The sequence below is a fragment of the Pseudobacteroides sp. genome (genome assembly GCF_036567765.1).
GTDB lineage: Bacteria > Bacillota > Clostridia > Acetivibrionales > DSM-2933 > Pseudobacteroides.
In genome coordinates this window covers 1-57,671 of the sequence record NZ_DATCTU010000124.1, presented here as the reverse complement: position 1 = coordinate 57,671, position 57,671 = coordinate 1, and the positions used below count along the sequence as shown (strand labels likewise).

Annotated in this window: 49 protein-coding genes (1 of these 49 running past the window's edge); 11 read left to right on the top strand and 38 right to left on the bottom strand. The window is 37.4% G+C overall.

Annotated features, from left to right (window positions below):
- The 9 genes from VIO64_RS21705 to VIO64_RS21665 all read right to left on the bottom strand — a co-directional run.
- Positions 1–1,090, bottom strand: partial view of a carbohydrate-binding protein gene (locus VIO64_RS21705; RefSeq protein ID WP_331921849.1) — the 5' portion only. The gene continues 1,787 nt to the left of window position 1, outside the view; the window shows 1,090 of its 2,877 coding nt (coding positions 1–1,090); the start codon lies at positions 1,088–1,090; the stop codon falls past the left edge of the window.
- A 234-nt stretch (positions 1,091–1,324) separates the two neighbouring features.
- A complete protein-coding gene (locus tag VIO64_RS21700; RefSeq protein WP_331921840.1) occupies positions 1,325–1,630 on the bottom strand; it encodes a hypothetical protein in 306 nt (101 codons plus the stop codon).
- Positions 1,631–1,659: 29 nt separating this feature from the next.
- Positions 1,660–2,793, bottom strand: coding sequence for a cytochrome c biogenesis protein (locus VIO64_RS21695; RefSeq protein WP_331921839.1), 1,134 nt, complete (start codon positions 2,791–2,793; stop codon positions 1,660–1,662).
- Positions 2,794–2,858: 65 nt separating this feature from the next.
- Positions 2,859–3,749, bottom strand: coding sequence for a hypothetical protein (locus tag VIO64_RS21690; RefSeq protein ID WP_331921838.1), 891 nt, complete (start codon positions 3,747–3,749; stop codon positions 2,859–2,861).
- Complete coding sequence (locus VIO64_RS21685) at positions 3,746–5,626, bottom strand: carbohydrate-binding protein (protein ID WP_331921837.1); 1,881 nt, start codon at positions 5,624–5,626, stop codon at positions 3,746–3,748. Before VIO64_RS21685 ends, VIO64_RS21690 begins: the two co-directional genes overlap by 4 nt.
- A gap of 284 nt (positions 5,627–5,910) precedes the next feature.
- Positions 5,911–6,942 carry a beta-glucanase gene (gene bglS / locus VIO64_RS21680; protein ID WP_331921848.1) on the bottom strand — a complete coding sequence of 344 codons (1,032 nt, stop codon included), beginning with the start codon at positions 6,940–6,942 and terminating at the stop codon, positions 5,911–5,913.
- A 156-nt stretch (positions 6,943–7,098) separates the two neighbouring features.
- A complete protein-coding gene (locus VIO64_RS21675) occupies positions 7,099–10,656 on the bottom strand; it encodes a tetratricopeptide repeat protein (RefSeq protein WP_331921836.1) in 3,558 nt (1,185 codons plus the stop codon).
- A gap of 75 nt (positions 10,657–10,731) precedes the next feature.
- On the bottom strand, positions 10,732–12,444 hold the full coding sequence (locus tag VIO64_RS21670) for an AbfB domain-containing protein (protein WP_331921835.1): 1,713 nt from the start codon (positions 12,442–12,444) through the stop codon (positions 10,732–10,734).
- A gap of 33 nt (positions 12,445–12,477) precedes the next feature.
- Positions 12,478–13,215, bottom strand: coding sequence for a sigma-70 family RNA polymerase sigma factor (locus tag VIO64_RS21665; protein WP_331921834.1), 738 nt, complete (start codon positions 13,213–13,215; stop codon positions 12,478–12,480).
- A gap of 555 nt (positions 13,216–13,770) precedes the next feature.
- On the opposite strand from VIO64_RS21665, the gene VIO64_RS21660 reads away from it, so the two are divergent.
- The 4 genes from VIO64_RS21660 (at position 13,771) to VIO64_RS21645 (ending at position 16,512) form a co-directional block, all read left to right on the top strand.
- Complete coding sequence (locus tag VIO64_RS21660) at positions 13,771–14,403, top strand: hypothetical protein (protein ID WP_331921833.1); 633 nt, start codon at positions 13,771–13,773, stop codon at positions 14,401–14,403.
- Positions 14,349–14,801: a C1 family peptidase gene (locus VIO64_RS21655; protein ID WP_331921832.1), complete on the top strand. Its 453-nt coding sequence runs from the start codon at positions 14,349–14,351 to the stop codon at positions 14,799–14,801. Before VIO64_RS21660 ends, VIO64_RS21655 begins: the two co-directional genes overlap by 55 nt.
- 11 nt (positions 14,802–14,812) lie before the next feature.
- Complete coding sequence (locus VIO64_RS21650) at positions 14,813–15,004, top strand: hypothetical protein (RefSeq protein ID WP_331921831.1); 192 nt, start codon at positions 14,813–14,815, stop codon at positions 15,002–15,004.
- Positions 15,005–15,069: 65 nt separating this feature from the next.
- Positions 15,070–16,512 carry a cellulose binding domain-containing protein gene (locus VIO64_RS21645; protein WP_331921830.1) on the top strand — a complete coding sequence of 481 codons (1,443 nt, stop codon included), beginning with the start codon at positions 15,070–15,072 and terminating at the stop codon, positions 16,510–16,512.
- A 193-nt stretch (positions 16,513–16,705) separates the two neighbouring features.
- On the opposite strand, the gene VIO64_RS21640 is transcribed toward VIO64_RS21645, so the two are convergent.
- The 8 genes from VIO64_RS21640 to VIO64_RS21605 form a co-directional block, all read right to left on the bottom strand.
- A complete protein-coding gene (locus VIO64_RS21640) occupies positions 16,706–17,353 on the bottom strand; it encodes a CBS and ACT domain-containing protein (RefSeq protein WP_331921829.1) in 648 nt (215 codons plus the stop codon).
- Between the two features lie 4 nt (positions 17,354–17,357).
- Positions 17,358–18,062: an ABC transporter ATP-binding protein gene (locus VIO64_RS21635; protein WP_331921828.1), complete on the bottom strand. Its 705-nt coding sequence runs from the start codon at positions 18,060–18,062 to the stop codon at positions 17,358–17,360.
- Entirely contained in the window at positions 18,062–18,841 is a 780-nt protein-coding gene (locus tag VIO64_RS21630) for an ABC transporter ATP-binding protein (protein ID WP_331921827.1), read from the bottom strand. The genes VIO64_RS21635 and VIO64_RS21630 overlap by 1 nt, the downstream gene beginning before the upstream one ends.
- A gap of 9 nt (positions 18,842–18,850) precedes the next feature.
- Entirely contained in the window at positions 18,851–19,801 is a 951-nt protein-coding gene (locus VIO64_RS21625; protein ID WP_331921826.1) for a branched-chain amino acid ABC transporter permease, read from the bottom strand.
- A gap of 11 nt (positions 19,802–19,812) precedes the next feature.
- Positions 19,813–20,694, bottom strand: a complete 882-nt coding sequence (locus VIO64_RS21620; protein WP_331921825.1) for a branched-chain amino acid ABC transporter permease — start codon at positions 20,692–20,694, stop codon at positions 19,813–19,815.
- A 168-nt stretch (positions 20,695–20,862) separates the two neighbouring features.
- Positions 20,863–22,026, bottom strand: coding sequence for an ABC transporter substrate-binding protein (locus tag VIO64_RS21615; RefSeq protein ID WP_331921824.1), 1,164 nt, complete (start codon positions 22,024–22,026; stop codon positions 20,863–20,865).
- Positions 22,027–22,392: 366 nt separating this feature from the next.
- Positions 22,393–24,402 (bottom strand): glycosyl hydrolase family 28-related protein, encoded by a 2,010-nt coding sequence (locus VIO64_RS21610; RefSeq protein ID WP_331921823.1) that lies wholly within the window; start codon positions 24,400–24,402, stop codon positions 22,393–22,395.
- Positions 24,403–24,543: 141 nt separating this feature from the next.
- Positions 24,544–26,241, bottom strand: a complete 1,698-nt coding sequence (locus VIO64_RS21605; RefSeq protein WP_331921822.1) for an MASE3 domain-containing protein — start codon at positions 26,239–26,241, stop codon at positions 24,544–24,546.
- Positions 26,242–26,588: 347 nt separating this feature from the next.
- Between VIO64_RS21605 and VIO64_RS21600 the strand changes: the two genes are divergently transcribed.
- Positions 26,589–27,227 carry a hypothetical protein gene (locus VIO64_RS21600; RefSeq protein WP_331921821.1) on the top strand — a complete coding sequence of 213 codons (639 nt, stop codon included), beginning with the start codon at positions 26,589–26,591 and terminating at the stop codon, positions 27,225–27,227.
- 97 nt (positions 27,228–27,324) lie between these two features.
- On the opposite strand, the gene VIO64_RS21595 is transcribed toward VIO64_RS21600, so the two are convergent.
- Complete coding sequence (locus VIO64_RS21595; protein WP_331921820.1) at positions 27,325–29,865, bottom strand: S8 family serine peptidase; 2,541 nt, start codon at positions 29,863–29,865, stop codon at positions 27,325–27,327.
- A gap of 218 nt (positions 29,866–30,083) precedes the next feature.
- On the opposite strand from VIO64_RS21595, the gene VIO64_RS21590 reads away from it, so the two are divergent.
- Entirely contained in the window at positions 30,084–30,242 is a 159-nt protein-coding gene (locus VIO64_RS21590; RefSeq protein ID WP_331921819.1) for an ACP phosphodiesterase, read from the top strand.
- Entirely contained in the window at positions 30,217–30,345 is a 129-nt protein-coding gene (locus tag VIO64_RS23185) for an ACP phosphodiesterase (protein WP_414705339.1), read from the top strand. Before VIO64_RS21590 ends, VIO64_RS23185 begins: the two co-directional genes overlap by 26 nt.
- 174 nt (positions 30,346–30,519) lie before the next feature.
- Here the strand turns inward: VIO64_RS23185 and VIO64_RS21585 are convergent, their stop codons facing one another.
- Complete coding sequence (locus VIO64_RS21585; RefSeq protein ID WP_331921818.1) at positions 30,520–31,722, bottom strand: dockerin type I domain-containing protein; 1,203 nt, start codon at positions 31,720–31,722, stop codon at positions 30,520–30,522.
- A gap of 274 nt (positions 31,723–31,996) precedes the next feature.
- Here VIO64_RS21585 and VIO64_RS21580 point away from each other — a divergent pair, with 274 nt between their 5' ends.
- Positions 31,997–32,593, top strand: a complete 597-nt coding sequence (locus VIO64_RS21580; protein ID WP_331921817.1) for a TetR/AcrR family transcriptional regulator — start codon at positions 31,997–31,999, stop codon at positions 32,591–32,593.
- Between the two features lie 61 nt (positions 32,594–32,654).
- A complete protein-coding gene (locus tag VIO64_RS21575; protein WP_331921816.1) occupies positions 32,655–33,368 on the top strand; it encodes an MBL fold metallo-hydrolase in 714 nt (237 codons plus the stop codon).
- Positions 33,369–33,443: 75 nt separating this feature from the next.
- On the opposite strand, the gene VIO64_RS21570 is transcribed toward VIO64_RS21575, so the two are convergent.
- The 6 genes from VIO64_RS21570 to VIO64_RS21545 all read right to left on the bottom strand — a co-directional run bounded on the left by VIO64_RS21570 (position 33,444) and on the right by VIO64_RS21545 (position 38,374).
- Positions 33,444–33,584, bottom strand: a complete 141-nt coding sequence (locus VIO64_RS21570) for a hypothetical protein (protein ID WP_331921815.1) — start codon at positions 33,582–33,584, stop codon at positions 33,444–33,446.
- Positions 33,585–33,635: 51 nt separating this feature from the next.
- Positions 33,636–35,693, bottom strand: a complete 2,058-nt coding sequence (feoB, locus tag VIO64_RS21565) for a ferrous iron transport protein B (protein ID WP_331921814.1) — start codon at positions 35,691–35,693, stop codon at positions 33,636–33,638.
- 61 nt (positions 35,694–35,754) lie between these two features.
- Positions 35,755–36,012 carry a FeoA family protein gene (locus VIO64_RS21560; RefSeq protein ID WP_331921813.1) on the bottom strand — a complete coding sequence of 86 codons (258 nt, stop codon included), beginning with the start codon at positions 36,010–36,012 and terminating at the stop codon, positions 35,755–35,757.
- A gap of 32 nt (positions 36,013–36,044) precedes the next feature.
- The gene (locus VIO64_RS21555) at positions 36,045–36,476 is read right to left on the bottom strand and encodes a metal-dependent transcriptional regulator (RefSeq protein WP_331921812.1); all 432 of its coding nucleotides are present in this window, start codon (positions 36,474–36,476) and stop codon (positions 36,045–36,047) included.
- A 148-nt stretch (positions 36,477–36,624) separates the two neighbouring features.
- On the bottom strand, positions 36,625–37,554 hold the full coding sequence (locus tag VIO64_RS21550) for a YafY family protein (protein ID WP_331921811.1): 930 nt from the start codon (positions 37,552–37,554) through the stop codon (positions 36,625–36,627).
- A 52-nt stretch (positions 37,555–37,606) separates the two neighbouring features.
- Complete coding sequence (locus VIO64_RS21545; protein WP_331921810.1) at positions 37,607–38,374, bottom strand: DNA-processing protein DprA; 768 nt, start codon at positions 38,372–38,374, stop codon at positions 37,607–37,609.
- Between the two features lie 153 nt (positions 38,375–38,527).
- Between VIO64_RS21545 and VIO64_RS21540 the strand changes: the two genes are divergently transcribed.
- The gene (locus tag VIO64_RS21540; protein WP_331921809.1) at positions 38,528–39,727 is read left to right on the top strand and encodes an iron-containing alcohol dehydrogenase; all 1,200 of its coding nucleotides are present in this window, start codon (positions 38,528–38,530) and stop codon (positions 39,725–39,727) included.
- A 64-nt stretch (positions 39,728–39,791) separates the two neighbouring features.
- On the opposite strand, the gene VIO64_RS21535 is transcribed toward VIO64_RS21540, so the two are convergent.
- From VIO64_RS21535 to hemA, 12 genes are all read right to left on the bottom strand, one after another.
- A complete protein-coding gene (locus VIO64_RS21535; RefSeq protein WP_331921808.1) occupies positions 39,792–43,211 on the bottom strand; it encodes a hypothetical protein in 3,420 nt (1,139 codons plus the stop codon).
- 102 nt (positions 43,212–43,313) lie between these two features.
- On the bottom strand, positions 43,314–44,282 hold the full coding sequence (bioB, locus tag VIO64_RS21530; RefSeq protein WP_331921807.1) for a biotin synthase BioB: 969 nt from the start codon (positions 44,280–44,282) through the stop codon (positions 43,314–43,316).
- Between the two features lie 158 nt (positions 44,283–44,440).
- Positions 44,441–45,550, bottom strand: a complete 1,110-nt coding sequence (gene cobD, locus VIO64_RS21525; RefSeq protein WP_331921806.1) for a threonine-phosphate decarboxylase CobD — start codon at positions 45,548–45,550, stop codon at positions 44,441–44,443.
- Between the two features lie 13 nt (positions 45,551–45,563).
- Positions 45,564–46,586, bottom strand: coding sequence for an adenosylcobinamide-phosphate synthase CbiB (gene cbiB / locus VIO64_RS21520; protein WP_331921805.1), 1,023 nt, complete (start codon positions 46,584–46,586; stop codon positions 45,564–45,566).
- A gap of 16 nt (positions 46,587–46,602) precedes the next feature.
- A complete protein-coding gene (locus VIO64_RS21515) occupies positions 46,603–48,132 on the bottom strand; it encodes a cobyric acid synthase (protein WP_331921804.1) in 1,530 nt (509 codons plus the stop codon).
- A gap of 40 nt (positions 48,133–48,172) precedes the next feature.
- Positions 48,173–48,703 (bottom strand): cob(I)yrinic acid a,c-diamide adenosyltransferase, encoded by a 531-nt coding sequence (locus VIO64_RS21510; RefSeq protein ID WP_331921803.1) that lies wholly within the window; start codon positions 48,701–48,703, stop codon positions 48,173–48,175.
- A 50-nt stretch (positions 48,704–48,753) separates the two neighbouring features.
- Positions 48,754–49,380 (bottom strand): histidine phosphatase family protein, encoded by a 627-nt coding sequence (locus tag VIO64_RS21505; protein WP_331921802.1) that lies wholly within the window; start codon positions 49,378–49,380, stop codon positions 48,754–48,756.
- Positions 49,381–49,473: 93 nt separating this feature from the next.
- Positions 49,474–50,760: a glutamate-1-semialdehyde 2,1-aminomutase gene (gene hemL / locus VIO64_RS21500; RefSeq protein ID WP_331921801.1), complete on the bottom strand. Its 1,287-nt coding sequence runs from the start codon at positions 50,758–50,760 to the stop codon at positions 49,474–49,476.
- Between the two features lie 13 nt (positions 50,761–50,773).
- Positions 50,774–51,766 carry a porphobilinogen synthase gene (hemB, locus tag VIO64_RS21495; RefSeq protein ID WP_331921800.1) on the bottom strand — a complete coding sequence of 331 codons (993 nt, stop codon included), beginning with the start codon at positions 51,764–51,766 and terminating at the stop codon, positions 50,774–50,776.
- Positions 51,767–51,768: 2 nt separating this feature from the next.
- Positions 51,769–53,289 carry a uroporphyrinogen-III C-methyltransferase gene (cobA, locus tag VIO64_RS21490; RefSeq protein WP_331921799.1) on the bottom strand — a complete coding sequence of 507 codons (1,521 nt, stop codon included), beginning with the start codon at positions 53,287–53,289 and terminating at the stop codon, positions 51,769–51,771.
- A 13-nt stretch (positions 53,290–53,302) separates the two neighbouring features.
- Positions 53,303–54,199, bottom strand: coding sequence for a hydroxymethylbilane synthase (gene hemC, locus VIO64_RS21485; protein WP_331921798.1), 897 nt, complete (start codon positions 54,197–54,199; stop codon positions 53,303–53,305).
- A gap of 24 nt (positions 54,200–54,223) precedes the next feature.
- Positions 54,224–55,486, bottom strand: a complete 1,263-nt coding sequence (hemA, locus tag VIO64_RS21480) for a glutamyl-tRNA reductase (protein WP_331921797.1) — start codon at positions 55,484–55,486, stop codon at positions 54,224–54,226.
- Positions 55,487–55,729: 243 nt separating this feature from the next.
- Here hemA and VIO64_RS21475 point away from each other — a divergent pair, with 243 nt between their 5' ends.
- Positions 55,730–56,371, top strand: a complete 642-nt coding sequence (locus VIO64_RS21475) for a bifunctional precorrin-2 dehydrogenase/sirohydrochlorin ferrochelatase (protein WP_331921796.1) — start codon at positions 55,730–55,732, stop codon at positions 56,369–56,371.
- A 138-nt stretch (positions 56,372–56,509) separates the two neighbouring features.
- Here the strand turns inward: VIO64_RS21475 and VIO64_RS21470 are convergent, their stop codons facing one another.
- The gene (locus tag VIO64_RS21470; protein ID WP_414705338.1) at positions 56,510–57,475 is read right to left on the bottom strand and encodes an ABC transporter substrate-binding protein; all 966 of its coding nucleotides are present in this window, start codon (positions 57,473–57,475) and stop codon (positions 56,510–56,512) included.
- Positions 57,476–57,671: the final 196 nt, after the last annotated feature.

The window sequence follows — 57,671 nt, the reverse complement described above, 5'->3', positions numbered from 1 at the left end:
TCCCAGGTAATGTATCAACAAGATCATATTTTGTATTGTGCCAATTATCATTATAAAAAGCTATAAATGCCTGTGCTGCCTGACATGTTGTCTTACCGCGTGAACCTGCGACATTAACAAGGCCATAATCGGTATTTGCAAAGGTAATACCTTGAAATGTTAAATTCTTGACCCTGTTTGCAGTTGATGTTCCCGCGATTTCTATGAGCTTCTCCACAACAGGAGCCTGTACATCTGCAGTTGCCATATTCTCACCCTGACGGATATAGTAATAAAGAGTTTTTGTAGTCTTGTCAAAATAAAATTGTCCTGGAGAATTTAAAAACTCAAATGCGTTGTATATAGTATGGGTCCCGGACGCGGTAAAGGCTGCACCCCAGCCCGGTGTCTGTGCTATGGCTCCATATGGCTGCTGCAAAAGAAGCACCCTGAAATTGCCGGATGTAATAACATCCCTTGTACAAACTATATTCTCGTTCCACGTAGTTCCATTTACTATCTCAAGATCATCTTTGTTGCTGGCAATAGCCGGTACATCCGCCAAGTTATACTGAACCCCATCGCTCTTACTACCGCTTGTCCAAGCCCAACTGGCTTGTCCCGCAGTTACTGAGAAAGTTCCGTACCCGCCTCTGGCTGTGACGGTTTTTTTGGTCATTGAAGCCCTCTGGTCATTTACATAAAGGTTCCTCAATTTGGTTGAGCGGTTCAACTGAGCTTTATATATATTACCGCTGTGCAGGGTCCAGCCTGTAACTTTTGTTGCACCATTTAAAACAGGCGTTTCACCCTCATACGCCTGATAATATATCCTGTATCCGTTTGTCCCTGAATCCTGCGGTCCAAAAGTAATGGTGCTGGTAATATTATAGGTGCCGCCTCTAAGATATACGTATATATCTCCTGTCATATTACCGTTTAAGGTCCGTACTACATCTCGAGCTTTAGTGATAGTCAAAAAAGGCTCACTTATTGTACCCGGATTGTTGTCATCGCCTGTGGGTGATACATAATAAGTCGCTTGAGCTGCCGCTGTTACGATATTCATGGATATTGGATTGATTGAAAAAACAGATACCATGAACAGCATAGTCGTAAGGATTATTACGCAATTCTTAATTGACGCTTTTTTCAAGATAATTCCCCCTTCAAATAAGTATTTTTTCTCTTCTTTAACTTTTGATTTTTGATATATCTTTTTCATATTACTTATTCGTAGTTATATATTTATTTATGTTAGGTATATAAGGTATGTTAAATATTTTTGTTAATAAATAAAGTGTTAATCAGTCCTCCAACTACAAAATTCCGGAAACTTCATATTCTACAAGTCTAATTTGATCATCAGCACATCTTTACTTATGCACAGAAGATCTATAATACTATTGGGAATGTTCTCACACATTATTTGTCCTTTTCCCTCCGGAAGTACCTCTTCTAAATACTCACCTATTTCCATCAACACCTTCTTGATTGCAAATGATCTGTGAATAATACAAGGCTCCGGGTCATTGAACAATTCCCTACTCTTTTCAATTATTTTCTCTTCCTTTAGAGGCAATGAATTCAATCTGCACTGAAGCTCAGTTCTGCCATTTTCACTAATAAATGTAATTATTTTAGGTTGCATAGTCTACACCACCATAATTTCCTAGACATTTAAAAAAACAAAAAAATAGTACCGAACAGAACAAAAATAAGAGCATTAATTATTTTTATAATATGAAGCCTTTCTCTTACTGCTTCCGATACCTCGAAAATCTCCCTGCCCTTATAAACTATCAAAGTCAGCATGATAAGTGGCAAGATTAAGCCAAGACTATATAGTATAAGGTAGACCAACGCCTGATTATTTAATTGTGACTCAGTCTGAAAAATTGTAATTATAGTTGCAAGATATATCTGACCGGTGCATAGGAACGCTCCTAAAGATATGATCATTCCAAGAAAAAAGCTTATGATAAGTATTACATTCAGGTTTGCAAATCCGGATGCTTTTTTAATAATATGATGATTAAACCTTCTTAGCACCTTCGGAAGCTGCAGGAATATTCTGTCATATCTCTCCATTTTAGCTGCAAAAAAGTCCTGTATGTTCATTATTATAAGGATTAGCAGCACTGCTGCAAAAAGCACCTTCATTAATACATTCAAGATACTGAAATTGAAAAATGACAAAAACTTAAAAAATATGGTTCCGAGCAGTATATATGCCAATAATTTGCCCAATATAAAGGAAAATCCTATTTTTAATATCTTTATGTTTTTAACTATCAAAAGAGATAAGAAAAAAAGCAGCATGGACATGGAACAAGGATTTATACCATTAGCAAGTCCAGCCAACAAGACGCCCATAACTTTAAAGCCCTCAAACCTCCGTAAATCCTTTTCGTGATTTACAATTGAGTTATCAATCTCAAGGGTTTTGAAGCCAACTTTTTTAATTTCCTTCTCAAGATTATTCCTTATGGTTTCTTCATCTGAAAAATACTTGTCTCTAACGAAAATAACGGGAACAATTCCATCATCTTTTGTTGAAACCTTATAAGCCTCGCTATACTTGTCCATAAGGCTTTTATTTCTCAAATCGGAAATATCATATTTCTTTAAATTAAAGTTTTTATGGCTTTGGCTCAATCTCTCAAGGAAATCCGTTATGTTTGCACATGAAGCACAAGTAGGACTATAAAAGTACACAGCTGTAACATTATCTTTATCTTGGGCCAAGGCCTTAGAAACAATGCCCTGCATCACAAACAGCGATATTAAAAGGAAAAACAAGAACTTTTTCATTCCATTGTCCCCAATCATTAATTCAAATTCTGTTAAAGTCTTTCAAAATACCTGCTAGTTTTATTTTATAACCCCAATATGTAATTAATTGCTTCATTTACGTCTGTAAATAGCTTTTCAACAGAATTGTCACTCTTTAAAATAACGAACATTGGATATTTACGAAGGCTCGCCTCGATACCGTAGGCATAGGCATATATATTAAAATATATCTGCTCAGAATCAATCTCATAATACTTGTCATAATCCTGTCTTGTATCAAAATCCGGTCTTATTGTGATTACATTTATCTTTTTCTGCATGGAATCAATATTTTTCCTTACAATTTCTTCGTGTTCCCTGCACTTTCTGCAGCCTGACCACATAAACATCAGCAATGTTTTTTCAGTATCTTTCCTAATAAATGCACCTGACTTTGACACATTCTTAATAATCATCTCACCGGCCTTGTAGCTTAAATCCTTTTTCTCGCCCAATTCAATAATTTTATTTATCAATGATATGTAACTGTAACCGGTAACCATAATTATTTTGTTGCTTTCATCCATGAGAAATGCTGTAGGCTTAGACTCACTCAAGGATACCTTGCCATCCACGGAATAATTATATTTTGAGTCAATGCCTGCATCCTTTACCTTTTTAGTAGGAATTAGGCCCTCCCAAACTATTAAATAACTTATACCTTCAGTTTTTATTAAATTAATCATTTTTGATATGCAACCTAACCTAACAATACATTCATCATTTGTACCGTCAAGATAGAAAATAACTTTATATTTACTTTTTACATCACTTATTCTGTTATCTTCCCCGGAAGCATTAATAAATTTAACACTCGAAGGTATTGTATCCCCTGACTTAAACTCCAACCTGTTATCCCGATTATAGTACCTGCTTGTTATAACTACTGCCAAAATTACTATGGCAAGTATACAAAGAAAGACATACTTCTTCATAGTGCATTTTTGGTAATTACAATATTAAATTTAGAAGCAATAATTATTACATCAGCCATGTTTATTGCATCGTCATGGGTTAAATCATATAATGGATTGTAGCTGATATCTCCACGGACCGAATTGAATGCAATTGCCAAAATAATCACATCGGCCATGTTTATTACACCGTCATTGTTTAAATCTCCTGTAGCAACAACAGGCTGTGTAGGTGTATTCACATTAATTGTCGGTGCAGGCGTATTCGTTACCCCTTCAAATGTAAACCAGTCAAGATTTACAGGCCCTGAAAATACCAGATACAGGTCATTAACACCTTTGACGTTGTTAATGCTGCAGCTTTGCTCCTGATATGTATTCCAGTCACCAGTTTCAGTAACCTTTAAAGTACCTAATAAAGTACCTGTCGGATTATTCAATCTTAGTTCAATATTGATATTTAATAAATCTGCAACAAGAGCCTTAAAGGAGTTTGCACCGCTTCCGAAGTCTATATTTTTATATACCAGATAGTTTCCCATTTCAATATAACCTACACCACTTCCACCATTAGCAGTATCTATTTTTTGAATAGACGAAGAACTAATATCATTGTAGTTCTCTGCTTCCAATTTTGAAAAGGCACTCCTTGGTATCGGTGTTGGTGCTGGAGTTGGTGTTTGTGCCGGAGTTGGTGTCGCCAATGGTCCTGAAGATATCTTAAGTACAACTGTGCCGTGTGAAGGTACTGACGCAGAATATGATCCGTTAAATGTTCCTTTATCAGCTTTAGCCCACAGATCGCGAACTGCAGCACTACCTGTTATACCTATATCCGACCAGTTAGCGGTTATGGTGGAGGCACTCGAGTTTCTGTTTAGTAATGCAACTGCCTTTGTACCGTCTGCAAGTGGTTTTACCCAAACCTCATTACCATTAGAACTTTTAACTCTATAGCCCTGTTTCCCTGCCGGATCTTGGTCTACAGCTATTACTTCCTTATTCAAAAGAATATCCTTAGTAGCTTGCGCCATGTTCCTTACATCATTTCCGGCAAGAAGCGGGGATGCCATCATACACCACATGCTCATCTGCGTACGGTATTCCTCTGTCGTGCAACCATTGTTTCCAATCTCAAGCATGTCAGGATCATTCCATGCTCCGGGTCCTGCTGAATTTGTGTATTTGGAATTTTGATCAATTGCGTTTATAATACCTACGAAACCGTAAGGATGGCCTGTAGCATCCCATTGATCCACTATATCGCGTGTGGTGCGCCATAGATTGCCGGTCGTAGGCATCCAGCTCTGGTATTCCCATGCACAGATACTAAATACTATAGGTCTTCCGCAATTAGCAAGAGCCGTCTGCATTTTCTGATAATCGGTTTTCATATCACTTCCGCTTGGTATATTACAGTTGTCATATTTTAAATAATCAACCCCCCAGGAAGCAAACGTTTTTGCATCTCTATCCTCATAGCCTTTGCTTCCGCTTTGGGGAACATTTACACATGTCATAGTCCCACGATCTCCATATATTCCAAGCTTAAGGCCCTTGGCATGTACATAATCCGCCAAAGCTTTTATACCGCTTGGAAAACGCGTAGGATCAGATCTAAGGTATCCGTTGGAATCACGTGCCGGATTGGCCATCCAGTTATCGTCGAGATTTAAGTATATGTAGCCCGCATCCTTCATTCCGGTACTTACCATTGCATCTGCAATCTGCTTGATTTGAGTTTCATTAATTTTTTCGTGAAAAATGTTCCAACTGTTCCACCCCATCGGCGGTGTTTTGGCAAGACTATTGTCCCATGCCCCTGCATTTAAAGCCGTCAACATGGTAAATACAATAACCAAAGTGCCAAGAGTCACCAAAAACAGTACTTTCTTCATAGAACACTCAACCCCCCATAATTTTTATTTTATTTTTAATATTTTTGGATGAATCATTAAATATCTCTTTTCGTAGTACTTATTCGCAATAGCATGAATGTTTAAATTAGGTATATGAAAATTATTTTTAGTCATGCCAAAGTTATAGAAAAAACAGGCATCCATTGAATCGGAGGGAATGGAATGCCTGTTAATCAAGAAAAATTTATATTTTAATATAATTTACTATTAATAACTTAGTTCTTGCTTTTGGATTACTAAATGCAATATGTGCTATATTTGAGTTAACATATTGTGTTAAACTTACAAGCAATAATTATAACATCAGCCATGTTTATCACACCATCATTGTTTAAGTCATATACTTGATTATATATCGTATCTCCACTAGCTTTATTAAATCTGCATGCCAATTCAATTACATCAGCCATATTGATAACACCATCTTTATTACAATCCCCTATTGCTGCTTGATTTGGAGTGTTTGTAGGTGTAGGAGTATTGGACTTAGTTGGGGTAGGAGTATTGGTAGGTGTAGGGGTGTTTGCCTTTGTAGGTGTAGGGGTGCTTAGTGTGGTATAACCCTCTTTTGAGTATCTGACATACTCATAGTAAGCACTTAATGGGGTTCTACCATCATATGCCCCAAGCCATGCATCAACCGTAATACCAGGCCAAATGTTCATCATTATTTTACCAGGTGTAGTGGGTATTTCCTGTGTACCTGTAAATACTTTTTTTCCGTCTATGTAATAGGTAATTGAATTTGGCTGCCAGTCGAATCCATAAGTGTGATAAGCCTGTGAGGCATCAAACCCAAGGTTGTACATGTACTCATGTCCGCCCTTGCCGTTTTTGTACCAGTTTAATTGAACTTTTGTAGTATCTTTACCTAGAAATTCAATATCTATTTCATCCCATGGGTTACCGTCTGAAGGACCAGTATAAGTAAAAAACGACGAGACGATTCCGGTATTTTTTGCAGGCTTCATTTTCGTTTCGTAATATCCATACCCATAAGTATTGGAAGTGCGGTACTCCCCGCCTTTATATGGATAACCGGAACCAGTATTGTCCCTGTCGAGTGTCAGAATCATTTTACTATCGCCGAAAGTTACCTGGGATGGACTAAACACGCAGTTGAAGGGTGAACCGTTAGGACCTGAACGATATTCCCAATTGGAGTTGAATGATGTGAATTCTTCATAAAAATTTGACCCCACAGCAAATGCATCAGTCGAAACAAAAACCTGTAACGGAATCATACTTACCGCAATTACCAAAATAACCACCAATGCAAGAAACTTTTTCAATATAAAAACCCCCTTAAAAAAATAAAAATATAAAAGAGCTATAAGTATGGAATTAAAGTCCCAAAACTCAATAGTCTCTAGTTATATTCTATATTAGTTGTCAGGGTGGCATAAATATTTAATACTTTTGATTCATATCTATTTTTTTCGAATATGAATTTATGTTTTTTCCTGATTTTCTATATAATACTGACCTGGTGATATGCCTTCATACTTCTTAAATATACGTATAAATGTATTTACATTGTTGCAGCCAACCTTTTCGGCAACCTCATTTATCTTTAAATTGCTGTTCTGCAAAAGCTCCTTTGACACTTTAACTCTGTATGAGTTTAGATAATCCTTATAATTATAGCCTGTATAATATTTAAATACGGTACTAAAGTACGCTGGAGTCATATTAAAATACCCTGATATTTCATCTAGAGAAATGTCCCTTGAGAAGTTTATATGTATATAATCAATCATCTTGTTTGCCATATTTTTTTCGAACTTGTCGTCCTTAATTATCTCCTTGGCATAATCTATAGCCATTTCCATACTCATCTGGCTTCCTTCACGCCAAGCTTTATCAAACTCTCCTTCATCCATGATATTTCGAAGCTCCTCAAGACGTGTAGTGTATTCGGAAATATCATTTTGGGATATAAGATTTTCCACTACATTAAAAAGCCTGTCCGCAGCTCCGAATAGACGAGCGGATCTTCCTAGTTTTTCCAGTTTGACACAAACTCCGGCAAGTCCTCCCAATACCAAAAAAACAAACATAATTGTATTCTCCTTACTGTCGCAAAAAACATTCAAGCCTTTAAGATAAAGCTCCCCAGCTTTGAGAAAATCACCTGCTTTAAGTTCCAGTTCTGCTATATTCCGATAAAGCCATGCAATCTCTCCAGAACTCCCTATTTCCTCCGATACAGCCAAACTTTCCTTATATAATTCCATAGCTTTGTTAAAGTCACCTCTATATCTCATAATCTCACCTAAATCTTTAAGAACCCGGGCTATTATAGCTTTATAACCCAGTTCATAGGAAAGATTAAGAGCATTCATATAATACTTTTCTGCAATATCATACTCGCTCTGTGACCTTGATAATTCTGCTATGCTTATCAGTGCATTTGCTATCCCGTCTTTGTCATCAAGTTCTTCACAGTATGTTAGATACTCACTAATCATTTTCATTGCCTCATCATAAATACCTTTACCTCTCGCTACAAATCCAAGCCTCCAAAGAGCCTTGGCTACACCTCGCTTATCCTTTAATTCTTTGCAGATTTTCAAGCTCTCATTAGAACACTCTTCTGCCTTCAAATAGTCTCCTTTCTGGTAATATAATAGACTAAGGTGCTGAAGAACTTCTGCAATTCCAGGCTTATAATCAATTTGGTAATATATACTCAAACTCCCGTTTGCCAGTTTTTCTTCTTCCTCAAGATTGCCCAGCATACTTACCGCTAACGAAAGCTTATATTGTATAGCAGCTTCCCCCATAAAGTCCCCAATCTCCCTGGCAAGTGACAAACTTCTTCTAAAGATCGAAATTGATTTCTCGGGATTCCCCTGCAGATGGATTAATCTACCAAGCCACTCAAATACTTTAACATAATCCTTTGACTCTATAGAACTCCCATATCTTTGAACTAAGGATTCAAGAATGGTAATGCCTTCATTCCAATAACCGCGGACTTCCCAAAAATACCCCATTGCCCCGGTTAGTTTCAATTCTTTTTCCAGACTGTTAGTCATTCGCAGATGCTTCAGGGCATTTATTATATTTGAATGGGAAAACTCTAATTCAGAAAGCCGTCTTTGTCGTTCTTGTCCATTCATACTAAACTCGGCTTCAGTAACAAGCGATAGATAGTAATCGGAATAGCAATCTTTTATATAGTTTTCTTCCCCACTAATTGATAATAGCTCACCTGCATATTCACGTATTGTTTCTAACATACTGAACCGATCTTCGCTTTCACCACCAATTTTCGCTGTCTTTGTTATAAAGCTCTTATTTAGTAAAGAAGCCATTGTTTCCAATAAATTTTCAATATCATTATTGCAATTGGTTATAGCATGTGCTGCTTTTAAATCAAACTTGCCGGTGAATACTCCCAACCTTCTGAACAACTTTTTTTGAGTCTCATTAAGTAAGTTGTATCCCCATTCGATAGTATTCTTAAGTGTACGTTGACGATACTCCAAATCACGGGCTCCGTTATTAAGCCACATTAACCTATTTTGGCTCTGGTAAAGCATCTTATGAATGGAAATTTGTCCTATGTTTGCCGCTGCAAGCTCAATAGCTAAAGGTATACCTTCTAGGTAAGCACATAATTCAATAATTTCCTTTGCATTTTTTTCTGTAATTTTAAAGTCAGGCTTAACAGCTTTGGCACGCAGCAAAAAAAGAGTAACAGCAGGTTGTTGAATTACTCTTTCAATTGGTGCCTTTTCGCCAAAATTTACAAATTCTAAGGGGGGAACACTAAATATATGCTCGCCTGAAATTCTTAAGGGTTCTCGACTTGTGACCAGAATGGTTAAACCTGAAGTAGAGGTGAGAAGCTCAGAGATTATAGAAGCAGCATCAATAACATGTTCAAAATTGTCAAGTATTATGAGACACTTCTTGTCATATAAAGCACCTTTTAAAGTATTATAAATATGTTGACCCTGTATTTCAGCTATGTTTATTGACTTGGCAATATTTGCCGCTATAGAATCGGCATTTGTAGCAGTTGAAAGCGGAATAAAAAAGACTCCATCGCTATAGTCATAAAGCCGCATGAAAGCGATCTGCAACGCAAGCCTTGTTTTGCCTATTCCGCCAGACCCTGTAAGCGTTACAAGCCTTACACGGCCAAGCAAATTATTTATTTTCTCAATCTCATCCTCACGTCCGACAAATTGGGTCAGAGAAAAAGGCAGATTGTTTTTAGGTCTAAAATTATTCCTCTGTTTTTCAATATTTAATCTTACATTGGAATAATCCTTTTTTATAACAAATCCACATTTAGAATCATGTATTAAAATGTCATTCTCTAATAAATAATAGATTCCATCCTTTATGAGCCCCGGCAAGCCCATTGTTTCATTGTAAAACCATTCAAGAAAACGGGCCTGTGGCTCCCAGTAAAACTTGTCCCTCATCCATGTGCGTAAGCCTTGAGGTGACAAGGGACCCAAGTTTATAGTTTCATACAAAGGAGCACCAATATAGTCCAAGCTTTTTACAATTTTAGGTTCATTTGTGTAGACCAATGCAAGATTTGTATATCTTTTATCGTTTAAAATTCTGCATAAAAGGTTTATAGCCTCAGAGTCAAACTGGCCAATATCATCCGCGAGCATAATAATTCCGTTTTTCTTATTACAAGATAGTCTTTCTGTTAATAAGCTTTCAGCGAATTTCTGGCTTATATTGCCAATATCCAATTGGGTTGCATCTCTATCAGGTAAGAATTCAGTATGATCTTTTGTTTTAAAACATGAGTTTGTCAAAAGAGAGATAACTTCATAATTATATTGCAAAGCTACACACTCTATAGCATTCAAAAAGTATGTCCTTCCGGAATGTAAGAACCCTGCAATTCTTAATACTCCCCGCTTCATTTCAGGCAAGTTTCTTAAGAAATTGCAGAATTTGGTGATTTCATCGTCTCGCTCTATTAGATAGGGCATATTATGCGATTTATCTTGTTTAGCTTTTATATACAATCTTACCACCCATTATTTAAATACATTTACTTTACATCATATCACTAACGCGTGTTAGTTATCAATACATATTATTTATGGAGCTTTTATTTCAGTATATGTGGCATCTTTCCTTTCAAGGTCGCTAATAATTTCGTCAATTTGTAAATAAAACATCCTATGCCTTATATATCTATTGGGATAATTATACGATTGAAAAGAAACTAATTTATTGTCCGCCAAACCAGGCACTTTTCTAAAAGTTGCACATTCTTTAAAGTTTACTGAGCCGTCGGACTTTTCAAGAATAATTTTAAAATCCTTATGCATCAGATAATATCCCGGAAAGTTTTTAGACTCAAATGATATACAGTCTGGGTCAGCAAGACCAGGAACTATTTTATATACCGAATCATCAAATGGTGTAACATTCTCCGAAATACGTGCTTTAAATGATTGATGCCTAATGAACTGTCCACGATAATTATATGATTCAAACCTCTTATATTGTGAACTTACGATTTTTGTCGGTGTTGTGTTAGCATTATTGGGCTCAACCTTGATAGCTGAAACTATATTGTCAAATCCATAGGTTGAAAGATTATTACTGTCTGCAGTCAGTACAATAGATTTCCCAGTAAAGTTGTAATCTTCATATAAAGTTACCCGGTAACCCGAGGCAATTTTAATGGAAGACGCCTCATCATTTTTCAGTCCTTTATCCAGAAGTTGAAACATGTTGTAGTCTCCAGCATTCAATCCAACAGCCCACCCATTATAATTTGTATTTTGATACACAACGACAGGGTTTTTCATAGGCACAGGTGTTGGTTCTATTACTGGCACTGCTTTTTGTGTTGGCTCCTGTCTTAGCGTTGGCACCGGTTTTTGTGTTTTATTTGGCGTTTTCAATGGAGTATTGAATTTAATACCAGAATCTTTTGTAGCCTCATTTCGCTTGGCATTGTCAGTCTCCAAGATTGAAGGAGTTGGTTTCTGAACACTATTGAGACTGTCTTTTTCTGATTTACTGTTTAATATATTATTTAACAAATCATTAACATTAATCTTTTTAGCATCTTCAACTGAAAAATTACTTCCCAAATTCTTGTACTTATTATACAATACATACCTGCCGGCAGATATTCCCTCTCTTTGTGCATCTTTTCTTTCATCTTTATTTGCTTGCACAAGATATACATTTATTTGATTTTTTTCCTTTTGTTGCAGTTTAATTTTCATTGAGTTCATTAATGTATCCAGTTTGTCCTTTTCATTCTTATATTCATCAGATTCATTTTTATTATTTAATGTACTTGAGATCAGTATATAATTCTTTTCAGCTGATCCCATATTTTTATTCTTTTTTACCTCAACTAATATGTTTTCAATAGCTTTATATACACTAACATTACTAACCTTTAATTTTTTAGCAAGACTCTTTGCATCTTCATTTAATGGCACCAATCTTATAACATTTCCAGCATTATCAATTTCTAACTCAAGACTTGGATTAATATCAACATCGACATAAGCAAAAACTCTTGGCCGATATAAAAAATCCTTTACATTGATTGTGCCTATAATATTCGAAACAAAAGCTATAACAAACAGAACAGCCATACAAGCAGCACCAAGTGCCAATTTAGTCAAAACTGATCTTTTATCAATGATGTCTTTTTCTGTAAATTCGATTCGCTTCCCCACATAAGCGGTAGGCCGTCTCTTTATATAAAAACATTGAAAATCACTGGTAGTAACTATTGCTTTATTTTTAATCATACTTACCACAATGCCTTCATATTTCATTATTGCTCCTCCTTTAACATGCAAATACCCCAATTAAAATACTTGGTTTAAGTATGATTTGAAATTTACATAATCACTCTCAAGTATTATACATAAACATATTATAAATTCCCTATTTCTCTCAACAGTCTTTGGATGAACATCTATTACCTTAATAAGCTCTTTCATCTGGAAGTATTTTTTTGTTTTTAATTTGTTATATATATTCTTGTTTTCAATTACTTTTTTCGCAATGTGTATACACATTTGCTTGGAATCTTTATGCTTAGGTATATACTCAGGCAGATTTCTTATATTTAGTCCATAAGATTCCAATTGTCTGGAAAAATCATTTAGCTCGTAAATAAGTTCATATCTTCCTGCTTCCATACCAATATCAAACATATTTAATTTCTCCTCAAGGTCACTTTCACTTTTACTGTTGAAATATGAAAATGGAATTTCATTTTTACTGATAGATGATATATTCCTGAAGTAATCTATTATTCTCCTTCTGATTACCATTTGTGCAAAATTAAGAAACCCCTTACTTTTACCGCTATCAAACTTTTCAATTGCCTCATCAAATGCCATCAGGCCAATGCTATACTCATCACTATTTTTCACATCGACAATCCTCGAAGAATAAAAGCTTGAAATTACTTTTATTATAAACGGAATATAATCTTCTATGAATTTCTCCTTTAAATGCTTGTCTCCATTCTTGATTTTTTCAACAATACGGGTTGCTGTCTCACCGGTATAATTAAGAATAACGGAAATAAATAGCATAAACATCTTCCCTCAATAATAATTTTTTATAATAAACCCATACTAATATAAATCAATTTTAATCTTGCATTAGAAAGATCAAAATAACAATATTAATTGAATTTTTCTATATACAAACATATAAATATTGTTTAATTGGTTATTCAATTAACTTATTCGAAAACGATTTTATTTTTGGATTCGGAATTTGATAGATTTTTAAATTTTTTTAGAATTATGTATTATTTCTTGTCATTTATAATTCTTATTATCATAGTTTATATATTATATTTTAAAGCTTAAAGGCAGCTAATGTCAACACAATGCCCTTATATTTCCATTTCACGCTTTGGATAAAGTCAATATAAAATTTTATTAAGTCAAAAAGCTACAAATATTTTTGCACATTTCTGTATATATTTAACAAAACCAGCATTGTGCGTTATCCTTTCTAAACCAATTATGGTAATATAATTTAAAGTTAATTAATAAATAACACTTAAATTGAAATAAATCTATAAAACAAGTTGTTTTTTAGATTTATCAATACAAATAACTTATAAGGGGTGAAGGAAAATGATTAGTGGCAAAATTAAAAGGATTATTAGCAAGTTAACCGTTTTTGCTGTGATTTCCACTGTAGTCTTTTCTTCAAGTGCTGTACCGGGCTCAACAAATGAAGTACAACAAAACAAGGGTAAAGAAATTTATGCTACTGGTTCTAAAGAACCTTCAAAAGAAGACCTTGAGTGGATGAAAGAAAAGATGCTGGAAACAAAAAATGTCTTGCCAAATGAAATTGGACTTCAAAGGGCTAATGAAGTCAGAAAAAATAAAGGTTTAAGGGCTTTAGAAAAAAGCAAAGCAGTATCCAAAGGTCAGGAAGTGGTCCCTATGGGTACAAACCCTGGCATGGCTTCACCTAGCCTTGATATATCAACCGCTTCAGGGGCCAGTGCACTTGATGGTACATCTTTGCCATCATATGTAGATAACAGCACGCTTCCGTATTTTCCACCAATTAGAAGTCAGGGAGGCATAGGTTCCTGTGCATCATTTTCCAGTACATATTATCAGACAACACATATGACTGCCATGGCGAGAGAATGGAATGTAAAAGATAACAACGATAATTCAACATTCCAAAGAATTATTTGGAGTGGAGTACTGATGAGGATGTATGGAGAAACGCAATTAATTATAAGATAGATAAGGCGGGATACGTAAAGGTAGCGGATGGGACTCTTACCCCTGTTAAATCATCAAATTCACCTGCACTAAATGATATTAAACAATTATTAAATGACGGTTATGTTTTGACTTATAATACTTTTATATTTTCATGGAGATATAAAGCAATCAAGGATGATCCAAATACTGACAGAGACACCGGATCTATAAACAAAAATGCATACTTCATGCTGGACGGTTCTTCCGGGCCGCATGCTATGACGGTTGTAGGTTATAACGATGATATCTGGGTGGACATAAATGACAATAATGTTGTAGAACCGGTAGAAAAAGGAGCTTTCCGAATTGCTAATTCATGGGGTGACAGCTGGGAAGATAATGGTTTTTCATGGATAGCGTATGATGCCTTAAAGTAACTATAAAACCTTTGGCTGTTAATATTTCCAATAGAGAATATGGGTTTGATGGTACAAGCGTACCATGTGATGCTACTTTTGTATTTGACTATTCGGATCTATTTAAAGGAAAAAACATATACGGCATTACGAAGAATTGGACCATCAAAGCAAGCGATTCAAGCCTTGATGACAGCAGTGCCTTATTAAAAATTTCAAGGTAATACACCCTTCATCAAATAATACAGCAATATGTCCTCAAAACAATCAGAGGATTGATGGAGGATCTATGACTTTTACCGCTCCATTAAGTCTTCCATCACAGGTTTTGGGAGAAAGTCAGTGGGTTTTTAAAAAGTCAATGCCCTTTGGCATAGGTGTTGATAAGTCATACCAATTCGGTGATAAGATTTATGCCATGGGGTATTCCCCGGATATGGGTTCGACTGGGTTTATATGTTATGACCCTCTTTTAGAGCAAACAAGCTGGATTCGTTCTGTTAACTCTTACGGTTGGGGTTCATCAGCAGGTTATAACAATAAAATCTATGTATTCAGTGGTTTATATGTTGATGAGTACGACATCAATACAGGAGATAGATTACCAAAAAATACACTTCCATATGAAAAAGACAATGGAGCCATTGTTGAACTCAATGGTAAAATCTATATCATTAACGGTTCTTCGATAATAAATGGAGTTTTGACAATACAAAAAAGTGTTTTAGTATATGATCCGGTTATGAACAACTGGGGCAGTGCAGCAGATACCAATTTTGCCAGGTTTGCACCTAATGCCACCGCGCTAAATGGCAAGATATACCTGTTTGGCGGATGGGATAACCAAAGTAATAGCTATAGCAGTATTGAGGAATATAATCCTATAACAAATAAATGGACACTTATCAGCAATTACTTGCCATGCTCTATAAACTCAAAATTTGTGTCCATGGGTAATAAAATATATGCACTTTGTATGGATGCACTAAATCCGGTATATGAATATGATCCTGCGATAAATCAATGGAAAAAATATGACAGCATTCCTGAAAAATATGGACAATTTGCTGCTGAAAGTATGAATGGGAAGATATATGTTATGGGAGGCAGGTATGAATTCTATTCCTCTTCTGAAAACGACCCATATAGTAAAAATATATTGGAATTTGACCCCTCCAAAGAATCAGAACCTACGTCATCACCCACACCTACACCAACATCAACACCTACACCGACTCAAACACCAACTTCCACTGTTACGCAGCCCACAAACACCACCGGGAATATTAAAGTGCAGGCGTACAATAGTATCAGCAGTTCATCTTCAAACCAGATTTCCCCATATATCAAAGTTATAAATACAGGCAGCACTTCAATAAATTTAAAGGATATAAAAGCCAGATATTATTTTACATACGATGGTGTATCACCTTTGAATTATGCCGTTGACTGGTCGGATAAGGTGCTGCCAAGTAAAGTGACAAGTTCGTTTGTCAGTATCTCATCTTCCGGGGCTGACCGCTATTTGGATATAGGCTTTACCGTTGATTCTGGAACACTTGCCCCGGGTAGCAGTATTGTGATTCAAGGCAGGATATATGACGAGGATTGGAACCAGAGCTTTAATCAGTCTAATGACTATTCCTTCAATAGCACTGCAACAAACTATGTGGATACCGCAAAAGTAACCGGCTGGATCGGAAACAGCTTAATGTGGGGACAAGAACCATAATATAAGATTAATATAAAATCATTAGCTTTCTTCATAATGATAAAACTACCCAAGTGTAATAAACGGGTAGTTTTATCATTATTTTAACGTATGATTAAAAAATTACTTCCGTTTTTGAGCGAGTGTTGACAGGCTAAGTCAACACATGAGCCAAATTTATAGCGGAAGTTATTTTTTGATCCTGCCTAAGGTATTAATCGGGATTGTTTTTTAAAACGGAGATAACCTTATATCCGTGATTTTCAAGAGTTTTAATCATCTCGTCGGTGTTTTGAGTGTTTACCCTTATTACTACATCACTGGAGCCCGCCTCACCCCTATAAACTGCAATATGGGTTATATTAACTCCATATTCCTTTATAACCTGGGCGATATCAGCGAGGATACCTGGAGAATCCTGGGCTTCAACAGCAATTCTGCTACCTATGTCACTAAAGCCCATTAACTCCATAAATGCATTAAATATATCGTTTTCAGTTATTATGCCGCAAAGCTTTTTTCCCTCTAAAACAGGAAGGGCACTTATGTTGTTATCCCTCATTAGAAGAGCAGCTTCTTCTAAAAGTGCGTCGGAAGTAATTGTAACTACATCTTTTGTCATAACCTGAGATACTTTGGTTTTTCCCAAAAGATAATTAATCTCGAAAACACTCAGTGTAGTAGCCTTGGATGGCGAAACCTCCAGCATTTCACGCTCAGTAACAATGCCAACCAATTCTCCGCTCTTTACAACCGGCAGCTTTTTTACACCGTTATGCCGCATTAGTTCCAGGGCTTCAGCTATGGTGGCATCAGGGGATATGGTATATGGGTTGGAAGTCATCCTGTTCTTTACATACATAAAATCAACCTCCCAAATATGCTTTCTTTATTTCTTCACTTTGAGCTAATTCTTTCCCAGTTCCTTTGAGAACTATGGCTCCGGTCTCAATAACATACGCCCTGTGAGCTATGGAAAGAGCCATGTGAGCATTCTGCTCTACAAGAAGAATGGTGGTTCCCTGCTTGTTTATATCGTCAATAATGGAAAATATCTCTTTTACCAAAAGAGGTGCCAATCCCATAGATGGCTCATCCATTAGAAGAAGTTTGGGCTTCGACATTAAAGCCCTCCCAATAGCCAACATTTGCTGTTCTCCTCCGCTTAAGGTACCTGCATTTTGCTTGAGCCTCTTCTCAAGTATTGGGAACCTGGAATACACTTTTAACATATCTTCCTTTATATTCTTTTTGTCTTTTCTTAGATAAGCTCCCAGCTCCAAGTTTTCCAGAACAGTCATATCGGAGAAAACATGCCTTCCTTCAGGAACATGACAAAGACCCTTTTTAACTATTTCTTGAGCACTTATATCTTTGATATTCTCACCATTAAATAATATTGTTCCGTTTTTTGGCTTTATCAGCCCTGATATGGCCCTAAGCGTTGTAGTCTTCCCGGCACCGTTTGCACCGATAAGCGTTACAATTTCTCCTTCATTTACCTGTATCGATACACCTTTTAGTGCATGGATTACCCCATAAAAAACATCTAAATCCTTAATCTCAAGCATCAGGAAACCTCCTCACCCAGGTAAGCCTCTATTACTCTCTTGTTGCTTTTTATTTCATGAGGCTTGCCATCTGCTATTATCATGCCGTAATCTAAAACATAAATCCTCTCGCATATTTTCATAACCAGAGACATATCATGCTCAATAAGGAGAATTGTTAGATTAAACTCCTTCCTTATCCATTCGATCAAGTCTGTAAGCTCGTGAGTCTCATTGGGGTTCATGCCTGCAGCCGGCTCATCCAGCAATAGAACAGTCGGTTTGGTAGCAAGTGCTCTTGCTATTTCAAGCCTTCTTTGTTCACCATATGGAAGGTTTTTTGACAGTTCATCCTTTTTGGATTTAAGTCCAAATATTTCGAGGAGTTTCTCTGCTTGCTCTATTATTTCCTTTTCCTCCCTGTAAAATGCCGGCAGCCTGAAAAAAGACGAAATGATGCCGTATTTCACATTTTTATGAATAGCAATACGTATATTATCAAGAACACTCAACTCCTTGAAAAGCCTTATATTCTGAAAGGTTCTGGCAACTCCCATATTTGTAATAGCATTGGGTTTTAACCCGCTAATTTTTTTTATCTTTTCACCATTATCAAGTTCAACACTTCCCGAACTTGGCACATATACCCCTGTTAAGAGGTTGAAAAAGGTAGTCTTTCCCGCACCATTAGGCCCGATTAGACCTACCAGTTCCCCCTTTTGTAGCTCCATATTCACATTTGACACTGCGGTCAAGCCTCCAAATGATTTTGTAAGATTTTTTACCGTCAGTATTGCCATCTTATCACCTCACGTCCCTACCTTCTCAGGCTTTTTCCACGGAAAGCCGTTGAACTTTATTTTTTTATTCTTAAACTTTTCTCTTACAATCATAACCATTACAAGTATCAGTGAGTATAAAATCATTCTTATCTCCGGAAAATCCTGCAGATAGAGGGACACAACAGCTAAAAGTATAGCTGACACTATAGAACCTCCAATACTTCCCATTCCTCCGACAACTACTATGACAAGAATATCAATAGATCTGAGGAAGCCGAACATATCAGGCTTTATATAATAAAAGTAGCTGGAGTACAACGCACCGGCTATACCTGCACAGAATGCTCCTATTACGAAAGCAAGCACTTTGTATTTTGTGGTATTTATACCCATAGCCTCAGAAGCTATTTCGTCCTCTCTGATAGACTTACATGCTCTTCCATGGGAGGAATTGATAAAGTTTTTTACTAGTATTACCGTACCTGCAGTGAATATAAATAGCCATGTCCAGTTGGTATATTGAGGTATACCGCTAAGGCCTGCCGCTCCGCCTGTAAAACCCATATTCAGTACTATAATTTTAATAATTTCTCCCATGCCCAATGTGGCTATTGCCAGATAATCCCCCTTGAGTCTTAACGTGGGTATTCCTATGACAAGCCCTACGACAGCAGCAAGAATAGCTCCTACAGCAATACCGATAAAGAAGGAATACTCATCAGTCATATTCATTGTAATGAGAGCACTTGTGTAAGCACCAATAGACATAAATCCTGCATGTCCTAGTGAAAACTGACCTGTAAAACCTGAAATCAGATTGAGGCTAACTGCAAGGATTATATTAATGCAGATCAATGATAGTGTAATTTGGTAATAATCACTTAAAATATTAAACATTATTAAAAACTGCACTATACCATAAAGGCTTACAACACCTGCCATAGTCTTTAAATTTTTCCTATTAATTAATTTATTCACCTCTGCCTCACCTACACTTTCTCACGGATATTCCTTCCGAATAGACCGGATGGTTTAATTAAAAGAACTAAAATCAGTATTGCAAAAGCGACTGCATCCTTATACATAGAATTCCCGTATCCACTTATAAGTGTCTCTATAACTCCTATTGAAAACCCGCCTACCAGTGCCCCAGGGATTATTCCTATCCCGCCAAATACCGCAGCAACAAAGGCTTTAAGTCCTGGCATTATACCCATAAACGGGTCGATAGAGTTATAAAAAGCACCCACCAGAACACCTGCCGCACCAGCAAGTGAAGATCCAAGTATAAATGTAAATGAAATGGTCCTATCCACATTGATTCCCATAAGCTGTGCAGCATCCTTATCCATTGAAACTGCCCTCATGGCTTTTCCCATAAGCGTTTTTTTGACAATCAACTGCAAAAGAACCATTAAAATTATAGTTATAAATAGCAGTATACTTTGCTTGTCAGTGATTTTTACACCCATTATAAGTTCTCTGCTTGTTTCGGGTAGAACTGCCGGGAATGCCCTTACATCCGCTTTTGCAAAGAACATCACCAAATATTCCAAAAGCAAGGATATTCCAATTGCAGTAATCAGTGCTGCAATTCTTGAAGAATTCCTAAGTGGCTTATATGCTACTTTTTCAATGATTACTCCCAATAATGCACAAAAAATCATGGCAATAACAAGAGCAGGTACGAACCCCAGTCCTATACTGGTTATACACACAAATCCCACGTATGCACCAATCATGTAGATATCTCCATGAGCAAAGTTTATAAGCTTTATAATGCCATAGACCATCGTATAGCCCAATGCAATCAGTGCGTATATACTTCCAAGCGATAAGCCGTTAACTATTTGCTGTAAAAATTCCGTCACATTTCTCACCCTCCCCCTTATGAATTTTATCTTGCAGTGCTACAGCATATTCCTCTTTTTCCAGACATAACATAATTTAAGTGAGAGGTTTATCCTCTCACTTAAACTTCTTAACGGAGCAAACTGCAAAATTTGTTTGTTAAAAACCTCATAGGCACAACTTGAAAATTATGGCTCAACCTTTACAGATGAAGCCTGCACTCCGTCTTTAAGCTCAATAACCACTGCTGTCTTCACAGGATTATGGTTCTTATCAATACTGAACCTTCCTGTAACTCCCTTAAACTCCGTTGTGTTGTCAAGAGCTTCCTTTATTTTGATAGGTTCGGATGAGTTGGCTCTTTTTATAGCATCTACAGCAAAATATCCAAGATCATACCCAAGAGCATTAAAAGCATTAGGATCCTTGTTATTCTTTGTTCTAAACCCATTCATAAACTTAACTATTACAGGGTCTTTATCAAGTGAGGAATAGTGGTTTGAAAAATAAACCTTGTTCAAAGCAGTTTTTCCAGCCAATTCGCCTAAAACAGGAGAATCAAGACCATCCCCTCCAAGCACCGGTTTATCTATTCCCAAAGCTCTCGCCTGCTTGATAATAAGCCCAGCCTCGTTGTAATAACCTGCAATAAGCAAAATATCAAAGGCTTTGTCCTTTATCTTTGTAAGTATGGCACTAAAGTCCTTCTCATCTTTTACAAACGCTTCCTGAGCCGCTATAGCACCACCGTTCTTAGTAAAAGTCTCAGTAAATGTTTTTGCCAGTCCTTTTCCATAGTCACTTGAATTATCCATGAGCACTACTGCATTTTTAGCATTAAGGTTTTTTGTTGCAAAGTTTGCCATTACAGTTCCCTGGAATGAGTCGTTAAAGCATATTCTGTATGCATATTCCTTTAAACCCTTCGCATCGACGGTAACATCATCAGCAGTTGCAGATGCGGATATCAGAGGAACTTTGTTCTTATCTGCAACAGGGATTGATGCTTTTGTTGCTCCTGTTGTAGCAGGCCCCAAAATTACCGATACATTTTCTTTTGTAGCAAGCCTTGTTGCTACACTGGTGGATTCAGCAGGATCTGTTTTATTATCCAGCTTTACGTAGGTTATTTGTTTACCCAATACCCCTCCGGCAGCATTTATCTCATCTAAAGCCATAAGTATACCGTTAAGAGTATCCTGACCATAGGATGCAGCCGCACCTGAAAGTTCATAATTTAAGCCGATTTTAATCTCATTTTGTGGTTTCGATGTCTGAGTACAGCCTGTAAAAAGTACTAATGTAGCCGTTATAACAGCTAAAATACTTACCAAAAATCTTTGTTTTAACATTTATTCTACCTCCTATAATTCTGCCGGATAACCAGATCCTACTTTCCCCTTTAGTCATGATCAAAAAATAACTTCCCATAAATACAGTTTAATGGTTTTGCTAAATAGTATATTTCATTATACTCGAAAAAAACTATAAAATAACTATTTAAATATTGCACAAACTGCCATTTTAATCAAACAGAGAGAAGCTTTTCAATAGTAGAATTTTAATAAATTAGGGGTTTATTTAATATAGTAATTACCCAAATATAAATCCGGTAAACAGAATTGCGAGGAGGGAACTTTTTTGACAAAGGTAGGGGTTTATAATTACCCTATCTGTTAGCAAGTGGTACAGCATTACCACCTGCTAACAAAAAAGGATTATAGAGCTGCGGGGTAGCTGCTGCCCGTATTATTGAAGTTTCTTGCAATAATCAGAATATCCGACATGTTGATAGAATTATCCAAGTTGAAATCACATTCCCTGCTGTAATGAATATCTCCATATGATGCATTGAAGTGCTTAGCAATTTCGATTACATCTATCATATTTATAACATTATCCTGCAAACCTTTTACAGGCACATCACCTGCCCATAATTTTAACGGGTTTTCACTTTTTCCTAGCTCAGTACTGCTTTTCCCCGATATATTGGTTATTGTCCTTGCCAGATAACCTGGCTTACTAATTTTGATTGTATATCCCGATAAAGAAACCGGTAAATTTTTAATATTAAAATACCCATTGGAATCAGTGTTTACAGTTACTTGCATGCCTACAACCTCAACATTGAAGTCTGAGTTTAAATTTTTATTGTCGGATTGTACATCCGCCTTTATATAGCCCGAAATACTTATTGCAGTCTGTGTTGGAGCTGGTGTAATTGTGGGTATTGTGTTTCCCAAGTATCTTTCTCTTGCAGGATTTGTGCCACCCACCCTGTCAGCTCCAGTTGAAGGCCACTCCAATGAACGGAAGAATGCAGGCTTAGCCTTGATATAATATGATACCGGTATATTGTTTTCAGATATCTTGGAATCCCAAGAAACTGAACCATTTATATAGTTTCCATGCACTTTTAGGGTCGATGAATCAATCTTGTGAGGATACCTGGATTCTGTATCAATAAAAATACTGCTCTTAACAAACTCATTCCCAATAATATTCTGATGGTTTGAAGAATCTTCAATGGAAATGCCTTCAGATTCTATCCTGTTTCTTAAAAAAGTATTGTCAGGCCCTGCAGGTCCCCAATAATCGGCAATACTTATCTCCTGAACTATATTGCCTTCGAATAGGTTGGCAAATGGCTGGTGCCCATGAATGGATATATCGCATGGCGTCCAGTTTCCTCCTTCATTCTGGTGTGGCTCTATGGAGTAATTATAACCGAAAACATTGCCGTTTGCTCCGAGATGAACCATCATAGAGTGCCGCAAATGCTTGAAAATATTATTTTCAACCAAACAATCAGTTACATGGTACCCCAGTTCAACCCCATAACCGTGTCCCCCGCCTGCCCAGTCTGTTGCATCTTCAAAAAAGCTGTCCCTTACTTCAATTCGATATCCTGAAGTGACAGAAACATGTGCCTTTCTTGCAAGCATGCTGTGTATATTCCTTATCCAGCAATTTGCAGCATTCTTAAAGAAGAAGATATTTGCATCACCGGTATCAAGTCTTTTTATTGAAAAATCTTCAAAGCCAACATTCTCAACAAACCCCTGTGTCCTAATAACTGGATTGAGATCTCCTTTGAAATTGTACCTCAATGGTTCATCAATCGTTATAGAATTTCCCTTTACGGACAAAACCTTCGCAATCTGTCCCACAGCCCCATCGGCCCAACTCTGATTCCACTCGGTTAGAGTATACATCATTTCAGGATCGTTTGTCTGTTGTATTTCAACATACACACCGGGAGTAATTGATGACGCATTGTCAACAATAAGTTCTGTTGAACCCTTAGAATACCCGCCCTCAAGATTTTGCCATGTTCCACGCTTATATGTAATTATTTCAAACGCATTTGAGCTGTGATTCACTAAAAGCTCTGTTTTGCCTGTTCCCTCTCCCTTTAATACAACGGGCTTATTAATTGTGAGCATTGACTTAATTAAATATTTTCCGGAAGGTATCACCACTGCACCGCCCGCTTTTATGGAATCAATGGCTGATTTAAATGCAGAATAATCATCTGTTGTTCCATCCCCTTTTGCACCGAAATCCTTTACACTTACCTCTGTCGGCTTATCGGGTATTCCTCCTGAAACTCCAGGATTCCAGTGAATCTGATTCCCGTAGACATCAACACTGTACACATTGTTAATAGGCATATAAGCCAAAATCAGAATAACGCACATGACAAATTTTAGAATTCCATTTGACATAATCCACAACTCCTTATCTACACATACACCTTTTAAGTGTGCCGAAATGCCCCTTGTATTATATACAACAATTATATCATACACCAAGGAATCCTTTTACAAATTTAGTCACAGCATCTTTATGTAACAAAGCGGCTAGTATTAATTGACTTCCATAACAAAGAAAGTAACATCATCCTTTTGCCCGCCATTGCTGCAAATTCCCTTTATATTCTTTTCAACCTCTTTGCAAATATCCCTGCTACCACAATCTGCCAGCATTTTTTGCAAATGATCTTTTGTAAAAGAATCTCCTGTACTTTTATTATTGAGCTCTATAAGCCCATCAGTATAAAAAAACACTTTATCTCCATTTTCCAATTTAATCGTTTTATCTAAATATTCCGCCGGGCATATATCTATAAGATTACATATTGGAAGACCATTTATATCCATTTCCAGAATCTCGCCGTTATTTTTTACTATCAGCGGCTGAACATTCATACCTGCAGATGAATATTGAAGCTCCATTGTTTTTATGTTATAAATTGCATAAAGCAATAAAATATATACCTCATCCTTAAAATTCACTTTGTTATATAACTCATAAAGATTTTCTAAAACCTTGGAAGGATGAATAACATCAAACCTGTTTCCGTCCAGCTCCTTTGTGGTTTTTATGCTTTGGTTCAAAAAGATGGTAAGCATTGCTGCCGAAACCCCATGCCCTGAAACATCACCTATGTACATTCCTATCCTATGATCATCCAGCCTGAATATATTGTAAAAGTCCCCGCTCACTCTTTCTGCGGGATAATATACAGCTTTAAAGTTTACCTTCTCATTGTTCGGTAAACTTTGAGGCAGTATAGCTTTCTGAATATCTCTGGCACATTCAAGATCTTCAAGAAGCTTTTGGTTCATATGATATAATTCCTTGGTCCTCTCATCCACAAGTTTATTTAAATTCCCTGCATATGCTTTTATTTTGTTTTTGGCTTTATACAATGCCAGATAGGGTTTTTCAATATTATTGATAAAAGCTATCCTAAAAACTATAAAGTAAGAAATAAACTTATAAACATGTCCTATATAGTTATGTATATCATACACAGAATTATATCTTATAAATGCCAGTTCACTAAAGATACTGGTAGTGATTGCAATAGCAAACATAAGATTTGAATTGTCTTTCCTTCGTAAGTATTGATGCAAAAACATTATTCCCGCAAAGCATAAACAAATTATTGTTATATACTCCAAGACCTTTTTTATTTTTGTTACTCCTATCCCCTCAATATACATAGCTGGCAGAGCATGTGGGAGGTATGTTACAACAACCACTATTGATAAGGAAAAAGCAATGGAGATGACCAAAAAAACTTTTCGATTAATGCGGGATTTTTTATTTATTTTGATAAAGCTCCCCACAGTAATGCCAATTGCTCCAATAAGTCTTGCAATAATCCAATATGTAGTCGCCCTGTTTGCATTACTGTTTTCAATTAAGAAATATGGCATTCCTTTGAAGCTAAGGGTATGAAATATATCAATAATTCCCATTATTAAAAAGACATTTGCAATAAATATTCCTCTCAAGCGTCGATTTTGCCTATATGCATAATAGGATAGGATAAATACACAAAAGGATACCAATATGCTTATAAATTCAAATATGGTGTGCCAGGATAGATATGACGAAACACCAATAGTCTTATTAAAAAGAGGAGCTAGAAGAAACATCTTTTCAAAAAGTATTGCAGAAAAAATAATAACAGCAAAAAGCCAAATAAGCTGATTATAATTAAATATATATTTAATTATTTTCTTTAAACTCAAAAAGTTCAATGTTTTGGACAATTTTTAAACTCCTATTTAAATTGGCAAACATATACCTATTATATAATTTAGACTATCGAATGTATACCATACTAAAGTTATAAAATTACAATGTTTTTGTTCTATCTTTATTTTTTCTTTATTTTAAATTGTTGCCTGAAAGATGTCAACAATTTAAAATAAAATAATAATATTAGCAAACCAGAAGCAAAAGAGAATACCCTTCTTTCCAAATGGAACTTTTGACTAAACTATTCGTCTTATAATTACAGTTGCCAATAATCAATTATGGCTGGCTTATAGTGACTATATGGCGGTTATTTACAAACCTTATACAGTTAACATCACATGGATTTGGAGGTAATATCATGAAAAAATCTTTATTAATACCCACTTTAGTATTTATAGGAATATCGCTTACCGCTTGCAGCTACTGGCCTAAGGATTCATCTGTTTCAATCCCTAAGAGTTCTAAAGTAAATGTTGAATCAAAGCCAAGTCCTGCTCAGAAAAAAGCAAAAAGCAAAGAAATTGAGGTCTTTGTTGAGGGTAACACAGAAATGCATCAGGCAGTTTTAACCAAGAGTCAACAATCCGGATATGAATTTTATATACTGGACAAATATAGACTTGCCGCTGAAGAGCCTGGAAAAGATATAATATACTCAAAACAGGATGATAGCTTCTTTGTAAAAATTGAAAAACTTGATAAGAATACAGATCTTCAGAAGTACAAAACTGAGCAGTTGAAATCTTTCAAACAATTAGGCCAGGTAACAGAGATTGAGCCCTCAACCCTTTTTCATAAAAACTTCCAAAATTCAAGCTTTAGCTTTATAACCGAATCAATAGACTCATCCGGTTTAAAAACAAGCATCCTTCAAGTTGCCAAGACAGTCAGCAACGAGAAGTTTGCTTTCACATTTTACATGCCACTTAAAGAAATTGCCGAAGGCATAACACCTGGTTTTTGGGCTATGCTGGCAACCCTCGACATAGCGGAGTAAAGAATCAAAATAAAGCCATAGGGCTATTGACGTATAACCCCATGGTTTTGTTTTATTTAAAAAACTATTCTATTATTTTCTAATGCTCCAGTATGTTTTAATATTTCGGTTCAATCCCCCAAACTAGTGATCCTGATATATATGCAGGTACTTTATCATAAGGCGTGTAAGATTGCAAAGGATTGAATGAAAAATCATTTGATTGATTGTAGCCGGACCAGTCTGATTTGGAAATTCTGAATCTGACCTCCACTGTCTCACCTGGCATTAATGTACCTGCATTACTGGTAAAAGAAATTTGAACGTAATTATCTGCATTGTATATTGGTTGAGACAATTTTATAAACTTACCACTCACATTTGCACTTCCTGCATTTGACCAATCACACCAGAAACTTTGCTCCTTCTCTCCATCCGCAGTATAGTAATATCTTAAATTAATATCTGCTAAATTCACAGCTGTACCCCCGCTATTAACCAACTTAATATTGGAATTAATACTGTTTGCTAAATGTTGTGGATTTGAAGGATAATAGTGGACACTCAAAGAACCTGATGTGGGTACTGGTGACGGCGTAGGTGTTGTCACAGTTGGAGTTACATCCTGAGTAGTATTATTGCCTGCAGGTTCAGTCCCCCATACCAATGTGTTATTCATATAAGCACTTACCTTACCCCAGGGTGTAAAATAATTGGCAGTAGGGTTGAATGAAAAATCATTTAATTGATTATAATTTGACCAATCAGCTTTCGCAAATCTTGTTTTTATTATAATTGAACTACCTGGACCCATAAATCCTGCACCTTCTGTAAACCCAACCTCAAGGTAATAATTTGAGTCTCTTGAATCCTGATACATTTTGGTAAACGTACCTCTTATATTTGAATTCCCTACTGTTGACCAATCACTCCAGAAGTTTTGTTCCCTCTCGCCGTCTATTGTATAGTAATACCTTAGTTTGACATCCGCAAGCTTGACAGTGGTGCTGCCTGAATTTGTCAGCAGATAATCGGTATAAATGCTGTTACTTGGATTCTGTTTGTTTGGGTTATACGCCATAACGGACAGATCTCCCATAACAGGCTCAGGTGTTGGGGTTGGAGTTGGTGGTGAAACTATGCTGCTTAAAGCTTTGTATATGTTCAATCTTCCTCCTGACACCAAACGGTTTTCTAATGAATCTATAGAGTCAACATTACTCATAATGGCATCCTTAATTTCCATGTTTGTCAACGATTTGTCATATGACTTTAAAAGTGCTGCTGCTCCTGAAATATAGGGTGCAGCCATTGAAGTTCCATCCATATATGCATAATGGTTACCAGGAATTGTGCTGTAAATACTTTCACCAGGTGCCGCAATATCAATTGCTGATTTGCCATAATTAGAAAACCACGCTAAATTATCGTTATGGTCGGTTGCTGCAACAGATATTATGCTTGGAAACGTGTAGGCAGCGGGATAATGGGGGTATTTATCAACATCCCTGTTTGAATTCCCTGCCGAAACAATACTCAATACTCCATTATCTCCTGCATTTCTAAACGCTTCCTCAAGAACGGGAACGCTACCTCCCCCTCCCCATGAGTTTGAAGTAATCGGTATATTCATTTTAACTGCATAATTAATGGCTTGAGCAGCATCCGATAGTGCACCGAACCCATCGCTGTCCAAAAACTTCAGGGCAGCAATCCTTACATTCCAGTTGACACCCGCAATACCAATTCTATTATTGGCTACTGCACCAATTATTCCTGCACAGTGGGTTCCATGCATATTATCATCCATTGGATCACTATCATTGTTTACAAAGTCCCATCCATAGACATCATCAACAAAACCGTTCTCATCATCGTCAACTCCGTTGCCGGGAACTTCACCAGGATTCATCCACATATTTTCATGAAGGTCAGAGTGGTTATAGTCAACCCCTGTGTCGATAACCGCTACTGTTACATCTCTGCTTCCTTTTGTTATGTCCCATGCCCCCGGTGCGTTAATATCTGAATTTTGAGTACCGCCTGTTTGCCCTGTATTATATAGCCCCCAAAGTTTGTCAAAACCCGGATCGTTTGGCATTTCAGAAGTAAATGCTATATAATCAGGCCCTACATACTTCACAATATCCTGATTTTTTAACAGCCTCGATATTCTGTTATATTCATTAAAATTTGTGTAATCCTTAAAGCTCACAAGGTAAGTGTTTGAAGGAAAATCAAGTTTTTTTCTTATTCTGCCTTTAAATTGGGTGGCAAGAGGCAATAACTCTTCCTCCCTTACCCCAGGCTTTAGCGTTACAATAACATGATCAGCAACCATTGCCTTACTATCAACAATCTGCTCCCCCTCCAATTTATTCAGCATGTTTACTCTAACAGTATCTTCAATACGGATAAAATGGTATTTGCTTTTCACACTTATAAGTGTGTTTTTTCTGTATGTGTCACCATTGTCTGATCCTGCTTGGGATATTTCAGAAATTACTTCTTTGTTTGGAAAACGCTCAATTACCGATTCTATTTTTGATTGCCTTATATCCGCTGAAAAATAATTTCTTTCTGAACTTGCATTTGAAACCGGAGTATACAGTATTATGAATAGAGTTGTTATTATAATATAAATAGATACTGACTTCATATCGTTTAGCCTCCTTTTTGTTGTCCGTTGTTATAAATTGATCACGTACATTTCTATAAACAGTTTGTAAATTTATTACTATATACCCTTTTATGTTATTAATAAACATTTTTGTAAAGTGGCAATTGGGAATACACTTTTTGTTATGTATATTGACATTGATTTTTCGCTTATTATAATATCTTATAGTAGCTTAGACATATTTTGAGAGGATCAGAATGAACTATTTAGCCCACATATATCTTTCAGATAATAATGACAAACATATGCTCGGCAACCTGCTTGGTAATTTCGTAAATATAACTGATGACATTAAATTTGAGAAAGACATCAGAGAAGGCATTTTAATGCATAGAAAACTGGCTCCTATCATATAGAGAAACTGCCGGCATTGAAAAATCACTAGAAAGGATTTCAAAAAGGCTATCGGTTCCCAATAATTCGTTAGTTGCTTCTATAAGTGAGTTGCAATGCCATTAAACTTTAATAAAAAAATCAGCCCTTCTGGTTAAACATTTGGAGCTGATTTTTTATTAAAAGCCTTCATTTGAGATCTACCAATGTAGTGTCATACATGAACTCATCAATATAACCTGCTACCCGCTTTCCTAGAATTAATTACAAATTATATGGATATTAAAGGTGTTATTTTGCTTAAAAGCCCATGTCTTTTCTCATTGCATTGACTATTTTACAATGATTGATAAGGTCATTTTCCGATTTAACCTCACTGGTATAATTAAGTCCATACGGCCAAAAATGCTGGCTATCTCCATGTAATACATCTTGTTGATTGCCGCTAATAGCTCTTAATTGATTTGTGGCATTTGTGCCTGTGAAATTACCATTAACAATTAACGCCCTATACTGAGATGTAGTCCCTACACCTGTAGTATGTGCAATCTCATGCATGGCTGTTATATGATTCATATACTCTTTTTTGCCAAATCGTATAGTACCGTTGAAGTTGGCATCGGCAGTTGCAACTGTAGGTTCGTAATAAACTTTTAAATTTAGCGTGATGTTTGTATACTGATTGTAGTATGATACAGCCTTGTCCATAGCTGCTGTTATAGCTTGATAGGCAGAAAGCTGATCGGCAGTTGGTGAACTGACCTTTATAAGGATGTAAGTAACCTTCCCTGCCACTGCAGATGGTGTAGGAGTTAGCACCTTTGTCGGCGTTGGAGTTACAGTTGGAGTTACAGTTGGAGTTGCTGTAGGCCTTTTAGTCGGTGTAGAAGTTACTGTAGGTGTCGGGCTTTGAGCTACAATTGTTGAGGTAATATTTCCCGGATAATCATTAGCTGTTTTACCGAAGTGATTAATGATTATCATAATATCACTCATATTTATTGCTCCATCATTATTTATATCGAGGACCTCTTTATATTTTTCACCCGTAGACACTGCATTAAATCCCTTTGCAAATTCAATTATATCTGCCATGTTTATTGCAATGTCCCCATTGAAGTCTCCAGCCCAAATATCGATTGGCAAGCCTTTTGCCGATAAAAATATATTACTAGAAATGGGCATAATAGATATGGGTCTTGTCAAATACCCTGCCTTGGACAGTCTTATAGTAATACTCGAATTACTGCTAGGCACATTTGTAAGCTCAAAATACCCTTTTGAATCACTTTGATTTGATATCTGTGTTCCTTCAACTGTAATATTGAATCCTGAAAGTTGTGAATTTGGACTGCTTGAACTTATAAACTCAGGCTTTACAAACCCGGATACGGTATACTCGGTACCACTGTCTGCGTAAGTGTTAATGCAGGTACCTGCTGTTACCATGGTCATAAATACCGAGAACATTGTAATGGCTTTTTTAAATGCTTTCTTTGACATCTCTCTACCCCCTTATTGTCCAAAATCGTTTACGATTTTGCAACCTTGGTCGTTGTCGTGAAAAATTGTGATGTAGTATACATCACAATTTCCTAGACCTGTACAAAATCGCTATATACTCTTAATTAATATACTATAATTTAGCAGAAACAAAATCAAGCTATCATTTCTCAATTTGTGATTATTTAGTCTTGAAACTTGACTTACTTCAAGCTGCGTGATAAAATTAGTACTGAACGTTCAGTGTTACAATATATAGTTATGAGGTAATCAAATGAAGAATCTAAATGCAAGGGAAAGAATTTTACAAACTGCTATAAAAATCTTTGCCGAAAAAAGCTTTGAGGGGTCCCGCATTGATGAAATTGCAAGGGAAGCCAAGGTACCTAAATCTTTGATTTACTATCATTTTAAAAGTAAGGATGAGATTTTGGAGGTACTGACCACCAATTTCATTAACGAGTACCTTAGGATAATTGCAGCAAAACCTGGTGAAACACATAAGGAAAAAGCAGCAGAAATTCCTGATAGGATGAAAAATGTTTATTATGATTTCGGGCAAAAAAATGCTGACCTGCTTAGAGTAATACTTATAGATTCTCTTAAAAAATTTAAAGATACACCCGTTCTTTTTAAAATAGTAGAAGCAATGATTGATAAGGAAAAAGAAACTGCAAATACCCAAAACTACGATATCCAGGAAAGAAGAATAGCAGAATTCTTTACAAGCTTTATCCCCATGTATGCATATTTATGCTTTGCTGATTCCTGGACCAAATATTTTAATATTGGTAGGAAAGAGTTTGATAATTTGTTCTTAAAAGCGTACTTGGAAACTCATGGTGCCTATCATAAAAATCATGATTCATGATCAAAACTGAATCTACGATCATTAATAGGCGGTATATGCAGCAAGTAAGATGGAGGTATTTATGAATCAGGAAATAATATGGATAAATCTCGGAGCGGTTAATTGCTATCTAGGTAAGCAAGACAATGTATTTGTCTTATTTGATACAGGCGGCTTTATAGTAACTGACAAAGTAATCACAAACCGCCAGGAACTGCTTGAAAAAGAGCTGGATAAGGCAGGCTGCAATTCTACTAATCTCAAACTGATAGTTTTAACCCATGGGGACTATGATCATACAGCCAACGCAGTATTTTTAAAAGAAAAATATCAAGCAAAAATCGCCATGCATAAGGGTGATTTAAATTTAGTTGAAAACCCTGATCTTGATGATGTCATGAAAAGCTTTAATTTCAGGTCTTTGTTTCTTAGAATACTTTTCAAAGCTTTTAGAAAAAAGATTGAAATGGCGAATAGAAGGATACTTAGTAATTTTAGAGGGTTTACACCTGACATTCTGCTAAACAATTGTGACAATCTATCCCATTATGGGTTCGATGCAAAGATTATACATATACCTGGACATACACCAGGCTCAATTGCAATATACACCGCAAGCGGTCATCTTATAGCTGGAGACACGCTTGCGTATATAAAAAAACCGCAAGCTTCACCAAACGCCCTTAATTTTAATGCTCTGGACAAAAGTGTTGATTTATTGCGTGAACTTAATGTTAATACAGTATATCCCGGTCATGGAAAACCTTTTGCTATGAATGGGTACAAAAAACAGTGATGACCTTTTTGATTCGAGCCATTAATTTTAAACCAAAATGGTCATCATTATACCCTTTTCTGCCCCTCAGACTCATCATCCTTTTTTACAATTACTGCTGCATGACCCGCGGCACGATCCGCACTCACCATTTTTAAATGCCCTTTTTACTTTATATCCTATATATAAAGCTGCCAAAGCCCCAGCCAAGATGGGTATTATCCATGTAGCGTCCATTACTACCACCTCTTTCCGATAGTTAAATTACTTTTATATGAAAGTGAATTATCACGAAAATCCTAAAAGCGATCCTATTTGGTATACCAGAACGGACATAACCCAGCCCAGTACCAAACTATAACCTATTGCAAAAAACGTCCATGCCCATGAGTTGGTCTCCCTCTTTATTGCACCTATAGTGGCTACACATGGAATGTAAATAAGTGTCATAACCATAAATGAGTACGCCGTTAGAGGGGTCCACATCTTAGCAATTACTGATTGAAGGCCTTCATCCTGAACCCCGTAAACAACACCAAGGGTACCAACTACCACTTCCTTCGCAACTACACCAAACAAAAGTGCCACTGCAGCTTCCCAGTTTCCAAAGCCGGCTGGTTTGAAAATCGGTGAGATAAAAGCTCCCAATTGCCCTAAAAAGCTTTCACGGCTCGCATACTCGACTCCTGCCGGAAGGCTTGAAAGCACCCAAACAAGTACAACTACTGCAACTATTATAGTACCTGCCTTAACAATAAAGTCGCTTCCTCTGTCCCACATGTGAATAAATGTGCTTTTTAGCGTTGGAAGTCTATAAGGAGGAAGCTCCATTACAAAATGAGATGTCTCTCCCTTAAAAACAAGCTTTTTAAAAATAACTCCTACCCCAATAGCCAAAACTATTCCTAAAAGATATAACGAAAAGATTACTATCCCCTGGTTTGCACTAAAGAAAGCACCGGTAAATACTATATATACAGGAAGTCTTGCGGAACAGGACATAAGCGGATTAATCAATATCGAAACCAACCTATCCCTTTTATTCTCAAGGGTTCTTGTTGCAAGAACTCCGGGTACATTGCACCCGAACCCGACAATCATGGGGATGAAAGACTTTCCATGGAGGCCTAATGTATGCATAAACCGGTCCATGATATACGCAGCCCTCGCCATATAACCGCTGTCCTCAAGGAGAGAAATTGCAAAAAACAGAAGGAATATATTTGGCATAAATACAATTACCGACCCGACACCACCGATTATACCATCAACAATAAGCGATACAACCAGTTCTGGTGCACCTGCCGATTGAATACCACCTCTTACAAACTCTCCAAACCATCCGAAGAATGCTTCAATAAGGTCAGCTAAAGGGTTGCCTAGAGTAAAAGTAAATTGGAAAACTCCCCACACTGCCAAAAGAAAAATAGGAATACCTAAAAACCTATTGGTAACCACCAAATCAATTTTATCAGTTACCGTAAGCTTCTCCTCTGCCGACATCTGTCTCTTAACGGTCTCTTTTACTATCCCCTTAATAAACCCATATCTTTTTTCAGCAATTACCGCTTCAATATCATCCCCCCATAAGGATTCCAGCTTTCTTACACTTTCACTTCTAATCTTCTCAAGCTTGTCGTAAATTCCACAATTTCTTACATTATTTATTATTCCTGCATCGCCTTCTAAAAGCTTAACGGCAAGCCATCTGGCATTATATCTTTCAATCAGTGCATCTTCCTTGTTTATTTCTTCCTGCAGCTTCTTTATTGCTTCCTCAACTTCTTTTCCATAATTAATTATTAATGGCTTATTACTTTCCTTACGGGCAGCTTGGAAAAACAGCTCCGTTAATTCATCGAGTCCCTGGCTTTTTGTTGCAATGGTTGCCAATACCGGCACCCCAAGTAAGGTTGACAGTCCATTAATATCTATTTCAATATTTCTGGCTTTTGCCTCATCAAACATATTAAGTGCAACAACAACATTGGCTCCCATCTCCAATAGCTGTGCAGTAAGATACATATTCCTTTCAATATTTGTTGAATCTACAATATTTACAACAACATCAGGCTTTTCATTTATAATATATTCTCTGGCTACCGCCTCATCTTCCGATAATGCTCCAAGACTGTAGGTACCAGGCAAATCAATTACCCTGATTGTATTGCCATCCGCCACATAGCTTCCTTCCTTTTTCTCTACTGTTACCCCAGGCCAATTACCCACATGCTGCCTTGCCCCTGTAAGACTGTTAAACAGCGAGGTTTTACCCGAGTTGGGATTGCCTGCCAAAGCTAGTACATATTCTCTTACACCATTATTTATCACACTGTTATTTGCCATACTATTATTCACTCCCGCTAGTTAGGTCCGCCTAACTTTTATCTAAAAAATATATAAAATTTTATATAACTTCGACAAATATATCCTGAGCCTCAGACTTTCTAAGCCCCAATCTATAACCCATTACACCAAGTACCATAGGATCTCCAAATGGAGCAAATCCTTTAACCTGAACCTCTGTACCGCTGGTAATTCCCATTTCTGTAATCCTTTTGCGAATAACTCCTCTAGAAGCTACCCTCACTATCTTTCCCTTTTCGCCTTTTTTAAGCTCACTAAGTGCTATTATTTTATCCTTCTTTACATTTACCTCACTCATATTACCCCTCCGTTTCAAAACCTTACATTGTTTTAATCCTCAACATTTTCGCTGTCTTTTATATCACACTCTGCAATCATATAACCATTTGTACAAAGAAAATCAGTTAATCTATCCATAGTCTGAGCACTTACAGCATGCTCCATCAAGCAAGCATCCTTCTCAGCTATATCCGCATCTACCCCAAGCACCTCTATAAGGAACTGCCTGAGCTTCTTATGTCTTAGCCTTATCCTGTTAGCCAGTTGTCTTCCATTATCGGTAAGCTCTACAGGCCCATAGGTTTGCTGCGTTACCAATGACATATCCTTAAGCTTTTTAACTGTCTGGTTTACGCTTGCTTTGGCTATATCAAGCTTGTTGGCGATATCGGTAATCCTTACGATACCTTCTTCCTCTTCCAATTCAGCTATAGCCTCAAGGTAATCCTGCATGGATGCAGACAAAGTCATATCTTTTGACATTTAAATCTCCTGTTGCTATGTGAAAAGTATTATTAAAACTCACTCACTTTTCAAATATGTATAATATAATTGGTATTGATAATCATTCTCATTAATATTAGTCTTACCTAACATTTTACCGAATAACATACCTATTGTCAATAGAAACTTACTTTTTGTTGTTGTATTTTTTTATAACATTTTGAGCGATACTTTTTATTCGATCCCTTAAACACGAAGGCTCCAACACTTCTACCTTATCATCGAAACTCAATAAAAAACCATACAGCCAATCGTTTATTCCCATATTAAACTTCACCTTTATCCTGCCGTCTTTCATTATCTCATAGTTGTCGACTCCAAAAATGTCATCAACAGCATACCTCATGGACTTTTCAAACAGTAATACAATCTCTGACTGCCTACCCATATCAAAGTCTCCACTTAAATTAAGGTCTTCAATTGAATATTCCCTCATTGTAAACTTCTCATCAGTGATTTTAAAATCAGAGATTCTTTTTAGCTTAAACAGCCTGAAATCATTTCTTAAAAGGCAGAAGCCATAAAGATACCAGTTGGACTCTTTAAAAAGGATTACGCAAGGCTCAATTTTCCTGGTAGTAAGGCTTCCGTTTGTATAGTATTTAAAATCAATAATATTTTGCTGACGAATTGCCTTTTTGAGTTTATCTATCCTTAAGTACAGCCTGTCATTCTTATTCCATGAGGATAAATCTATGACAATCTCATTGCCTGCAGGCATATACTCTGATTTGTTTGCTACTACAGACAGCTTCTCAATTAGGAACTTTGTCTTCTGGTCCCTGTTGATGCTATGAAGCCCTCTTAATCCTGCGAGTATGGACAGAATTTCTTCACTTGAAAGAACACTCTTGTCCAACTTGAAGCCTTCAACAATTCCCAATCCTCCATTCGCTCCCTGAAAAGTCGTTATGGGTATGCCTGCATAGGATATAGCCTCAATATCCCTATATATCGTTCTAACAGACACTTCCATCTTTTCTGCAAGTTCCCGGGCTTTGACCTTCTCCTTGCCGGATAAATACATAATAATGGCAAGCATTCTCTCTAGTTTCATACCCTACACCTCATATCTTTTATATAAGCATAAAACCTATTGCTGACTCATATTATGGAAACACTTTGGCCTTGTCCTTCAAAAGCTGAAAATTTCCCTCGTTACCATGATTTTGCAAAGAATAGCTGCAGCAATATAATTCCCTGCCGTATTTAGTTGCATAATTTGCTGTATGCATTGTACCGTCCTTAATGCTTGTTTCTATAACATACACAGAGCCTGACAAAGCTGCCTGTAGCCTATCTCTTTGCACAAAAAAATATTTTTGCAACTGTACACCCGGCATATACTCACTTACAAGACACCCTTTGTCAGTAATTCTATCTGCTAACTCATCATTTATTGCAGGATATACTCTGTCAATGGGTGAAGGCAATACCGCAATAGTAAGACCATTTTTATAAACACAAGTTCTATGTGCTATTGTGTCTATCCCTAGGGCTAAACCGCTAACAATAACTTTTCCTTCCTCCACCAAAATTTCTGTAACTTCTTTAGCTTTTTCCTCTCCCTCAATACTTGGAGTTCTCGTCCCTACAACTGCTCCGCAACTTTCACTATATAATACATCCTTATTCCCCTTAACAAACAATAAGGCAGGCGGATCACTTATCTCTTGAAGAGAAAGGGGCAATTCATTATACCCTATAATGCTTATATCAAGAAAACTGCATCTTTCCAGTATATTTTGAGCTTTCATCCTTGCTTTAGCTGAGGGCAGACAGTCCGATTCACCCTTTATTGCTTCCAATACCTTTTTTCGCCCTACCCCTTCTGTACAAAGCAAGGCTAATATTTCAGTATTTTCTATAATGACCACTCCTCTTTCACACTTTCTTGCTATATTAATTATAAAATAGATTTCACTTATACAACAGGAAAATTATTATTCTTGTATTAATAATCATGGTGTTATATACTATTAATTGTTATTATTATACATATTTTATTTTTAATGGAAAGGGTGATTTTAATGTGGGAGAATTCTATCAATATTGAACAGGTTTGTGAGATTAGGTCACGGTCAATAGTGTACTTAGGAGTAGGTGCAATAAATAAAATCAATGATATAGCCCTAGATTTAAGAAGCAAGAACATAACTAAAATAATTGCCGTTACAGGTAAAAATGCATACAAATCCACAGGTGCATGGGATTATGTGGTCCGGGCATTAGAGCAAAACAAAATCAGCTATACCATATATGATGGCATAACCCCAAACCCGACAACCCATCAAGTAGATGAAGCAGCAAAGCAGGCAATTGAATTTGGTGCCCAGGCGGTAATATCAATTGGCGGCGGAAGCCCTATAGATGCTGCTAAAAGTGTTGCGATACTGATAAAGTATCCTCAAAACAATGCCCAGGAACTTTTTGAATATGTCTTTACTCCCAACTCAGCGGTTCCACTTATAGCGATTAATCTAACACATGGGACTGGCACAGAAATAGACAGGTTTGCAGTTGTATCCATCCCGGAAAAAGAATTTAAGCCTTATATAGCCTTTGATTTCATTTACCCTGTATATTCAATTGATGATCCTGAACTTATGACAAACCTACCTGATGATCAAACGGTTTTTGTTACAATTGACGCTTTAAATCATGTGATCGAAGCATGCACATCAAAGGCTGCAAGTCCCTACTCCATATTGCTCGCAAAGGAAACATCCAGACTGATTGCAAAATATCTTCCAATAGCCAAAGAAAGCCCTAAAGACTTAAAAGCCAGGTATTTCTTAACATATGCATCCATGATTGCAGGTATATCTTTTGATAACGGCCTTCTCCATTTTACTCATGCACTTGAGCATCCTTTAAGTGCAATTAAGCCTGATCTGGCACATGGTTTGGGCCTTGCACTTATAGTCCCTGCTGTTGTTAGCCAAATATACTCTGCAGCAGGTCAAACCCTGGCGGATGTGCTGTCGCCAATAATTCCTGACTTAAAAGGAACTGCAGATGAGGCAGACAAGGTGTTTGCCGAATTAAGGAACTGGATTTCTGCAATGGGAATTCCTCCTGGCTTAAAGAATGCAGGTTTTTCTGAAAACGATGTTGATCGTCTTACAAATCTTGCTTTTGATACCCCAGGCCTTGCAGCGTTGCTTTCATTAGCACCCGTAGAAGCCTCCAGATCGGTGGTCAGGGATATTTATATGAGATCTTTATAACGGGTTGACACATATAAAAATTTGGGTTTGTGTTCCCAGCTGTCAATAAACCTTAAACCAGATTTTAAGGCAGCTGGGCTCCACCTTCTTTCACAATCTGATTTTTGCAAAACTCTCTTGTCTCACTACTTAAATATCCGTTTTCATTTAAGGCAATGGAAAACATTTTAGCTGCCTGTTTTGGTCGGTTAAGCATTAAATAAGCTCTACCGACAGCTGCAATTCTTTCACACTCCTCATCTTCCCAGTTACGGCTATTTTGTGAACGGGTCTTTTTTATTATATACAATGCCTTAACGGGTGATATTTTTAAAAGCAGCTCAACCCACTCACAGATGCTCCAATAGCTGCCTTCCCTATAAGTACTTAATACATGATCAACAATTTTGGGTAACAACTTTTGAAGCATATCCCACTTTTCCATATCTAGTAGTACCTGTAAATAATTCAAAAATGAATCGGAAGATAAAACCTTAAGCTTTAAAACAAATGGATATATAACCTCAACAAGAGCCTTGCATTCCTTTATTTCAGGCAGGGAAACAAACAAGGGTATTGTCCTCTCATTTAATCCTATAGGCTCCACAGCTTTTAACATGTTTTCCAGCACTTCATCATTATTCCACTTAGATAAGCCTATTCTAAACTCAGATTGGTCTTGTGCAAAAGGAAACTCACCGACCAGGTCATAAGGGCCGTCATCATACCACCGAGGTGCTATTAGCTTACTTACTGTGCCTCTTTGCATTACTACAGTATTCATTTTAAATGCAATGTTATGCACAAATTCCTTTAATATATCCTTGAAGTTTATTTTCCCATAATTGCAGTAGGGATAAAATGTCAATATCCCTCCATCATCAGTTAAGACAATGAGTGCACGTGCCTTTACATGACCGCTTCTTGTTCTCCCATATATAACCTGCTTATTGATATCAATTATGTTGGAAAACACCGAGAAAAAATTAATATCTCCGGGAGACAGACATGTTTTGAAGTGCTTACCCATATTGAATATCTCTATAGGGTCTCTTTCAATAGAGAATACTATTTCTTCTCCGTCAGGAAGCACCCTGACCAATTTGTCATCACCATCAATCCATGGTGTCATATCTACGTTTATTGATTTCATCCTTTCGATAAATTGACTGTTGGCTTCTTCGTCTCTAAAGTCCCATGGCATTGAAGTTGCTCTTCTTTTGAGTATCCTAGTCACTATACCGCGGAAATTAACATCCAGTTCAACCGAAGATAAAATCGCCTCTTGGATATCTTTTCTTTGAAGCCAATCAGGAAATTCATCCAGGTTGAGATTTTGAGCAAGACATTTTTTAAAAAAAATATGATTATCTTCCTTAAACCTTTCCAACAAACCCATCATTCCTGCATGCCTGATCTTTTTCGAGAGGTTATTAAGCTTTCCTTCTCCCAGCTTAACCGGACCTTCAGTCAATCTTCGTTTCAATTTGTCGGTTCGCAGTTTTAAGTATCCTTCCCAGTCTTGACCATTATTTATTTTTAATTGAAGTTCCTCAATCTCACCCCGGAGCATCTCCGGATCGGGATAGTACTTTGCAAGAAGCCTGTTGGCAGTGTTTACAGCATTCTCATCCATACAAGCCAGACTTATCAGCTCCTCATGAAGTTCTTTCGGATACCTTCCGATCCAACCTATTTCTGGATCAAGGAGCGGAGGTAGAGAAGCAGCATTCTCTCCAAAAAACTCAACTATTCCAGCCTCCAATGCTATTGAACACAATGCCCTTATCTGCCCTCCTTCAATAGCATCAGAAACAAAATTTTTATGGTAGGAGTTGCTGCATTTCTTCAAAATGGGCCTTAAAACCCTTGCATGGTCGTAATACCTGTCAACATTAGCCAAAAGAGCCTTTGTTACAAAACCGAATCTGCTGTAATCTCCTCTTGTAATTTCTGCAGATAGCTTTAATATATCTTTTTCTATATAGGTATCTGAGATGCCATACTTCCTCAGCTCAAAAAAGCTATCTAGCACATGCTCTTCCTCCATAACAAGGCACAATAAAACAAACCTTCTATCCTCATTGCCTGTAAACTCACCAAATCTCTTATCCTGGTATAACTGACCTAACAAGCTGAATACAAGTGAAACGGATTTATGATCTTCTATCTCATCTAAAATTTCGTCATCAAATGTAAAAATATGAGGCATCACTTCTTCTGAAGCCCTCCATGAATCAAGCACCCTTCTCCATGGGCTTAAAGCCCTTTTGAAATCTTTTTGCATCCTGACAAATTTACAGAATTCATCTATTATATTTCCTACAATTTTCTGTTTAGATTCTTTATTTTGTTCCATCAGGTGATCCCAGTAAATCCAAAAAGCAAAACGAACAGAGACATTATCGTATTCTTTTGGCAATTCACTGAGTACTTTGTACATTTTCTTATATCTGTTGAATTTTTCATTTTGCGACCAATTCATTAGGAGATTGAATAAGAATTTTGAGTTTAAGACGGGTGGTGTATTCTTGCCCATTACCTTTATTTTTTCCCTAATGTTATTGAGTTTGGCTGTTAAAGGATTGTGTCTACCTAAATCACGAGGTATCCTTTTTGCAGAATTTATCGCTTTGTCAAGGGATTTCCACCACTCCTCCCACCTGTCCAGTAAGACTATATCACAGACCAGATCAAAAAGATCAATTGACCTTCTGGCAGTCTGGTTATCCTGCATTGAAAGCCAATCAATCCACTTCTTATAGTCATTTCCAAACCTTGCCTTGGGAATACCGGGCACAGGATCGGTTCTTTTTTTACCAAGAGACGAATCAACCAGATTTGAATATTTATACCCCTGATCCATTATTATATTACTAATTCTAGGGTCAGTAAGCCATGTAAAGATTATTTCGGTTCTTTTCTCTCCAATACCTATTGAAAGTCGCCGTAGCTTTACAATAAGCTTCATTCCCTCTATGTGTCCAAAGTTTTTGTAAATTCTATCAATATATCTACTATAACTATTCGTCCAAATCAAAGCATCCCTCAATGTCTCAGGGTTTAAGAAGGTCAACCAGGATATGCAGTCTATCACCTTAACAAGAGACGGATTTTCTCTTATTATTTTATTGTATAATTTCTTCTCAAAATCCCCATATAGTGGGTTATTACGGTTAAGGGATTGAGGCAGTGCTTCTTTATTATGTATAGAAAGCTTTAGTATCTCAAGCAAACTTTTATACCTGTCACTCCACTTTTCTACATCTCCTACGATTTTAGGCAATGCTTTTGGAAAGTCCCTAACAAGTTTATTTATTGTAAATGTGGCCTTATGGATATCTTCTCTTGTTATAACAATCTCAAGAACCTCTTTGCCTTGAGGCTGGGAAATCCACTTTCCGTTTAGATTCGGGTAACCGATAAACAAATCAAGATCTCTTTTTATATACATCTTTGCCCTGCTTATACCCTCAACTGATTTTTTGGGTTTAAGTGGTCTCATATTAAGGTTAAGCCTCCTCCATATCAGTTTGCAGAAACTGCTTATTATATTATTAAGTATATAAAATAGACCAGGTAAGATAAAGACAAAAAGTTTGCAACTTTAAAATATCTCAAGCCCCGTGCTCCTGATCATTTCCAAATCATCGGCGATTTTGTTTCCTGTAGTTGTTAGGTAGTTTCCAACCATCATGGCATTAATGCCAGACTTAAAGCCTTGATCCTGATATTTGCCCAACGATATGCGACCTCCCGCATACCTGATGTCGGCATAAGGAATTATAAGTCTAAAAAAGGATATAGTCCTAAGTATCTCTACAGACTGAAGCCCTTCTGAGTTTTCTAGTGGAGTCCCCTTAACCGGATTTAGTATGTTTAACGGTATTGACTTTATTCCCAGTTCCCTTATTTCAAAGGCCATTTTTATTCGCTGCTTCAAGCTTTCACCCATACCGATAATACCTCCGCAGCAAACCTCCAAGCCTGCCTCCATAGCATTTTTTACCGTGACTATCCTGTCGTCATATGTATGGGTGTCACATATTACACTGTAATATTCCCTGCATGTCTCGATGTTGTGGTGGTACATTGAAAGCCCTGCCTGTTTGAGCAGTATTGCCTGCTTATATGTTATGCTTCCTAATGAAGCACACAGCTTAAGCCCTGTCTCTTTCTTTAATATCTTCAACATTTGGAGTATCTTTTGAAAATCCTTTTCTTCCAAGCTGCCTCCGCTTGTCACGATAGAAAAACGACTAACACCTTCTTTTTCGTTTTCCTTCGCCATTTCCAGGACATCTTCAATGCCTATCAAAGGATAGCCTTGGATATCGGTATTATAATGTGCTGACTGTGCACAGTATTTGCAATTCTCCGAGCAGCTTCCTGATTTAGCATTTATAATGGAGCATAAATCAACCTTATATCCCTTGTGTTCCTTGCAAATCCTATCTGCCAGAGAAAACAACTCGTCGTCGGGAACCTCTGACTCAATTAAATTTACTGCCTCCTCATTAGTGATTGTATAGCCTCTTTTTAGTTTATTTTCAATGCTGAATAATAGAGAATTCATATTTAGATTCATCCTCCAGTTTTTTGATTCGGGATCATATTACCTATAATATCCATATAAAATTTTATTGTCAACCGTTTTTATGCTTTTAGTTGACAATTAAGTTGTAAAAACTTATATCTATATTTAGTACTTATAATCTATAGTAATCTGTATATTTACCCCTTTAAAACATCATCAAGTATTTCCATAAACCTGTCATTGCTGTTCCTATCCTTGATTGCAACCCTTATAAACTTGTCATTTAGGAACCTGAAATTGGAAGCATCCCTAATAAGCACACCTTTTGACGCTAGGGCTTCTTTTAATGTGTGAGAATTGAAGCTAATGCCTTTTATCCTCATCAATACAAAATTAGTATGAGGTTTAAACACATGAAACTTATCCACTTTACACAATTCATTATAAAACTGCTCAATCTCCTCAGAAATCCACGTAGCTGTCCGATCAAAATAGCCTGTTTCATTTTTAAGAAGCATTCCCGATATAGATGCAAAGCAGTTTACAGACCATGGGATTTTCCTATCCCAAAGCCTTTTAATAAGCTCTTTATTTCCAAGTCCATATCCAACCCTCAAGCCCGGAATTGCGAAAAGCTTTGTGAAAGCCCTTATTATAATAAGATTGCTCCACTCATTAAGGTGCTTTACCATTGAGTTTGTATTTCCTCCTACAGTAAGCTCTATAAAGGTTTCGTCTATTATGACCGTTATTTCTTTTCGATATGCAAATTCAATCAGCTTAATAAGATCATCCGGATTTGTAAGTGATGAAGTAGGATTATTGGGATTACACAAAATTATGCAGTCGGTATCATCATCGATATGGTTTATCAGCTCGTTTACCTCAAGCCTGAAGCCTGCACTTTCCTTTATCTCATGATGCCTAGCTTCTGCACCCACTTTTTTGGCGGCTCTTTCATATTCCATAAAGGTGGGTGAAGGTATAATTACCTTCTTGGGTTTTAATTCCTCGAGCAATAGAAATATAATTTCTGCTGCACCATTTCCAATTATAATTTCATCTGGATTTATATTAAGATACTCTGAAATGTGCCGCCTCAATAAATGGCACTCGGGGTCAGGATAATTTGAAAGTAATTCTATGCTTCTTAAAATGGTTTCCTTAAGCTCTTCCGGCACTCCTAAAGGATTTATATTGGCACTATAGTCTAGAAAAGCTTCTTCTGAAATTCCATATTGTTTGGAAGCCTTGTATATATTACCGCCATGTAAATCAGCTGTTTGATTTATCAATTTTTCTGACATTTTTACCACCTTTTTAAAGGATAATTAAATACGTTAAAATACCTAGTGCCAGCGTTAAAAACGATGCACAATACATCAGCCTTACCGTCCTTCTTATGTCAACAGCCTCAAGCTCCTTGCCCATGTCCCCAATGGTAGGCTTCTCAACAACATTACCAAAATAAACATTGTTTCCTCCAAGCATTACACCCAGTGCACCTGCAACAGCGGATTCAGGGTACGCACAGTTGGGGCTTTTATGGTTTCTTCTGTCCCTGAGCATGATTTTAAAGCTTTGTGTTCCGTTCATGCCGCAAAGCATAGCAGAAATCGGCAGCAAAAGCCCTGAGAGCCTTGCAGGTATATAGTTGGCTACATCGTCGGCCTTAGCTGAAAACCTGCCGAAATCAATATATTTTTCATTCATATATCCCACCATAGAGTCAAGGGTGCTTACAGCTTTAAAAGCATACACAAGTGGTGCACCCAGCCCGAATATTGAGCCCAGCACAGCATAAAACAAAGGAGAAATAACCCCGTCAACAGTATTTTCTGCAGTCGTTTCAACCACTCCCCGAATAATCTCCTTTTGGCTTAAGCCCTGTATATCTCTTCCTACAAGCATTGCAAGACTTTTTCTTGCACCCTCAGTATCGTTTTCTGCAAGCTTCCCATATACCTTGTAGGCCTCAACAGCCAGACACCTTGTAGCAATAGATGAGTATATAAAATATATATTAACGATATGAAAAAGGATTGGGCTAATGAGCATTGATATCTTTAGAATTATAAAGACTGTCAAAAACGTTACGCCAACAACTACTAATGCAAGAACCAATCCTGCCCGCCTTTTTGATTTCCGGAGCATCTCTTCATTTTGTAGTATACTTGCTTCTCCCCTTAGAGAACCTTTGTTTATACGACTTCTTAAGACTTTCTCTGTTTTACTTATAAGCCACCCTATAAATCTTACAGGATGAGGCATCCAGTGAGGATCACCGAAAAATATATCAAGAATAAAAGCTGCAATTACGTCCAAAAGCAGCCAAACCGCCATTCCAATCTCCCCTTTATCATACCAAGCCTGCTATTTCATATATCTTTTTCATGTCAAGGCTGGATCTTAAGATATCAGCAAGCTTATCATACTGTTTTTCTTTGTATGCATTAAAATCCATGCTTTTATCGTAGCCAACAAGACCTAAGCCCTTTCTCTTTCTAATATTGTTTATAAAGCCAACAGTAAATTCCATGTTGTCAAAAATACCGTGTATATATGTACCAAAGACATTGCCTTCCTTATTCATTACTCCCCCCACAGACTTTGTACCGCTTATCAGGGATTTATCTATCTCAATGAAAGGCACACAGCCTTCCTCATATTCCGTGGCTCCCATATGAATTTCATAGCCGTTAATCCTGGTGCCGCAAAGATCATGAAGAAGATTTTCATCACATGAGATAACTCCCTCAACCTGAGTGGTTACCTTCTTTTGCCCAAATGAAGTCATTGAATTAAGAAGAAACATCCCTTCAATACTTAAAAGCTCCGACTCTATTCTGTGCGGGTCTTCAATTTTTTTACCCAGCATTTGATAGCCGCCACATATTCCAAATATGACAACGCCTTCCTGGTGCAGCTTTTTTATTATATCTTCAATTCCTGATTTTTTAAGATACATCATGTCCCCAATAGTGTTTTTTGTACCTGGAAGTATAACAAGATCAGGCATACCGACTTCGTGAAGAGCCTCAGCATACCTTACCTTTACCCCCTCAAGGTTTTCCAATGCATTGAAGTCGGTAAAGTTGGACATATGGGGAACTTTGACAACTACAATATCAATTTCACCCGTTTCTTTTGCATTTTGCTTCTGAAACCTTTCAGCCAGGCTGTCCTCATCTTCTATATCAATCCTTGTATAAGGTACAACTCCCAATACAGGAATCTTTATTATGTCATAAAGCATGTCCAGTCCTGGCTTCAATATATCCAGGTCACCTCTGAATTTATTTATAATAACCCCCTTTACCCTGGCTCTTTCTTCCTCTGTCAAAAGCATCATGGTTCCTGCCAGCGACGCAAAAACTCCGCCCTTATCTATATCCCCTACAAGTATAACAGGTGAATCTGCCATTTGGGCCATCCCCATATTAACTATATCGTTTTCTCTCAAGTTAATTTCTGCCGGACTGCCTGCACCCTCAATAACAACTATATCATTTTCCATCATAAGCTTTCTAAAGGTGTCTCTTATCATTTGGACAAGCTTTGGTTTAAATTCATGATATTCTGCGGCAGACATGTTCTTATGTACTTCCCCATTCAAAATAACCTGAGCCTTCCTGTCTGAAGTAGGCTTTAAAAGTACAGGGTTCATTTGTACCGAAGGCTCTTTTCCGGCAGCCTCGGCCTGAACTACCTGTGCCCTGCCCATTTCCTTTCCTTCCTTTGTTATATATGAGTTTAGTGCCATATTCTGAGATTTAAATGGTGCAGCTTCATAGCCATCCTGCTTGAATATTCTCAGCAGTCCGGCAGTTATTATGCTTTTACCCACTGATGATGCAGTCCCCTGTACCATTAAACATTTTGCCTTCATCCCCGTTCCCCTTTTCTAAAAGCTTTGTATTCCAAACATCTCAGCTTTCTATACCTATTCTGGCACCTATTCCTTTATCCAAAGGGTGTTTTATGGGATTTATTTCTGACACATAATCGGAAAGGGCCACCAATTCTTCGGGTGCAGCCCGTCCTGTCATAACAAGTTCCAACCCCTCAGGCTTATTTTTTACAAATTCAATTACCTTTTGAATGGGTATAAAACCACCCTTTATTGCCCCCAGTATTTCGTCAAGAATAAGCATATCCCAGGCCCCGTTTTTAGTGTCTGTTATTGCCAAGTCAAATAGTTTATTTAAGCCTTCACCAGTTTCTTTTATTTCAGCTTCATTCATATTCCATGTGAATTTATCCACCATTTCAAACCTTTTTACAGTAAATCCAGGCTCCAGGTTTTTTAAAACATTCAGCTCCCCAGATTCGGCGGATTTTAGAAATTGGGCCATATAGACCTTAAATCCCCGTCCATACGCCCTGATTCCAAGCCCTATTGCAGAAGTCGTCTTGCCTTTTCCGTTTCCTGTGTATATATGTACCAAACCCTTTTCCATCAAAATCACCTTCTTTATTTAATTTAGCCTAGCCTTATGTATTATATTTTTCACCACAGCAAATCCTCTCCAAGGTGGCTATAGTCGCTTTCTATTGTAACTATAAATTTATCGTCCTCATAATCTATAACAGTAATTGAAGCATTGCCTATCCATTTGATTTCAGGGGTATTTTCCAGCTTCACACCATGAAAATAGCTCATAAGTACACGGATAGCCATGCCATGTGTAACAATACAAATATTCTTTCCCCTATTATTTAACATTATAAATCCTAACTCATTCACAAGACGAGTCAAAAATTCCATCATGGACTCACCGTTTGGCATTCGGTGCATATGAGGCTTGCCGGACCATATTTCAAATTCTTCAGGCCACCGGGTCTGAAGCTCTTTCCATGATAAACCGTCCCAGTCCCCTCCGTTTATTTCTTTAAGTCCTTCCCTTTTTATTACAGGCAGGTTTGACTCGTAAGATATGTACTGTGCTGTATCAACAGCCCTTTTTAAAGGACTTGAGTAGAGCACATCCAATTTAAAATCCTTGAGCCTTGTAGCTGCACACTGAGCTTGCAGATGCCCTTTCTTTGTAATATCTCCATCCGTCCATCCATGAAACTCTTCTCTTACATTCCCTTCTGCCTGTGCGTGCCTCACCAGTATCAGCCTTGTTCTCATTTGATCACCTTAAATTCCAATGTTTTTGCTATTTGCCCTATCTTTAATTTGTCTTATCCTTAAGTTGTCTGACAACAAAACCTTTTTGTTGCCCTACAATTTGGAAAATGCATAATCTACTGCACTTATTGTTTTTTCAATATCTTCCTTGCCATGTGCACTTGAGACAAAAATTGCTTCAAACTGTGATGGTGCCATATAAATGCCTGATTGGAGCATATTACGGAAGTATTTTCGAAAGTGCTCTACATCACATTTCATTGCAGTTTTTAAATCTGTCACATCCTCCCCTGTAAAAAATCCACTTAAAAGGGAACCCATTCTATTTACCTTAAGAGGAATGCCGTATTGCTTCGAGGAATCTAATAATGCTTTTTCAAGCTCTACGGCTTTCTCTTCAATACTTTTATAGATATGGGGGTTGTCCCTTAGAATTTCAAGGGTCTTTATTCCTGCTGCCATGGCAATGGGATTACCCGATAGCGTACCTGCCTGATAAACCGGTCCAATTGGAGAAATCACGCTCATTATTTCTTTTCTGCCTCCATAAGCCCCAACAGGCATACCCCCTCCTATTATTTTACCAAAAACAGTCATATCTGGCTCTATTTCAAAATAGCCTTGTGCTCCTTTAAACGAGACCCTGAAGCCTGTTATAACTTCGTCAAAAATAAGTATTACTCCATGCTTTAATGTGAGCTCCCTGACAAGTGCCAGAAAACCCTCCTTAGGCTGCACAACTCCCATATTACCTGCAACAGGCTCTACAATGACTGCTGCAAGGTCATTAGCGTACCTCTTGAATATATTTTCCAATTCATCACAGTCATTATACGGGGCTACTATTGTGTTTTTGACGTAGTCTGCTGGAACTCCCGCACTGTCAGGCACACCTGTTGTAAGCAGCCCTGAGCCGGCCTTTGCCAACAAACCGTCCGAATGCCCATGGTAGCACCCTTCAAACTTTAGAACTTTATCCCTGCCGGTAAAGCCCCTTGCAACCCTCACTGCACTCATAACCGCCTCGGTACCTGAGCTTACCATACGCACCATCTCTACCGAAGGTACTGCATCTATAATAATCTCCGCAAGCATCAATTCCTTCTCCGTTGGAGCACCATAACTTGTTCCATCCTCACAGGCCCTTTTTATCTCGCTAACAACCTCTGGGTGTGCATGACCAAGAATCATTGGCCCCCATGATCCTACATAATCTATATACTCATTTCCGTCTACATCAATAATCTTAGAGCCTTGGGCACTTTTTATAAATGGAGGAGTCATACCCACAGACTTGTAGGCCCTAACCGGGCTATTTACCCCTCCCGGTATGATATTCCTTGATTTTTCAAAAAGCAACTGCGACTTTTCGGTGTTCATCTCTATTCCTCCTTTATCCGGGCTGGCTGTTCACCCCGGCTTGCATCCAGGCTGCAGCCTGTTTAGCAAAATATGTTATTATTATCTGTGCCCCTGCCCTCTTTATTGAGGTAAGCACCTCAATAATAGCACATTTCTCATCAATCCAACCTTTTTCCGAAGCTGCTTTTATCATTGAATATTCACCGCTGACATTATAGGCCGCAACAGGTATATTAAATCCTGTACTGACCTTGCTTATTACATCCAGGTATGAAAGTGCAGGCTTTACCATGATAATATCAGCACCTTCCGAAATGTCATTTTCTACTTCTCTAAGGGCTTCTCCGATGTTTGCATAATCCATTTGATAGCTTTTCCTGTCACCGAAGGAAGGCTTTGACAATGCAGCTTCCCTGAAAGGACCATAAAATGATGATGCATACTTCGCACTATAGGACATAATGGTTTTGTTGGTAAAACCGTTTTTATCAAGTATTTTTCTTACTGCACCTACCCTCCCGTCCATCATGTCGGAAGGAGCAATAATATCAGCACCTGCCTCTGCGTAGCTTAATGCAGCTTTTGCAATGAGCTCCACAGAGCAGTCGTTTAAAACATCACCATTACAAACCAGTCCGCAGTGACCATGGCTGGTATACTCACACAAACATACATCTGCACCGAAAAGGATATCTGGGAATTCCTTTTTAGCTTGCCTCAACGCCCTTTGAATAATACCGTCGGGATTATATGCCTCAGATCCTTTTTCATCTTTAGTTTCGGGCACCCCAAATAAGAGCACACCAGGTATCTTTAGATCCCTTATCTCCTCTAGTTCCTTTAAAAGAAGGTCCATAGAAAAATGATACACACCCGGCATGGACGGTATTTCCCGTTTTATGCCCTTGCCTTCTACTATAAACAAAGGATAAATAAAATCATCCACTGAAATAGATGTTTCCCGTACAAGTCTTCTCATATTTTCATTTATACGTAATCGTCTTGGCCTTTTAATTAAATCCATGTTTATTCCTCCGATAGTTCCACCAGTTTAACTATTAAGCCGTCTATGGTATATTTATCTGCAACGGCTGACACATTAAGGCCTGATTCCTTCGCAGTCTCCGAAGTTACAGGGCCTATACACACAGTTTTTATAGTTGATAAAAGGCCTAGGTTCTCGTTACCAAGTAATTTGACAAAATTTCTCACTGTTGATGAGCTTGTAAAAGTTATAAAATCAACCCTGCTTTGTACAAGAAGCTCATGAACCGCATCCTTCATGGATGCTTCCGTCACAGTCCTGTATACAGTAAGCTCCTCAAAATCTATATTATTCTCTTTCAGTCCTTCTGAAAGCTCCTTGTTTGCAATGTCCGTCCGTGGCAAAAGTACCTTTTCACCTTTGTTAATCAATCCAACAAGACCTTTTAGCAGCTCCTTTGTTGTATAATCTGCCGGTATAAAATCCGCAATTAATCCCATAGCTGAAAGCTCTATTGCTGTAGCCTCACCAACTGCACCAATCCGTATTTCCCATAGGCTCCTTATATCAATTTTGAGAGCTCTCATCCTTTTGAAAAAAGCCCGGACTCCATTTACACTTGTAAATACAATCCACTTGTACCATTTCAAATTTCCGAGCACCCTGTCGAAGTGTTCATAATCAAGAGGCTCTTCTATCCTTATTGTAGGAAATTCTACAGCCTCTCCGCCAAGTTTTCTTATTTCCTCTACAAGGCTGCTGGCTTGCTCCCTCGCCCTTGTTACAATAACCCTTTTACCTGCAAGCTTACCCTTTGGAAACCAGTTGAGCCTTTCCCTTAAGTTCACCACATTTCCTATTACTGTTACAGCAGGTGATTTTACACTTGACTTTTTAACTTTTTCAGAAATGTCTTGGAGGGTTCCGATTATCACCCTTTGCTCTATTGTTGAACCCCTCTCAATCACTGCCGCAGGTGTAATACCGGCTTTGCCAAACTTTATGAGGTTAGAGCAAATCTCATTAAGGTTTTTCATTCCCATAAGAAATACCAATGTACCCTCAAGCTTTGCGATGACTTCATAATCAATAAAGCTTACATCCCTCCCAGGCTTCTCATGACCTGTTATAATATGCAGCGAAGAGCAATAATCCCTGTGGGTCACAGGAATCCCTGCATAGGCTGCTGCTGCAACAGCTGAAGTTATTCCCGGTACTACTTCAAATTCTATGCTGTTTTTTTGAAGAACCTCCGCCTCTTCTCCGCCTCTTCCGAATACAAAGGGGTCTCCACCCTTCACCCTTGCTACTACCTTACCTTCCATAGCTTTGTCCAAAAGTATCTTATTTATGATATCCTGGGGTACGGAGTGGTGATTGGGCATTTTACCCACATTTATAAATTCCGCATCCTTTTTAGCAAGACTTAAGATTGAAGCATTTACAAGTCTATCATAAACTATAACATCAGCTTTGCTGATGCAGTCAGCGGCTTTTATAGTCAATAGTCCATAATCTCCGGGACCTGCACCCAAAATATAAACCATTCCCTTACAATTCATTATATTTGCTCCCCTAAAATCCCTTGGGATTTTGCAGCCTTTCCGCAAGCTTTGTACCCAATTCCTCAAAATCTTCTTTCCTGCCTTCAATCACAGCTTTCCTTACCCAGGTCTTATCATTTTCAGCCAGCATCCCGTATATTTTAATCCCACCATCAGACATGCAGGCATAAGCTCCTAAAGGTGTACTGCAGCTTCCATTAAGTCTTTTTAGAAAAGCCCTTTCGGCATTAACACAAATCTCACTGTCTATATGGTTTATAGCTCTAATAAGTTCTAAAAGCTCATCGTCCTTTCTAACTTCTATTCCCAAAGCCCCTTGACCAACAGCCGGAACCATTTCTTCAAAGCTGAAGGAATAGGATGCTATACCTTCCAATCCTAACCTCTTTAGGCCTGCCATTGCCAGGACAATTGCATCAAATTGGTGCTCCTTAAGCTTGCTTATCCTTGTAGGCACGTTACCCCTTATTGGTTTTATCTTAAGATCAGGCCGAAGCCCTAGGATCTGGACCTCTCTTCTAATGCTACCTGTTCCCACAACGGAGCCCTTATCCAGGCGGCTTAAGTCCGTACCCTCTAAAGAAACAAGTGCATCCCTGGGATCTTCCCTTTTGGGTATTGCACCAATTACAAGTTTCTCCGGAAGCTCAGCCGGCATATCCTTCATGCTGTGAACAGCAATATCTATGTCATTATCTAGAAGTGCCTTTTCCAGTTCGTTTATAAAAAGTCCTTTGCCGCCAATCTTATCAAGGCTTCTATCCAGTATCACATCACCTTTTGTTATTATTCCCACTAACTCAAACTCAAGCTGGGGAAATTTTTCCTTTATTCTGTCAATAACCCAATTTGTTTGAGCAATTGCCAATTCACTTTTTCGGGTCCCAACCCTAACAATTTTTCTCATTTATTTATACCCCTCACGCCCATTTCAGCTCTCCTTCATTACTTCCTTAAGACACCTGAAATAAGCCTGCATATCCTCTTTGCTGCTGTTGTCCCTGACGCTGTAAAGAAGTTTATTCAATATTTCGCTTACAGTGCTTTTAATTACACCTTTTACCAATTGACGCTCTTCATCATTTACAATTGTAAGTCTGCTAATCAGATACTCAGTTTTTTCATTGAGTACCTCATCGGCAAACCTTTGGACTTCCCTAACAACCGGCAACGCTTCTCTGAAATAGTACCAGTGCTCAAATTCATTAACATATTGGTTTATTATTTCCTCAGCTTTGGATACTTCTGATAGCTTATAGTACAAGTTTTTGTTAACCTCTATCATCAAATGGTCAATATTGAAACAACTTATGGACGGTAACTCCTCAATAGCAAGATCAATGTCCCTTGGAACTGCAAGATCTATAAATATCCTTTTCTTATAAGTTTCAAGAGCACTTTCCAGAAGCTCCTTGGTAATTGTATAATGTGGACTTGCTGTTGAACTTATTACTATTTCACAGTTCTCAATTATCGAATACCTCATTGAGTAATCAATCACCGTAACATTTTCGTATAATTTCGAAATGTCTTGTACTTTACCACATGACCTGCTTGTAATATATATTTTACCAACACCTTTGGAAATAAGGTTTTTAAGAGTAATACCTCCTATTTTCCCAGCACCTATTATAAGTGCACTCATTTTATCAAGGTTATAACCAAATTCCCTCTCTATTAGCCTCACAGCATGTGTTCCTACCGAGACAGAGGTTTTGGAGATCTCGGTAAATGTCTTGACCTTCTTTGCAGCGGTTATCCCTTCCCGAAATAGTGTATTAAGCATTCCAGAAGACGAGCCTACTTCTAGTGAAAGATCATATGCATCCTTAACCTGACGAAGTATTTGGTCCTCTCCAAGCACCATGGAATCCAGCCCGCTGGCAACCTTAAAAAGATGTCTTACAGCTTTTATACTGCTGTAGACATAAATGTATTTCTTAAGGTTATATATATTCAGGCCTTTTAAGCTGCATAGTTTTTTTTCCAGTATACTGCTGTCATAATGCGGATATTGATGGAATACGTAAACCTCTGTCCTATTGCAGGTTGAGAGAATAATACATTCCATTATACCATCCATACTTACAATTTCTCTTAAAGCATTTTTCTGCTCGTCTATGGAAAAATTGAGTTTTTCTCTGATTTCAACTGGTGTTTTTCTATAATTTACTCCAACAACAAGTAAGTTCATACATTTATCTCCGTGTCCTCATATATAGATATCAAAAAACCTCCCAACTACACTATTTAATATGGTTAAGGGGTTTTTGGGTCTGTATTCACTTTTCTATAGTTTAAATCATTTTCTCAATTCTTACAATTGAAATATAATTTATTTTACAAAATTTTATATTTTTAATATAATATCAAGAATAACCAAATTAATAGAGCTATTGATCACTTTTAATAGATATTATTTATCAAGGAGGTTTAAATGCCATCATTCCCCTTATTTGTTGATTTAAAAGGCAAAAAGTGTATTGTAGTTGGAGGCGGGAAGGTTGCTTCCAGAAAAATTGAGATGTTAGATCGTTTTAACGGCGACATAGTTGTCATAAGCCCAGAAATCACCTATTCAATCAACACCCTGAAGGAATCAGGTAAACTTACCCATATTAGTCGCTTCTATAAACCATCGGATATTAAGGATGCTTTTATGATTATTGCCGCCACATCCGATGAATCGGTTAATGAATTGATTTATAACGATGCGGTAAACCATGGAGTGCTTGTAAATGTAGTGGATGACCCCAAAAGATGTACATTCTTCTTTCCTTCATTAGTTAAAAGAGGAGATCTTGTAATAGGTATTTCAACATCGGGAGGCTATCCGGCACTTTCGAAACATATTCGAAAAAAACTAGATAATATCATTGATGATAATATAAATGAAGAAGTCATATCATACCTAAAGGAGTTTAGGAAAAAGGTAATCCTTGAAATTCAAAATGCTGAGTTAAAAGCTTCTATATTGAACAATATTATAGAAGAAACCATTTTTACAGACTCCAGGCCAGATATAGAAAGCCTAAAAGCAAAAATGGATGCCATTTACAAGAAATATACGGAGGAATAAAATCACCAAGTGATTTTGCAACCTTGATCGTTGTCGTTAGAAATTGTGGTGTGCATACACCATAATTTCCTAGACATTTAAAAAACGAGGGCTCAATCGTACCCTCGCATATGTACAGTCTCTATCAAACCATTAATGCTATTTTATTTTTTCATAAGCTATATCGGCAAACTCCGTTGTTACAATTTTTTCATAGGGTGCTTCCTTTTGCAGTTCTCCTGCCCATTTCATAACCTTTTGCAATAATCCAAGGGAATCCTTGTTCATTGCAGGCACCTGGCACCATGAGTCGGTTTCCTTATACCTTTTTGCTACTTGTGTAAGTGTTTCCAAGTCGGAATCGGGGAATGATGACTTAATAGCGTTTGCTATTTCTTCAGGGGTATGGCTTTGAACCCATTTTTGGCCTTTATATATGGCATTGGTAAACTTCTGCATTACCTCTTTGTTTTTCTCTATATAGCTTTTCTTTGCGTAGTAAGCAGTATACGGTATTTCTCCGCTATCCTTGCCTATAGATGCCAGTATATAGCCTTTTCCCTCTTTTTCTACACTGGAAGCCACAGGCTCAAACAGCGTTACATAATCCCCCTGACCTCCCGTAAAAGCACCTGCCATAAGTGCAAACTGCACGCTTGTGTCGATTTTAACATCCTGTCCCGGTATTACACCGTTTTGCTTCAAAACATACTCAAGAGTCATTTCAGGGACTCCGCCTTTTCGCCCCCCTATTATAGTTTTTCCTTTTACATAACTCCATTTAAAGTCAGGCTCGGGCTTTCTTCCTACAAGGAAGGAGCCGTCACGCTTGGTAAGCTGTGCGAAAACAATTGCATGGTCTTCCTTACCTTCATTATATACATATATGGCTGCCTCCGGCCCAGAAAAACCGATATCAACCTGACCTGATAAAACAGATGTCATTACCTTATCCGCTCCCTGACCGTTGCTTAACTCAATCTCAAGGCCTTCTTCCTTAAAAAAACCTTGATTTAATGCAACATACTGCGGAGCATAGAATACAGACCGGGTAACTTCACTTAAGCGAACTTTCTGGTAGTCACTCTTGCCGCAGGCACTGAAAAATACCAGTATAACACTCATCAGCAGTGCATAAGCATAAATTTTTCGCATAATAAACACCTCCCCCGACATAATAGTATGCTCTCGGAAACTCCGAGGGCTTTATTTATCTGACTTTTGAGAGTTGAATTTTCTTTTTCACCCCCACAGATCAGTTAAAATTTTATTAAAATTTCCAGCTATAATTTCCACAATTATACTAATGTGGTATTGTACC

Excerpts from the sequence above, each read along its gene's own strand:
- VIO64_RS21700 (WP_331921840.1), bottom strand. The coding sequence starts at position 1,630 with ATGCAACCTAAAATAATTACATTTATTAGTGAAAATGGCAGAACTGAG.
- VIO64_RS21695 (WP_331921839.1), bottom strand. The coding sequence starts at position 2,793 with ATGAAAAAGTTCTTGTTTTTCCTTTTAATATCGCTGTTTGTGATGCAG.
- VIO64_RS21690 (WP_331921838.1), bottom strand. The coding sequence starts at position 3,749 with ATGAAGAAGTATGTCTTTCTTTGTATACTTGCCATAGTAATTTTGGCA.
- VIO64_RS21685 (WP_331921837.1), bottom strand. The coding sequence starts at position 5,626 with ATGAAGAAAGTACTGTTTTTGGTGACTCTTGGCACTTTGGTTATTGTA.
- VIO64_RS21670 (WP_331921835.1), bottom strand. The coding sequence starts at position 12,444 with ATGAAATATGAAGGCATTGTGGTAAGTATGATTAAAAATAAAGCAATA.
- VIO64_RS21665 (WP_331921834.1), bottom strand. The coding sequence starts at position 13,215 with ATGCTATTTATTTCCGTTATTCTTAATTATACCGGTGAGACAGCAACC.
- VIO64_RS21660 (WP_331921833.1), top strand. The coding sequence starts at position 13,771 with ATGATTAGTGGCAAAATTAAAAGGATTATTAGCAAGTTAACCGTTTTT.
- VIO64_RS21645 (WP_331921830.1), top strand. The coding sequence starts at position 15,070 with ATGACTTTTACCGCTCCATTAAGTCTTCCATCACAGGTTTTGGGAGAA.
- VIO64_RS21640 (WP_331921829.1), bottom strand. The coding sequence starts at position 17,353 with ATGTATGTAAAGAACAGGATGACTTCCAACCCATATACCATATCCCCT.
- VIO64_RS21635 (WP_331921828.1), bottom strand. The coding sequence starts at position 18,062 with ATGCTTGAGATTAAGGATTTAGATGTTTTTTATGGGGTAATCCATGCA.
- VIO64_RS21630 (WP_331921827.1), bottom strand. The coding sequence starts at position 18,841 with ATGGCAATACTGACGGTAAAAAATCTTACAAAATCATTTGGAGGCTTG.
- VIO64_RS21615 (WP_331921824.1), bottom strand. The coding sequence starts at position 22,026 with ATGTTAAAACAAAGATTTTTGGTAAGTATTTTAGCTGTTATAACGGCT.
- VIO64_RS21610 (WP_331921823.1), bottom strand. The coding sequence starts at position 24,402 with ATGTCAAATGGAATTCTAAAATTTGTCATGTGCGTTATTCTGATTTTG.
- VIO64_RS21600 (WP_331921821.1), top strand. The coding sequence starts at position 26,589 with ATGAAAAAATCTTTATTAATACCCACTTTAGTATTTATAGGAATATCG.
- VIO64_RS21595 (WP_331921820.1), bottom strand. The coding sequence starts at position 29,865 with ATGAAGTCAGTATCTATTTATATTATAATAACAACTCTATTCATAATA.
- VIO64_RS21590 (WP_331921819.1), top strand. The coding sequence starts at position 30,084 with ATGAACTATTTAGCCCACATATATCTTTCAGATAATAATGACAAACAT.
- VIO64_RS21585 (WP_331921818.1), bottom strand. The coding sequence starts at position 31,722 with ATGTCAAAGAAAGCATTTAAAAAAGCCATTACAATGTTCTCGGTATTT.
- VIO64_RS21580 (WP_331921817.1), top strand. The coding sequence starts at position 31,997 with ATGAAGAATCTAAATGCAAGGGAAAGAATTTTACAAACTGCTATAAAA.
- VIO64_RS21575 (WP_331921816.1), top strand. The coding sequence starts at position 32,655 with ATGAATCAGGAAATAATATGGATAAATCTCGGAGCGGTTAATTGCTAT.
- VIO64_RS21570 (WP_331921815.1), bottom strand. The coding sequence starts at position 33,584 with ATGGACGCTACATGGATAATACCCATCTTGGCTGGGGCTTTGGCAGCT.
- feoB (WP_331921814.1), bottom strand. The coding sequence starts at position 35,693 with ATGGCAAATAACAGTGTGATAAATAATGGTGTAAGAGAATATGTACTA.
- VIO64_RS21560 (WP_331921813.1), bottom strand. The coding sequence starts at position 36,012 with ATGAGTGAGGTAAATGTAAAGAAGGATAAAATAATAGCACTTAGTGAG.
- VIO64_RS21555 (WP_331921812.1), bottom strand. The coding sequence starts at position 36,476 with ATGTCAAAAGATATGACTTTGTCTGCATCCATGCAGGATTACCTTGAG.
- VIO64_RS21550 (WP_331921811.1), bottom strand. The coding sequence starts at position 37,554 with ATGAAACTAGAGAGAATGCTTGCCATTATTATGTATTTATCCGGCAAG.
- VIO64_RS21540 (WP_331921809.1), top strand. The coding sequence starts at position 38,528 with ATGTGGGAGAATTCTATCAATATTGAACAGGTTTGTGAGATTAGGTCA.
- VIO64_RS21535 (WP_331921808.1), bottom strand. The coding sequence starts at position 43,211 with ATGAGACCACTTAAACCCAAAAAATCAGTTGAGGGTATAAGCAGGGCA.
- bioB (WP_331921807.1), bottom strand. The coding sequence starts at position 44,282 with ATGAATTCTCTATTATTCAGCATTGAAAATAAACTAAAAAGAGGCTAT.
- cobD (WP_331921806.1), bottom strand. The coding sequence starts at position 45,550 with ATGTCAGAAAAATTGATAAATCAAACAGCTGATTTACATGGCGGTAAT.
- cbiB (WP_331921805.1), bottom strand. The coding sequence starts at position 46,586 with ATGGCGGTTTGGCTGCTTTTGGACGTAATTGCAGCTTTTATTCTTGAT.
- VIO64_RS21515 (WP_331921804.1), bottom strand. The coding sequence starts at position 48,132 with ATGAAGGCAAAATGTTTAATGGTACAGGGGACTGCATCATCAGTGGGT.
- VIO64_RS21510 (WP_331921803.1), bottom strand. The coding sequence starts at position 48,703 with ATGGAAAAGGGTTTGGTACATATATACACAGGAAACGGAAAAGGCAAG.
- VIO64_RS21505 (WP_331921802.1), bottom strand. The coding sequence starts at position 49,380 with ATGAGAACAAGGCTGATACTGGTGAGGCACGCACAGGCAGAAGGGAAT.
- hemL (WP_331921801.1), bottom strand. The coding sequence starts at position 50,760 with ATGAACACCGAAAAGTCGCAGTTGCTTTTTGAAAAATCAAGGAATATC.
- hemB (WP_331921800.1), bottom strand. The coding sequence starts at position 51,766 with ATGGATTTAATTAAAAGGCCAAGACGATTACGTATAAATGAAAATATG.
- cobA (WP_331921799.1), bottom strand. The coding sequence starts at position 53,289 with ATGAATTGTAAGGGAATGGTTTATATTTTGGGTGCAGGTCCCGGAGAT.
- hemC (WP_331921798.1), bottom strand. The coding sequence starts at position 54,199 with ATGAGAAAAATTGTTAGGGTTGGGACCCGAAAAAGTGAATTGGCAATT.
- hemA (WP_331921797.1), bottom strand. The coding sequence starts at position 55,486 with ATGAACTTACTTGTTGTTGGAGTAAATTATAGAAAAACACCAGTTGAA.
- VIO64_RS21475 (WP_331921796.1), top strand. The coding sequence starts at position 55,730 with ATGCCATCATTCCCCTTATTTGTTGATTTAAAAGGCAAAAAGTGTATT.
- VIO64_RS21470 (WP_414705338.1), bottom strand. The coding sequence starts at position 57,475 with ATGAGTGTTATACTGGTATTTTTCAGTGCCTGCGGCAAGAGTGACTAC.